Here is a 57,671-nt window from a genome sequence, read left to right as displayed (position 1 = left end):
CATTAGCTACATAAATATCTGGCCAACCATCATTGTTAAAGTCTCCAATAGAGGCACTAAGCCCCCAAGCATTATTCTCTATACCGGCAGATCTATTAACACTATAAAACCTGCCATTGTCATTTCTTAATAGTTGATCTGAATCTTTTAACAATAGCCTTTTTATATTTTGAGATGTTAATTGCTCTTCAGAATTAAAATCTATTCTGTGATTTACTATGTAAACATCTAAATCATCATCTCTGTCATAATCAAAAAAATAGGCTTGAGTAGAAAAACTACTGCTATTTAACCTGTATTTAGCTGCTTCTTCTTTAAAAGTGTTGTTTTTTTGGTTTATGTAAAGTTTGTTTTTTCTTAGGTATTCATTTTTTAATGAGCCCGATTTGCATACATAAATATCTAACCAACCGTCATTATTAATATCAACCATAGTAACCCCTGTAGTCCAGCCCTTATCATCTTTAACATTGGCTGTTTCAGTGATATCTTCAAAAACAAAATTTCCTTTGTTAAGATATAGTTTGTTGCTGTTTTGGTTAGATGTGAAGTAAATATCTTCTAAGCCATCATTATTAATATCTCCAACTGCTACACCACCTCCATTATAAATGTATGTGTAATTAAGAAAGTTGAATGTTTTGTTTTCTTTAACTGTATTTGTAAATGATATGTTAGAGTGGCTCTCTGGTATTAATGTAAATGCAGTATTTTTATTAGTGGTATAAGGTTTTGGTTTGTTTTTACAATTAATTACCAATAACGCAAATACAAGTAGCGGAAGGTGTTTAATATTCATTTTAGTTTAGCTTTAATTACTTTCTGCTTAAAGTTAATAAAGTTAAATTAATAATAATGAATGATTTAAAAAGTAAAAAGAGAATGCTAGGTTGGAAGCATTCTCTTTTTTTGTTATGAGACTAACTCAAATAAAAAGTAGATAAATGTTTATGGAGATAATTATAAGTATTAGTATAGTTAAACCAACTATACAGCATTTTTGTAACACGTTATTTTGTTTGTTCATCACTTCCATTAGATAATAGCATTTTAGGTTTGATGTAAAACTCTACGCCATTACAGCGTAGAGTTTAAAATAATTCTATCTCTCAAAAAAGAATTATGTATAGCTTAATAGCACTGTAAAATTATACTTTGTAGTGATGAAAAAAAATAAGCAGTTATACGTATTTTTTTATAATAAGGTAGTTTTTTAAATAGCGAAAGCCCTAGGTTTTAATAACACTAGAGCTTTCTTATTCTCCCTAAGAACTAATTAATAGCACTGTAAAAGTATGTTATATAAGACTAAAAAAAAATACGCAGTTCTACGTATTTTTATAAATGTGCCTTATTTAGGTTGGCCCAAATAGATAAAGATGTTGGTTTATTATCTAACCCAAGTTTTGCAACTATGTTACTACGGTGCTTATCAACTGTTCTAACAGATATTGATAGTTCTTCGGCTATGTTTTGGCTTGTTTTGTTTTCAGAAATAAGTTTTACAATTCTTAATTCTGCTTTTGTAAGCTTGTCTAAGTCTTTTAAATGACTATTTATTGGGCTTGCGTTTAAAAAAGAGGCTATTTCTTTACTAAAATAGGGTTTGCTTTCAGCAACATGTTTAATACAGGTTTCAATTTCTTCAATTGCAAATTCTTTTAAAATATAACCGTAAACATTAAAACTTCTTGCTTGTTCAAAAAGTTCTTCTTCTTTATCAAAAGTTATTAAAATTACTTTGGTTTTAAGGTTGTTTTTTAAACATTCTTCGGCTATTTCTAAACCTGTTTTGTAGGGCATTCTAATATCTAAAATGGCAATTTCAGGTTTTAATTTAACTATTAAGTTGTAGGCTGCTTTGCCATCATTAGCGCTTCCAACAATATTAAATCCTTTTGAGGTTAAAAAATCGGTTAAACCTCGTAATAAAAGCGGATGATCATCAGCTATAACAATTGATGTATTCATTTTTTAGTTTAGAGAGATAGATGGTTAAATCCTTAAACAATAAGGACTAAACCTTTAAATATAAGTATTTCTTTTGATAATCTATTATGGCTTTACCTTTTTTTAAAATATCGGCACCTATAATACCATCAACAGGTTTTGCATTATGGTTCATTAAGGCCGTATTTACATGTGTTAAATTAAAAAGCACTAAAATTACTTTGTTGTGGCGCCATTTGCCAATTTTAACTTTATTTTTTTTTGATATTTTGGTTTCCATGTTGGTAGAACCTGCACCAGCCGCCTTAATAACAGAATCTTCAGCATCAAGATTAAAGGTTTCAATAGCTTCAAAACCAACACAAGAGCTAGATGCTCCAGTGTCTAAAATAAACAACCCTTTTTGCCCGTTTATTGTAGCTTTTATTTCAAAATGATTAGTTTTGGTAAGGTGAAGCTTTACTTTTGTATAGCCTTGATTTAGTAAAAAATCACGAAGAGAATAATCCATTAAACCTTAAATTTACAGCGTAAAAATACTATAATAAAAACGATTATTTTTACAAAAAATTATAAATAATATACTTTTGATAATTACAGATACTCACACACATTTGTATAGCGAAGCCTTTGATGAAGATAGGCATGAAATGATTAATAGAGCTTTAGCGGCAAACGTTTCAAGATTTTTTATACCAGCCATAGATTCAACTTACACAGCATCAATGCTGCAATTAGAAAAAGACTTTCCAGAAAACGTTTTTTTAATGATGGGTCTACACCCAACACATGTAAAAGAAAATTTTAAAGAAGAATTAAAGCATGTTGAAGATATGCTTGCTAAAAGACATTTTTATGCCGTTGGCGAAATTGGTATAGATTTGTATTGGGATAAAAGCACTTTAAATATTCAAATTGAAGCGTTTAAATACCAAATAGCGTTGGCAAAAAAATATAAATTGCCTATTGTAATTCATTGCCGTGAAGCTTTCAATGAAATTTTTGAAGTTTTAGAAACAGTTAATGATGAAAACTTATTTGGTATTTTCCATTGTTTTACCGGCACTGTAGAACAAGCCCAAAAAGCAATAAGTTATAATATGAAATTAGGTATTGGAGGCGTTTCAACATTTAAAAATGGTAAAATTGATAAATTTTTAAAGCAAATAGATCTTAAACATATTGTTTTAGAAACCGATGCGCCGTATTTAGCACCAGCACCTTATAGAGGAAAAAGAAACGAGTCATTATATATAATACGTGTTTTAGAAAAAGTATCAGAAATATATGGTGTTTCAAAAGAAGAAATAGCGCGTATTACAACACATAACTCTAAAGCTATATTTGGTATTTAATTAAAAATGAAGCAGGCAATACCCAACATATTACTTATTTATACCGGAGGTACCATTGGTATGGTTAAAGATTTTAAAACAGGTGCATTAAAAGCATTCGATTTTAAAACCCTTTTAGAAAAAATACCTGAATTACAGTTGTTAGATTGTAATATTGAAACCGTATCAAACAAACCTATAGATTCTAGTAATATGAATCCGGCTTATTGGGTGCAAATTGCAGAATTAATAGAAAGCAAGTATAATAGCTTTGATGGTTTTGTAATATTACATGGTAGTGACACTATGAGTTACACCGCTTCGGCATTAAGCTTTATGTTAGAAAACTTATCAAAACCAGTTATTTTTACAGGCTCTCAATTACCTATTGGTCATTTACGTACCGATGCCAAAGAAAACCTAATAACATCTATACAAGTAGCATCTTTACAAAAAGAAGGTAAGCCCATAATACAAGAAGTGTGTTTGTATTTTGAATATAAATTGTACCGAGGCAACCGTACTACCAAAATAAACGCAGAACATTTTCAAGCATTTGCATCACCTAATTATGCTGAATTGGCCGAATCTGGTGTGCATTTAAAAATAAATGACGAATATTTATTTAAGCCCCAAAAAAATAAAGCTTTCAAAGTTTATAGAAATTTAAACAACAACATTGGTTTAATAAAAATGTTTCCAGGAATAACAAAACAAATAATTGAAAGCATTTTTAACACACCACATTTAAAAGGTATTATTTTAGAAACATACGGCGCCGGTAATTGTACCACCGAGACCTGGTTTATAAAATTACTTGAAGAAAACATAAAAAAAGGTATTCATGTAGTAAATATTACACAATGTACAGGTGGTAGTGTTATGATGGGGCACTATGAAACAAGTAATATGCTAAAAAAAATAGGTGTAATTTCTGGAAAAGATTTAACCACCGAAGCTGCTATTTGCAAGTTAATGTACTTAATTGGTCAGAATATTTCCAAAGAAATGTTCAAATCTGCCTATGAAATGTCCTTAAGAGGAGAAATGACCTAAAATTAACGTTATAAAATTTTAAGGTTTAAAGAATTTTTTGTTATTTCATCCCCCGTAATTAATACGATTGAAATATTTAAAGAGAGGTGGCCGAGTGGTCTAAGGCGCACGCCTGGAAAGTGTGTATACCTCAAAAGGGTATCGAGGGTTCGAATCCCTTCCTCTCTGCTGTTATTTCTTTCACATTAATTGCTTTTTTTATATCTTTAACACTTTAACTAATAAAATTAAGATCGAGACATGAAAAGATTATTTTCTATCCTAGCCATTACAGGAATGATGGTATTTGGAACTGCTAATGCAACTACAATTGCAACTACAACTACAGCTACAACAACTGTGGCTACAACAATTCAAGAAGATGCAGCTGCGGATGCTGGAGAAGAGCTTGGATTTCACCAAGAATTAAAAAAGAGATTTATTGAAGGAGGCCCAGGTTTTATGGGTATTGTATTGTTATGTTTAATTCTAGGTTTAGCAATTGCTATTGAGAGAATTATCTTTTTAAATCTTTCTACAACTAATACAAAAAAATTAACTCAAAATGTAGAAGATGCTTTAGCTTCTGGTGGTGTAGAAGCTGCTAAAGAAGTTTGTAGAAACACAAAAGGGCCTATCGCTTCTATTTTCTATCAAGGTTTAGATAGAACTGATGAAGGTATTGAAGCTGCTGAAAAAGCTGTTGTTGCTTACGGTGGCGTACAAATGGGTCAATTAGAGAAAAACGTGTCTTGGATTTCATTATTTATCGCTCTTGCACCAATGTTAGGTTTCATGGGTACGGTAATTGGTATGATTCAGGCATTTGATAAAATTGAAGCTGCTGGAGATATGCAACCATCATTAGTTGCTGGTGGTATTAAAGTAGCACTTTTAACAACAGTATTTGGTCTTATTGTGGCTATTATTCTTCAAATTTTTTACAATTATATTATTGCTAAAATTGATAGTATAGTTAATGATATGGAAGATGCTTCTATAACATTAATGGATCTATTGATTAGAAACAAAAAGTAATAGTATAATTAAAAAATATTTGAATTATGAATTCACAAAAAATAATTAGTATCATAATGGGTATTGTAGGGGCGCTCTCTGCTGTATTCCTATTTATGATCATCAGCACAGGCGATGAAGCCATTAAAGCTGGAGAAGCAAGTGGAGCAGTAAACTCATTTATGTACATTGCTTATGCTATTTTAGCGCTTATTGCAGTAATAGTTTTAATTTTTGTTATAATAGGCTTGTTTGCTGGTAACATTAAAAAAACATTATTATCTGTTGGAGCTTTCTTAGCAATAGTTGTTATCTCTTATGCGATATCATCAGGTACAGATTTAGATTTAAAACCTTTTATTGAAAAAGGACAAGATGTAACTGAGGCTACATCTAAAAACGTAGGCGCAGGTTTATATGCATTTTATGTGTTAGCTGTTTTAGCAATTGCATCTATGGCGTACTCAGGAGTTAAAAAAATATTTAATAAATAATAATTATGGCAAAAAGAGCAGCACCAGAAGTTAATGCGGGCTCCATGGCCGACATTGCGTTCTTATTATTAATATTTTTCTTAGTAACAACAACCATTGAGGTAGATTCTGGTATTAACCGAAAATTACCTCCAATGGAAGAGTCTGAGGACAATGTAATAATTAAGCAAAAAAATATCTTTACAGTGTTACTTAATGGTAAAGACCAATTGCTTGTTGAGGATGAATTAATGGAGTTAAAAGATTTAAGAGCAGCAGCTATTGAATTTTTAGATAACGGAGGCGACGGATCTTGTGATTACTGTAGCGGTAAAAAAGATCCAGCTTCATCTGATAATCCTGATAAAGCAATCATATCATTAAAAAACGAAAGAGAAACAACTTACAAAACATACATTGCTGTACAAAATGAATTAGTAGCAGCATATAATGTTTTAAGAGACCAAAGAGCTAAAAAGCTTTACGGAACTTCTTTTTCAGAAATGGAAGCTAACTATAAAGATGTTAATTGGCCAGGGAATAAAGATAAACTGAAAGAAAAGATAGACAGAATAAAAACTGAATATCCGCAAAAACTTTCAGAAGTACAATAATTTAAATTTACTAATATGTCTAAATTTAAAAAGAAAAAAAGCGGTGCTTTACCGGCTATATCAACAGCATCTTTACCTGATATTGTGTTTATGTTATTATTCTTTTTCATGGTAGCAACAGTAATGAGGCAAAATACCTTGATGATTGAAAATAACTTACCATTTGCAGATCAAGTTGAAAAACTAGATAAAAAAGATTTGGTTATGTATATTTATGCAGGAAAACCAAGTGACAACTACAAGCAATACGGTACTGAAGCAAAAATTCAGTTAAATGATAAATTTGCTGATGTTAATGAAATAGCAGCTTTTATAGCCGCTGAAAGAGCATCAAAAAGAGAAGAATTAATTCCGTTTTTAACTACAGCTTTAAAAGTTGATAGTGATGCAAACATGGGGTTAATAGGTGATATTAAGCAAGAGTTACGCAAAGTGAATGCACTTAAAATTAATTATACTACCAAAAAGGGTAGTGTGTTAGGTAACAACTAGTTTACACTCTTAATTTTATATAAAAAGGCGTTTTGGTTTTCAAAACGCCTTTTTATATTTAAACAGTTTTTATAATAATTACTTAGCTAATGAAATATTTTACCGCCATTATTTTTATTTTAGGGTGTGCTGTACAAATTATAGCACAAAATAACAATTTGCAAGAGCAAGTTGTAGACTCGCTCTATAAAGAAGATCAGTTTTACGCCGGTGTTACCTATAATTTACTAGCTAATAAACCAAAAGACATGAACCAAAATGGCTTTTCACTTGGGTTTCATATTGGCTTTATTAAAGATATGCCAATAAATAAAAACCGAAATAAGGCATTGGCATTAGGTTTGGGTTATTCATCTAATTCATACAACCATAATTTGCTAATTAGTGATGAAAACGGTAATATAAATTATTCAATTTTAAATGATAATTCATTCTCAAAAAATAAGTTTACTAATCATTTAATTGAAATGCCTTTTGAATTTAGGTGGCGAACATCAACACCAACTGATTATAATTTCTGGAGAATTTATACAGGCTTTAAAGTTGGTTATATTTTTAGTAATGTAGTAAAATATAAAGGAGATTTAGGTGATTTTAAACTTAAAGATACTGATGATTTTAATAAATTTCAGTACGGTTTAACACTTAGTGTTGGTTATAATACCTGGAATTTACATGTGTATTATGCATTAAATACTATGTTAACTAATAGTACCGCATTAAATAATAATGATATAAATATGAATGCCGTTAAAATAGGCCTCATGTTTTACTTTTTATAACCAGTGAGGTATCAGTATTAGCTGTGGCAATAAACCAATAAATAACCCTATTAAAAGCTCTTTAGGGCTATGTGCTTTAAGATGAAGCCTAGAAGTAGCCACAGCTCCAATTAAAATACTCATAAAAGCTAAAGTGTTGTTTAAATTTAAACTAAAATGAATACTCAAAGCAATAAAAAACATAAATACACCACTTACCGCAATTATATGAATACTAGCTTTAAACTTAAATAAAGCAAGTGTTAAACAGGCCATTGTAGATATTAAAACACCAACAAAGAAATAGTATAACTCTAACACTTGTGTTGGCGGAATTATACGTTGCAAAACAATTATAATTACTGCAGAGTTTAGCATTAAAGGGTATACGCGTTCTCTTGTTGTTTTTAGGTATATAGACTTTACCAAACCCAAAGTTTTTAGTAAAAAGTACAACAGAATTGGTAAAATAACGGTTAAAATAGAAAGCGATACCAATTTTGCCCATACTATTTCTTTAGGATAATCTCTTGGAGTTATTAAAAAATAGTAGATTACCCCAAACAAGGGCATTAACAACGGATGAAAAACGTACGAAATACTTCTTAAAACAAAATTCATTATATTTTTTTACGAAGTCTAGCCACTGGGATATCTAATTGCTCTCTATATTTTGCAACGGTTCTACGGGCAATTGGGTAACCTTTTTCTTTTAAAATACCAGCCAAAGTTTCATCAGTTAAAGGTTTTCTTTTGTTTTCTTCTTCAATAACTGTTTCTAGTATTTTTTTAATTTCTCTTGTTGAAACATCTTCTCCTTGATCATTTTTCATAGATTCAGAAAAGAATTCTTTAATTAATTTTGTGCCATAAGGCGTATCAACATATTTACTATTTGCAACCCTAGAAACGGTTGAAACATCCATATCAATTTCATCGGCAATATCTTTTAAAATCATAGGGCGTAGCGTGCGTTCATCACCAGTTAAAAAATAATCTTTTTGGTAATGCATAATAGCACTCATGGTAACAAATAATGTTTGCTGGCGCTGTTTTATGGCTTCAATAAACCATTTGGCGGCATCTAGTTTTTGCTTAATAAAAATAACCGCATCTTTTTGAGATTTAGATTTGTCTTTAGAATCTTTATATCCCTTCAACATGTTATTATATTCTCTAGATACATGTAATTCTGGGGCGTTACGTCCGTTTAAAGTTAACTCTAATTCACCATCAACAATTTTAATGGCAAAATCAGGTACAATGTGTTCAACAATACGGTTGTTACCAGCATATGAACCACCTGGTTTGGGGTTTAAATGCTCAATTTCAGAAATAGCACCTTTCAATTGTTCTTCAGAAATATCAAACTTTTGAAGTAATTTTTTGTAGTGTTTTTTTGTGAATTGTTCAAAGGCTTTTTCTATAATATTTATGGCCAATTCTACATGAGCAGATTTTTCTTTGCGGTGTAATTGAATGCTTAAACATTCTTGAAGATTTCTAGCGCCAACGCCAGCAGGATCTAATTGATGGACTGTTTTTAATACCGATTCTATTTTGTCTTCAGTGGTATATACGTTTTGTGTAAACGCTAAATCGTCCATAATATCTGAAATAGATCTTCTAATATATCCGCTTTCATCAACACTTCCTACTAAAAAAACGGCAATATCGCGCTCTTCGTCACTTAACCTATAGGTGTTTAATTGGTTTATTAAGTGTTGTGTGAATGATGTGCCTGCTGCATAAGGCATGGTTTTATCGTCATCATCACTACTGTAATTGTTGGCATGTGTACGGTAATCGGGTATTTCGTCGTCGCTTAAATATTCGTCAACATTTATATCTTCGGCGTTTATAGATTCGTTGTCATTAAAATCATCACTATTATCAAATTCAGCATCAAAATCATCTTTAGATTCTTTACCGCCTTCAAGTGCTGGATTTTCTTCTAATTCTTGTTTTAAGCGCTGCTCAAAAGCTTGCGTAGGCAACTGTATCAATTTCATTAATTGAATTTGCTGCGGTGAAAGCTTTTGCGATAATTTAAATTGTAAATGTTGCTTGAGCATATTTTGATTTGGTTATTCTTCTAAATTAAAAATAGTTATTTCAACCTAATTTAGCGCAGTTAAAAGTATAAAAATTCTTTTAACTGCAATACTTATACCATAATCAAAACTAACATTAAAATTCTGCGTTATGTGGTGTTCTTGGGTATGGTATTACGTCTCTAATATTACTCATGCCTGTTGCAAACATTACTAAACGCTCAAAACCTAGGCCAAAACCAGCGTGTACAGCGGTACCGTATTTACGCAAATCTAAATACCACCAAAGTTCTTCTTCTGGAATATTTATAGCTGCCATTCTTTGCTTTAATACTTCTAAACGCTCTTCGCGTTGTGCGCCTCCAACAATTTCACCTATGCCTGGAAATAAAATATCCATGGCTCTTACGGTTTTTCCATCGTCATTTAAACGCATGTAAAAGGCTTTAATATTTGCAGGGTAATCAAATAAAATTACGGGGCATTTAAAGTGTTTTTCTACTAAAAAGCGTTCGTGCTCACTTTGTAAATCGGCACCCCATTCATCAATAATATATTTAAATTTCTTTTTCTTGTTGGGTTTGCTGTTGCGTAAAATATCAATAGCTTCGGTGTAGCTTACGCGTTTAAAGTTATTATCTGTTACAAATTTTAATTTTTCAATAAGAGACATGTCATTTCTTTCGGCTTGCGGTTTTCTTTTGTCTTCATCTTGCAAGCGTTTGTCTAGAAATTCTAAATCTTCGGCATTATTTTCTAAAATATATTTAATAACGTATTTTAAAAAATCTTCAGCTAAATCCATGTTTCCAGCCAAATCCATGAAAGCAACTTCGGGTTCAATCATCCAAAATTCGGCTAAGTGGCGCGATGTATTTGAGTTTTCGGCCCTAAAAGTTGGCCCAAAAGTGTATACTTTACCTAAAGACATAGCGTATGTTTCGGCTTCTAATTGGCCAGATACGGTTAGGTTGGTTTCTTTACCAAAAAAATCTTGGGTGTAATCTACCTTGCCATCATCGGTTTTTGGTATATTATTTTGGTTTAAGCTAGTTACTTTAAACATTTCGCCAGCACCTTCGGCATCACTTCCAGTAATAATGGGTGCGTGCATGTAATAAAAACCGTTTTCATTAAAATATTTATGAATAGCAAATGAAAGCGTAGAACGTAAACGCATTACAGCACTAAACGTGTTGGTTCTGGTGCGTAAATGTGCATTTTCTCTTAAAAATTCAAAAGAATGTTTTTTAGGTTGAATAGGGTATGTTTCAGGATCTGAGTCTCCTAAAACTTCAAGTTTTTTTACTTGAATTTCAACGGTTTGACCTTTGCCTTGACTTTCTACTAAATTACCAGTAACATGAATGGCGGCACCGGTTGTTATACGCTTTAAAAGCGGTTCATCAAAATTTTCAAAATCTACTACACATTGTATGTTTTTTAAAGTAGACCCGTCGTTTAAAGCAATAAATCTGTTGGCTCTAAAGGTTTTAACCCAACCTTTAATTTCAACTTCTGTATGTACAATATCTTGAGATAATAATTCTAAAACGTTAAACTGCTGCATTTATATCAAAATTTTGAATGTAAATATAAAAAAAGCCTTTCGGCTTCCAAGTTTTAAATAAGTAAAAATTAAAATTCTATAAGTAAAAATTAAGAAAAAGTTAATTTTTGAAATCGTCATCGGTATCATCTTCCTCAGGAATGATGTTAATTGGCGGTTTTCTTAAAACTTCTTTGTTAGCAATACTGCGTTCTAATGATAATAATAATGATGGTAGTAATAGTAAGTTTGAAAGCATAGCAAAAAGCAATGTGGCCGATACTAATGCACCTAATGCTACAGTGCCGCCAAAACTTGAAATTGTAAATACCGAAAAGCCAAAAAACAGTACAATTGATGTGTAAAACATACTTACACCTGTTTCGCGTAAAGCACCGTAAACCGATGTTTTAATTTTCCAGTTGTTAGCTTGTAATTCTTGCCTGTATTTTGCTAAAAAGTGAATAGTGTCATCAACCGAAATACCAAAAGCAATACTAAAAACTAATATAGTTGAAGGTTTTATGGGTACACCTAAATAGCCCATTAACCCAGCGGTTACAAGTAAAGGCAGTAAGTTTGGAATTAATGATACAATAATCATTCTAGCAGACCTAAACATGTAAGCCATAAATAATGATATTAATAAAATGGCTAGTGATAATGATATGGCCAAATTTTTAACCAAATATTTGGTGCCTTTTTGAAACACCAAGGCTTTACCCGTCATGGTTACATTGTAACGCTCTTTTGGGAATACTTTGTTTATTTTATTTTGAAGATTTTCTTCAATACGTTCCATTTTATCTGTGCCAACATCTTTCATAAATGTTGTAATTCTGGCATATTGCCCTGTGCTGTCAACAAAATTATTAAGCAAATCTACGTTTGAAGATGAGTTTTTTGCGTAAGATAAAATAAAGCTATTTTCTTGTGAAGTAGGTAATTGATAAAATTTAGGGTTACCGTTATAATAAGCTTGCTTTGAGTATTTAACTAAACTAACTACAGATATGGGTTTAGATAACTCGGGCGTTTCAATAATTAAATCTTCTAACTCATTCATGCGTTTAAGCGTAGAGAGTTTCATAACGCCTTTTTTGCGTTTGGTATCAACAACAAACTCTAACGGCATAATACCGTTAAATTCTTCTTCAAAAAAACGAATATCTTTAAAAAATTCAGCTTCTTTGGGCATGTCTTCAACTAAACTCCCTGAAATACGTATTTGATAAATACCAATAAAACTAATAGTTAAAAGTAATACCGAAGTAGCGTAAATAGCAATGCGCCTTTGTTTTACCATCCATTCCATCCAGTTTACAAAACCACCAATCCAGCGTTTATTTAAATGCTCTAAATGTCTGTCTTTTGGGTGTGGTAAAAAGGTGTAAATTATAGGTATAATTAATAAACAAAGTATAAATATGGCCAAAATACTTAATGAGGCTACAATACCAAATTCTTTTAGCAATGTACTCTCGGTTAAAATAAATGTTGCAAAGCCAGAAGCAGTTGTAACATTGGTCATTAAAGTAGCATTACCAATTTTAGTAATAACCCGCTGTAAACTTTTTACTTTGTTACCGTGTAATTTTACTTCGTGTTGATATTTATTTATTAAAAATATACAATTAGGTATACCAATAACTATAATTAAAGGTGGTATTAAAGCTGTTAAAACTGTAATTTCATAATTAAAAAGCCCAATAATACCTAGAGTCCACATAACACCAATACACACTACAATAAGTGAAATGAAAGTAGCCCTAAAAGACCTGAAAAAGAAAAAGAAAATAACCGATGTTACCAATAAAGCTGCAATAACAAACCAGTTAATTTCATTAATTATTACTTGAGAATTTAAGGTGCGAATGTATGGCATACCCGAAACTCTTACGTTTAGATTGTAAGTGTTTTCAAAGGTTTCAATTTCACTTTCTAAAACATTTAAAACAAAGTTTTTTCTAGCAGGCGTATTTACAATATCTTTTTTTAAATAAATAGCAGTTCTTACTGTTTTGGTTTCTTTATTAAATAAAAAATTATCGTAAAACGGATATTGATTAAATAATTGGTTTTGTAGTTTTTCAATTTGTTGTAAAGAAGCAATTGAATCTTTAATAAAAGGCTCTAAACTAAATTTCTCGTTTTCAGTATCTTTTACAAGTTTTTGTAAATCTTTTATAGATACTACCGTTTCAACCTCGTTATATTTTTTAAAACTTTCAGATAGTTTATTCCAGGCATTAAGTTTTTCAATTGTAAAAAGGGTAGAGTCTTTTACACCTAGAATTATTAAGTTACCTTCTTCGCCAAATATTTTTAAAAAGTTATTATATGTAACGTTAACTTCATGGTCATCTGGTAGTAAATTAGCTTCGGTATTACTAAAACGCATGTTGTCCCATTGGGTGCTAAAAAAAATAGTTGCCCCAATTATAGCCACAAGAATACCAATTTTGTTACGCAAAATTAGTCTTGCAATAATATCCCAAAAGTCTTTGCTAAATAGTTTAAACATACCTTATTATGAAAGCAGCGCAAAGGTAGAAAAAACAAAGCATTAAGCTAACCCAAATTACTATAATGTTAGGTTAAATGTTTCAGATTGTTTTTTTTCTGAAGAAAATTATAAAGTGTATACAACTAAACATAAATTTTCAATTAAAATGAATGTTGAAGGTGTGTTTAACTATTTGAAAACAAGCATATTAATTTTTTGGCACACAATTTGGTATAGATATTATACAGCGATAGCCGAAAAGCTTAAGAGTAGGCACAAACTAAAATACCCCAATCATGAAAACTAAAATTACTTTATTAAGCATATTTTGCTTGTTATTTACTTTAACCTCTTTTGCTCAAAAAAAACACGGACCTCTAAGTTTTATTAAAAATAAGGTTACAATTGAGAAATACCATAATGCCGAAGATTTAAAAAATATGCCTAAAGGCGAAATTTTAAACTTGTACATGGAGCGTGTTGAAGCCTTAACCCAAATAATTCCTTATGTAGCATTTGCAACAAAACCAGGTGTAACCATGGAAACTTTAGGAATACCTACAAGTAACGACAATAAAAAACAATTAGAAGAGCAACATGAAAACACCAAAAACTACTTAAAAGGCACAGTAGAATTTGAAAAAGTATTGTTACCATATGCCGATACAAGCAAACTTGTGGCCGCTGTTTTGTTTTATGAAAGCATTATGAAATCTATACATAGTTATGAAGATTTCTTCTAATAGTTTCAACCTTACCAAGAATCATTAGTTTTTTTAAGCACAACCGCAGCAGTAAATAATCTTCGGTTAGTTTCAAGTTTTACTTTCTTGTTATTAAGTCTAGCTTTAACGTAGTTAATTATTTTTGGTTGTTGTGGCTGTATGTTAAGTACATTAATTCTCTCTTTGTTGTTAATTTCAAACCTAATAACAACTTTTACATCTTTTTCTAGAAAAAAGTTAGGTTCATTTAAAAGCATAGCAACTTTTACACGCAGCTTGTGTTCAGGGTCTGTGTGACTGTTAACACCAAAAGAATTTGTTGTGTAGAGGCTTAAACACAATAAAAGAAATAGTAGATTTTTAATCATAATTACAGGTTAGGTTATAAATAGATTTGAGGGGATTACAAATATATTTTCCAAAAATATATTTACTGTTTGCTAAATGTTATTAAAATTTAACCTAAATGTAATTGCGCTTTTTTTAAAAACAGAAGCTTATGTAAAATACTTACATGGTAATATTGAAAGTGAATTTAAAGGCTACATTGTCTGTAAAAGACGGTAAGTGATAATACCCATAGCGGTAGGTAAAACTGAGACCAAAACCAAACAAGAGTTTGTTTATTTCAAAACCAGATTCTAAATACCCTTTATCTAAAGTATTAAAACGTATGTTTTCATGTTTTTCAGGTTGCTCCATATTACCAAGAGCAAACCTAGTAATTAAAACTAGTTGTGGGTTATTACGCTTATAAACATCAAAAGGTTTTAAAAAATGTTTAAACTGAAGGGTTGTAAATTTATCAGAAAAAAACTCATTAAAATACATAGTTTCAAAACTATTTAAACCGGCTACCGAGAAGCGTTGCATAATAGTTTGTTTTGTAATATTATTTGGGTAAGCGTGGTACATATGTGTTATTGGCACATTGCCATTGGCTAAACCAGCAACCAGCGTAATTTCAGAAAAACTATCATAATCTGTAACAAATAGCTTGTGTAATGCTCTAAAATCTATTTTTGAAAAGCTAAAATCACTATCAAAGGTGTTTTTTAAACTTTTTGAATATTGAAGAGAAAACTTTGGGTATCCAACAACGGTTTCGGCAAAATCATTTTCACTATTAAAACTACTAAAAGGGCTCCATTGAAAGGATGCTTTAGCCATTGTAAGTCTAAAATTTGTTAAGCTTGTATTATTTAAATTATAGCTATAACTGTAGGTTGGTTTAATTTTACTAACCGAAAATTCAACCTCAGATGTTAATTTATTAAATAACTGATGTTCTAAATTTACTGCTTTTGTAATGTGCTTATGAAACAAATCTATATTTAATAATCTAGGTTCAAAAAACTGAAAAAAACGTCCGTCAGTTAAAAATTTGGTGCTTCCTGTTTCTTGTACATCATCAGTGTAAGAAATGTTTAGCCAAGTATTGGTTTTTGGCGCAATTTTATAGCCGCCGCCAATGCTAAACTTAAACCGGTGGTCATTAAACCCGTAAACGGTATAACCATTAACTCTAAAATTTTTTGAAAAAGCCTTGTTTGTAACACCTCCAATACCAGTTCTTATGCCTTCGTATTGATTAAATTTTATAAGATATCTTAAATCGAAATTAAAATATTTTGTTGGTAAGTAGCCGTTTCCTAAGTTTTTTAAAAAAAAGGCTTTTTTTGTGCTGTCTTGTTCAACAGTTGTATTTTCACCCAGAGAAGTTTGTGCATTAATTATGTTAAAACAAACTATTGCAATGCATAATAAACAATGTTTTAACATATATTAATTAAAGTGATTAAAATTAAGAAGAAAAAAAGCGGTTTTTAAAACCGCTTTTTTTTGTTGTTTTTAAACGGTCATTATTTCTTTTTCTTTGTTATTGAAAATACTATCAACCTTTTTAACGTAAGAATCTGTCATTTCTTGTATATCAATTTCAGCATTTGCTTTTTGGTCTTCAGAGGCTTCTTCTAATTTTTTAATATCATTATTAGCCTCTTTTCTAGCATTTCTAATACCAATTTTAGCATCTTCTGCTTCAGCTTTAGCTTGTTTAGCAAGGTCTTTTCTGCGCTCTTCGGTTAATGGTGGAACATTAATTATAATGGTTTCGCCGTTATTCATAGGGTTAAAACCTAAATTAGCCAACATAATGCCTCTTTCAATTTCTTGTAACATGGCTTTCTCCCATGGTTGCACAGTAATGGTTCTACCATCAGGTGTGTTTACGTTTGCTACCTGGTTTAGTGGTGTTTGAGAGCCGTAATAATCTACCATTACGCTGCCTAACATGGCAGGGCTTGCTTTACCAGCTCTAATGTTTACTAGTTGTTTTTCTAAGTGTTTAATAGCACTATCCATAGATTCTTTAGTGCTGTCTAATATAAATTGTATGTCTTCGTTCATTAGTATTAATTTTTTAAAGCGAAATAGTTCAAAAATTGCGCCAAATTTATACGTTAACTACGGTGCCTATTGCTTCACCTGATACTACTTTTAATAAATTTCCTTTTTTATTCATATCAAAAACAATAATTGGTAGTTGATTTTCTTGACTTAGTGTGAATGCTGTTGTATCCATAACTTTTAAGCCTTTGCTTAGAACTTCATCAAAAGAAATAGAGTTGAATTTAATAGCCTCCTTATCTTTTTCTGGGTCTGCAGTGTAAATACCATCAACACGTGTGCCTTTTAAAATAACATCAGCTTCAATTTCAATAGCTCTTAAAACAGCTGCAGAATCTGTGGTAAAGTATGGGTTTCCTGTGCCACCACCAAAAATAACGACGCGCTTTTTTTCTAGGTGTCTCATTGCTTTTCTTCTTATAAAAGGTTCTGCAACTTCGTTAATTTTAATAGCTGTTTGTAATCTGGTAGGTAGGCCAGCATCTTCTAAAGCGCTTTGTAGTGCTAAGCCGTTAATAACTGTAGCAAGCATGCCCATGTGGTCTCCTTGTACTCTGTCCATACCATTACTAGCACCAGCAACACCTCTAAAAATATTACCACCACCAATTACTATGGCTACTTCAACACCTTTATCTGTAATTTTTTTAATGTCTTGTGCGTATTCTGCTAAGCGTTCAGGGTCAATTCCGTATTGGCGGTTTCCCATTAAAGCTTCGCCAGATAGTTTTAGAAGTATTCTTTTGTATTTCATTACATTGTTTATGAGGTTGTGCAAATATACAAATAGATTTTACACAGAATTATTGAAACATATTTTAAAGCATAAAAAAAGCGGAATCAAAGTGTAATGATTCCGCTTTTTTAAAATTTATTTATGTTAATTACCCTAAAGTAACACGTTTAAATCCTGAAATTTCAACCTCACCGTAAGAAGCAACGTATTTTTCAACCGATACTTTTTCATCTTTAATAAAGTTTTGGTTTAATAAACATTGTTCTTGGTCTAGAGTAGTGTTATCAGAGATAAAACGTTGCATTTTACCTGGTAAAATTTTGTCCCAAATTTGTTCTGGCTTACCTTCAGCTTTTAATTCAGCTTTAGCATCTTCCTCAGCTTGTGCTAACGCTTCAGGAGTTAATTGTAATTGAGAAATATATTTTGGTACGTTTTTAAGTGTTTTACCTAAACGCTCTAACTCTTCGTTATCTTTTTCAATAGCTGCAATTCTAGCTTCAGTTTCAGAAGCAACATATGCAGGATCAAAATCTTTGTAAGATAGTGTAGTGGCACCCATTGATGCAATTTGCATTGCTACGTCTTTAGCTAAAGTTTCAATATTATCAACTACTTTAGAAAAACCAACAACAGCAGCAATTTTATTAATGTGTACGTATGAACCAACGTAAGCGGCTTCAACTTTTTCAAAAGCATTGATGTCTAATTTTTCACCAATAACACCTGTTTGTTCAACTAATTTATCAGCAACAGTCATACCTTCAAAATCTGCGGCTAAAAATTCTTCTTTAGTAGCACAGTTTAAAGCAAGTTCTCCTAATTGGTTAGCAAGTGCTAAAAAGTTTTCGTTTTTACCAACAAAGTCAGTTTCACAACCTAAAACAATGGCAACGCCAACAGTGTTATCTGCGTTTACTTTTGCTACAGCAGCACCTTCACTAGATTCACGGTCTGCTCTTTTAGCAGCAACTTTTTGTCCTTTTTTACGTAAAACTTCAATAGCTTTATCAAAATCACCTTCGGCTTCAACTAAAGCTTTTTTGCAGTCCATCATTCCTGCACCTGTAGCCTTTCTTAGTTTGTTAACTTCAGCGGCTGTTACTTTTACTGTAGTACTCATAGTAATTATTATAATTTAAAAAAGTCGTTCAATTTATTTCTGCAAAGAAAAGAACTAAACGACTTATTTGTGTTGTGTAAATGTTATTATTCTTCTTCCTCTGCGGCTACTTTTTTAGTAGGAGCAGCTTTTGCTTTTGAAGCACCTTCTGCTGCAGCTTCTTTTTCTGCTTTACGCTCTGCTAAACCACCGGCAACAGCTGCTGTTACATGCGATAAAACTTTGTCAATTGATTTAGAAGCATCATCATTTGCTGGTATTACATAATCAACTTGACGTGGGTCAGAGTTGGTATCAACCATTGCAAAAATAGGAATGTTTAATTTTTGAGCTTCTTTAATTGCAATATGCTCACGTTTTATGTCTATAACAAAAAGTGCACCTGGTAAACGTGTCATGTCACTAATTGAACCTAAGTTTTTTTCTAACTTAGCTCTTAAACGGTCTACTTGTAAACGTTCTTTTTTAGAAAGTGTGTTAAAAGTACCGTCTTTCTTCATTCTATCAATAGCAGCCATTTTTTTAACTGCTTTTCTAATAGTAACAAAGTTTGTTAACATACCACCTGGCCATCTTTCAGTGATGTAAGGCATGTTTACAGCGCTAGCTTTTTCAGCAACAATATCTTTTGCTTGCTTTTTAGTTGCAACAAATAATATTTTTCTTCCAGAAGCAGCAATTTTTGCTAGTGCAGCGTTTGCTTCTTCAATTTTAGCTGCGGTTTTATAAAGGTTTATAATATGAATGCCGTTACGCTCCATGTATACGTAAGGAGCCATATTTGGGTCCCACTTACGTGTAAGGTGCCCAAAATGTACACCTGCTTCAAGTAATTCTTTTACTTCTACTGCCATTTTTGTAATAGTTTACGTTCTGTTGAATTAGCAATGTTCCATTGGGCTTTTAGCTTGTTGCTATTGGCTGTTGGCTTCATTTAGATGCTAAACTAAGTCCTGCTTTTTAGGCTAGGAACAACAATAACTGTTTTTTTGTTTTATCTGAAAATATATCAGAAATTAAATAATAATTGATTTTGAAATTGATGCAGAATTTTGTGAAACATATGTTCTGAATCAAGTTCTGGATATTAACGTTTAGAGAACTGGAATTTCTTACGCGCTTTCTTCTGACCGAATTTTTTACGCTCTACCATTCTTGGATCTCTAGTTAATAAACCTTCTGGTTTTAAGATAGCTCTGTTTTCAGCGTCCACCTCGCATAAAGCACGAGAAACGGCTAAACGAACAGCTTCAGCTTGACCAGTAATGCCACCTCCATATACATTAACTGTAATATCAAAGTTGCCATCATTGTTAGTCAAAGCTAATGGTTGCTTTACTTTGTACTGTAAAGTAGCAGTAGTAAAGTAATCCGCTAAGTCTTTTTTGTTTACGGTTATGTTCCCTTGTCCTTGGGCAACATACACACGAGCAACAGCCGTCTTTCTACGGCCAATTTTGTGAATTACGTCCATTATTTAAATTCGTTTAAGTTAATTGCTTTAGGTTTTTGAGCTTCGTGTTTGTGCTCTGTACCTACAACAACTGTAAGATTACGGAAAATTGCTGCACCTAATTTGTTTTTAGGAAGCATTCCTTTTACTGATTTTTCTACTAATCTTGTTGGGTTTTTACCAAACATTTCAGTAGCAGTTAAACTTCTTTGTCCACCTGGGTAACCTGTGTGACGGATATAAGATTTATCTGTCCACTTGTTTCCTGTTAAGTTGATTTTTTCAGCATTAACAACAATTACGTTGTCACCGCAATCAACGTGTGGTGTGAAGTTTGGCTTGTGTTTACCTCTTAAAAGTTTTGCAACTTTAGAAGCTAAACGACCAAGCGTCTGACCTTCAGCATCAACTAAAACCCACTGCTTATCTACAGTTGCTTTGTTTGCTGAAATAGTTTTGTAGCTTAATGTGTCCACACTAATTAATTTTATTTATTAAACATTCCTCTCTCAAAAAGAGTTTGCAAATTTACGATTAATTATTTGATTACCAAATAGTATGTGAAGTTATTTTGGCATACTAGAATAAGCTATAAATTATTGATTTTCTTTGGGTTTTAACAAGAAAGACTCTTTTTAACTTACAAGATAATTTGTTGGAAAGTATTTAAGCAATCAATTTTTGAGTATTTTTGCAGCGTTATGCAAGAAGAATTAAGACTTTCTAGTTGGTTACCTACCACAAATAAAGAGGTAAAAATTCGCGGATGGGAAGAACTAGACGTTATCCTATTTAGCGGAGACGCCTATGTAGATCATCCAACCTTCGGTCCAGCAGTAATTGGGCGATTGCTAGAAAGTTTCGGGCTTAAAGTGGCTATCGTGCCACAACCCAATGTAAACGATAACCTTCAAGATTTTGTAAAATTAGGAAAACCACGATTATTCTTTGGTGTAACAGGTGGTTGTATGGATCCTATGATTAGCAACTACAACGCCAATAAAAAGCGTCGCGATAAAGATGCATATACACCAAATGGCGAAATAGGTTTTAGACCAGATTACGCATCAACCGTTTACAGTAAGATTTTAAAAGAAAAATGGCCAGATACACCAGTTTTAATTGGTGGTATTGAAGGCTCATTACGTCGTGTGACGCATTACGATTATTGGAGCGACCAATTAATGCCAACTATTTTAGAAACCTCTAAAGCAGATATGTTGGTGTACGGCATGGGTGAGCAACCATTACGTGAAATTGTACGTTTACTAGAACGTGGTGTTCCTTTTAATAGTATTAATACGGTAAACCAAACCGCGATTCTTATTAATGATGAAAATGATATACCGAAAAATAAAAATTGGGAAGATGTTGAAATCGCTTCACACGAAACTTGTTTAAAGGATAAAAAGGCTTACGCGTCCAATTTTAAGATTATAGAACAAGAATCAAATAAGTTAGCTGCAAGACGAATTTTCCAAAAAGTAGGTAATAAGATATTGATGATAAATCCGCCTTATCCTACAATGACGGAAGCTGAAATTGATGCCTCTTTCGATTTGCCTTACACGCGTTTACCGCATCCAAAATACAATAAGCGTGGACCAATTCCTGCTTACGAGATGATAAAAACATCTATAAACATTCATCGTGGATGTTTTGGTGGTTGTAGTTTTTGTACCATTTCGGCACATCAAGGAAAATTTATAGCGAGTCGTAGTAAAGAATCTATTTTAAAGGAAGTTGATAAAGTGGCGAATATGCCAGATTTTAAAGGCTATTTATCTGATATTGGCGGACCAAGTGCAAACATGTACCAAATGAAAGGTAAAGTACAATCTATTTGCGATAAATGTGTAGCACCAAGTTGTATTTCGCCAGTAATTTGTAGCAATTTAGATACGTCTCATAAACCGTTAACCGAATTATATCAAGCGGTTGATAGTCATCCGAAGGTGAAAAAATCATTTATCGGTTCTGGAATTAGACACGATATGTTGGTACCAGAATTCAATAAAAACGCAGATCCTAAAGAGTTAGACGATTATACCGAAGAAGTAATGACCAAACACGTTTCTGGTCGCCTTAAAGTAGCACCAGAACATACTAGTGATCCGGTGTTGAAGTTAATGCGAAAACCATCGTTTAGCTACTTTCATAAGTTTAAAGAACGTTTTGATAAAATCAATATTAAGAATAAACTGAACTTACAGTTAATTCCATATTTCATATCAAATCATCCAGCTTGTGAAGCCGAAGATATGGCTAATTTAGCGGCTGAAACTAAAGATATGGGCTTTCAGCTTGAGCAAGTACAAGGGTTTACGCCAACACCAATGACGGTTGCAACGGTGATTTATTACAGTGGTTACCATCCGTACACACTTCAAAAGGTAAATACACCTAAAACCAGAAAAGAAAAAGATGAGCAACACCGTTTTTTCTTTTGGTATAAAGATGAAAACAAAGCGTGGATAAAAAATACGCTTAATAAACTTGGTCGCCAAGATTTACTTGATGTTTTACTGCCTAAAAAAGATGAAAAATGGCGTAAAAACAAACCTGGTAAAACTAAAAATACCTTTAACGATGCTGTGCCTTTTAACCAGCGAAAAAATAAGGCTAAATTCCGAAGTAAAAAGAAGAAACGTTAATTCATAAGTATTTAAGATTCCTTAACAATAGCTGTTAAGTCTAGGTTAATCCACTCTCATTTTTTGGTTATGGTTAATATATCTGTTAGTTTGAATGGAGAATTATTAACCCAAAAATCACAAATGAAAATGGAAAATTTAGAAAAAAAGACCGTTGCAATTTTAGCAACCGATGGCTTTGAAGAAAGTGAATTAAGAGAACCTAAAAAAGCGTTAGAAGAGGCAGGAGCAGATGTGCATATTGTGTCTTTAAAAACTGGCGAAATTAAAGGTTGGGATAACGGAAATTGGAGTAATGCTTACAAGGTAGACAAAACTCTAGATCAAGTATCGCAGAGTAGTTATAATGCTTTAATGCTACCAGGAGGTGTCATTAATCCTGATATTTTAAGACGAAATGGTAAGGCTGTAAATTTTGTAAAGTCGTTTTTTGAAAACAAGAAACCTGTAGCAGCAATTTGTCATGCACCATGGTTGTTAGCTGAAGCAGATGTTTTAAAAGGACGAAAAGTAACATCATACAATTCAATTAAAACCGATATTGAAAATGCAGGAGCGCATTGGTTAGATGAAGAAGTTGTTGTAGACGAAGGTTTAGTAACAAGTCGTTCACCTAAAGATTTACCAGCATTTAACGCTAAGTTAGTAGAAGAAATCTATGAAGGCAAGCACGAAATGCAAACGGCATAATAGATGCAATATATAAATAAAAAAGCAGGACTAAATCCTGCTTTTTTTATGCTATAATTTATTTAATCTATTTGAATATCGTTATGGAGTAAAATAATATCTTTTGATACAAACGCTTTAAAATCATCTTCAGAAAAATGTCCTTGGTATGGCGCATAAAAATGATTTTTTGTGGCGTTACGCCAAATTAAAGCATATGTAATGCTGCTACTTTTTATGCCTTTGTACAGTTGCTGTGTCCACCAATCAGGCTGAGTTACATTCTCTAAGCCCGTTTCGGTTAGTGCAAAAAGCATATGTTTTTCTTTGGCAATATTTTCAACAATATCTAGGTTTCTAATGGTGTTATTAATAAAATTAGTGTTTTTATGGTGGTAAACATCAATGCCTAGTATATCTACATAACTATCACCAGGATAATTTTTTAAATATTCTGAAGAGTTTCTAACAGTATTAGGCGAATATATATAAAGTACATTGTGAACATTATACGTATTTGAAAGAATGTTAACAGTATCTCTAAATAGTTGCTTGTATGCTTCAGTAGATCTAAAAGCTTCTCCCCAAAAAAAGAAATTACCATTCATTTCATGCCATGGCCTAAATAAAACCGGTATTGGCTTGCCCTTTTCATCTTTCAAACTATTTAAAAAAAATGCAATACGCTTCAAATAAAGTAAAAATTCGGGTCTTAGGCTACCACCTTCAAGCATTTGACTTACTGCTTTTGTGGTGTCAAAAGAATTTTTTTTCGTTACAGGGTTAGCTGTATGCCAGCTTAAAGTTATAATGCTGCCGTTATTATGTGCTTTTTTAATAAGGTCTTTCCTAAAGTCATTAACATCAGGATTAGGGTTTAAGGGATCCCATAGTTCTAATTGTTCAAGATCAAAACCTATTACGGCGGGCCAATCTCCGGCAACACGGCTAAAGTCACTTTCAAGAGATTCAAAATCAAAGAAATTAACACCGCCGCCAATGGCACCCTGTTGGCCAAATGCAATGCCTTTTTGGGTTATAAGCTGCAATCTTAAATGCAAATCTTTGGCCTCTTGCGCCAAATTTGGATCTGCAAAAACAACATTTGTGTTTACCTCTTGAGGTATTCTTGAAGCATTTGGGTTAAATAGGTTTAACTCATCAGGCTGACAGCTAGAAAATAAAATGATAATAGCTGTTGTTTTTATGAAAAAGTGTTTCATAGTTGTTTATGCAATTTTTTAGTATGCCTTGTAGAATGTCGGTAAACAATGCAAAAACTTACTTAATTTAACGTTTGGCATATTTGGAAGCCATAACGCTAGTAGCTAAAATTTGAAAAGCATGAAATAGCATAATAGGAAGTAAAATAATACCTAAAAATGAGGCGTTTTGAAATAGTATTTTAGAAAACACCGTACCGTGTACCAACGATTTTTTGGTGCCACAAAATTGTGCTGTAATTTGGTCTTCAATTGAAAAGTTTAGCGTTTTTGAAATGAATTTAATGACTTGGAAAACAATAAAAAATAACGCAACAGAAACACATAAAATAAGCAGTAATTCTATAATTGTAAGATTATTAAAAATACCATCTAAGAATGATTTAGAGAAACTTTTGTAAATTATTATTAAAATGATACTCTTATCAAACAATGTAAGGTAGTTTTTATGTTTTTGAGCAAATGCGCCTAAGTATTTGTTAAAAATGAGTCCCAAAAAAACAGGAGCCAAAATTTCTAAAAGTAGTTTTTGGTAAACATCTGTGAGGTTATAATCTGTACTGGCGTTGTTTAAAAATAATCCCATCCAAATAGGGGTAATTACAATACCTATTAAACCAGAAATGCTAGCGTTAAAAATAGCGGCAGGTATATTGCCTTTTGCAATAGAAACCATTACTACAGATGATGACACTGTTGAAGGTAAAGCGGCTAAAAATAAAAAAGCTAACCATAAGTTTTTTGATGATTCAGGTATTAAGGGTAAAGCACAAAGCACAACTAACGGAAACACTAAAAAAGTACTCACTTGAATAAGTAAATGTAATTTCCAGTTTTTTAAACCATCTTTTATTTGTGTTAGATTTAACTTAAGTCCGTAGAAAAAGAAAATTAAAGAAACCCCAATACTAGAAATAGTATTTAAAGGTAAAACCTTAACAGCTTCAGGGTAAAAATACGCTACTGCTACCGCTATAATAATAGCAATTACAAATTTGTCAAGTTTCATTTAGCAAACATTCAAATTTTAATGCGCTTCCAGCCAATTATTGCCAAGACCAATTTCAACATCTAAAGGAACTGACAATTTATAAGCATTTTCCATTTCGGTTTTAATTAGTTTTGAAATCTCATCCAATTCTGGTTTGTAAACGTCAAATACCAATTCATCATGTACTTGTAGTAGCATTTTTGTTTTGTAATTACCGGCCTCTAATTTTTTGTAAATATTAATCATGGCAAGTTTAATGATGTCTGCAGCACTACCTTGAATTGGCGCATTTACAGCATTACGTTCGGCAGCACCACGCACTACGGCATTTCTAGAATTGATATCTTTTAAATATCTGCGACGGCCTAAAACGGTTTGCACATAACCATGATCGCGTGCAAAATCAACTTGTTTGCTGATGTAGTTTTTCAACTTCGGATAGGTTTCGTAATAGGTGTCAATTAATTCCTTCGCTTCACTACGCGATAAATCGGTTTGGTTACTTAAACCGAATGCAGAAACACCATAAATAATACCGAAGTTAACGGTTTTTGCGTTGATACGTTGTTCGCGCGTAACGTCATCAATAGCCACATTAAAAACTTTTGCAGCAGTTGAAGCGTGAATATCTTCACCGCTATTAAAGGCTTCAATCATGGTTTCTTCTTCACTTAATGCGGCGATAATGCGTAATTCAATTTGAGAATAATCGGCAGCTAAAAGCGTGTAATCTTCGCTACGCGGAATAAATGCCTTTCGCACTTGACGACCACGTTCTGTACGAATAGGAATGTTTTGTAAATTAGGGTTGTTACTACTTAAACGACCAGTAGCAGCAACGGTTTGCATGTAATCAGTGTGTACTCTTCCTGTGGCTTCTTCAACCTGAAGCGGTAACGCATCAACATAAGTGCTTTTAAGTTTGCTTAAGCCTCTAAAATCCAAAATATTTTGGATGATTTCGTGGTCTTTTGCCAAATAACTCAATACATCTTCTGCGGTCGAATATTGCCCAGTTTTAGTCTTTTTAGGTTTATCAACCAGTTTCATTTTTTCAAATAAAATAACACCCAATTGTTTAGGTGAAGCAATGTTGAATTCTTCGCCAGCAGCTTCGTAAATACGCTTTTCAAGTGTGGCAATGTCGTTGTTTAGTTGCTCTGCGAGTGATGCTAAAAAGTCTTTGTCTAAATTAATACCTTCCAATTCCATAGCCGCTAAAACGCGCAGTAACGGAATTTCAATGTCATCAAACAAGGTTTGGGTATTGGCTTCGCCTAATTCGTTTTGAAAATGTTCTTTTAGTTGCAGCGTGATGTCGGCATCTTCAACCGCGTATTCGGTTTGTTTTTCTAAAGGAACATCGCGCATTGACAGCTGATTTTTTCCTTTTTTACCAATTAAAGTTTCAATAGAAATTGGTGTGTAATTCAAATAGGTTTCTGCCAATACATCCATATTGTGGCGCATATCTGGATTGATGAGGTAATGCGCTAACATGGTGTCGAACAGTTTGCCTTTTACATCAATATTGTATTTGGCTAAAACTTTAATGTCGTATTTTAAATTCTGACCAATTTTTTCAATGGTTTCACTTTCAAAAAACGGACGCAATTCCTCGATTAAAGCTTGCGCTTCGGTTTTATCTTCTGGAAAGGGCAAATAAAAGCCTTTGCCAACGTTCCATGAAAATGCAATACCAACCAATTGGGCAGTTAACGGATTTAAACCTGTAGTTTCGGTATCAAAACACACCGAAGTTTGGTTCATTAAATTTTTAATGAAAAGTTTTGTTGCCATACCAGAAGCGACGCTTTGGTAAAAATGGCTTGTGGTTTCAGTGGTTTTTCGGGTATGTGATGCTGAACTTGTTTCGTTATTAGGCTCATTAACATCACCACCAAATAATGAAAATTGTCCTGCGCCAGCAGTCCCCTTTTGTCCTGCGGACATTTTCCCCGAAGGGGAAACAGTTGTATCTGTGGTTTTTGAAATACTTTCCTTGACTTCAGCTTCAGCAGCAAAAGTTTTTAAGAAGTTTTCAGTAAGTCGTCTAAACTCTAAATCTTGAAAAATGGTTTTTACGGCTTCAATATCTGGGTCGCACATTTCAAAATCTTTTTCATCAAATTCTACCGGAACATCAAGCATTATGGTAGCCAGTTTTTTAGAAAGTAAGCCTAATTCTTGGTTAGCTTCAACTTTTTCCTTCATTTTACCTTTCAGCTCGTGGATGTTTTTAAATAAACCTTCCATACTTCCGTAGGCTTTCAAGAATTTTTTTGCGGTTTTTTCGCCAACACCAGGTAAACCTGGAATGTTATCACTGGCATCACCCATCATTCCTAAGAAATCAATCACCTGTAACGGGTTTTCAACTTCAAACTTTTTTTGCACTTCTGGAATGCCCCAAGTTTCGTAACCGCCGCCAAACGATTTTGGACGATACATAAAAATGTTTTCAGACACTAACTGCGCAAAATCCTTATCAGGTGTTACCATAAAGGTTTGATACCCTTGTTTTTCGGCTTGTTTTGATAAGGTTCCTATAACGTCGTCGGCCTCGTAGCCTTCCTTAACCATAATAGGAATATGCATGGCTTTTAAAATGTTTTGAATATAGGGTACAGCCACTTTTATGGCTTCAGGCGTTTCGTCTCTATTCGCTTTGTAAGCCTCAAACATCTCAACTCTGTCGGCACTTCCGCCTTTATCAAAACATACGGCTAAATGGTCTGGACGCTCGCGTTTAATTACATCTAAAAGTGAGTTCATAAAACCCATAATGGCTGACGTATCGATGCCTTTTGAGTTAATTCTTGGATTTTTTATAAAAGCATAATACCCACGGAAAATTAAGGCGTAAGCATCTACTAAAAAAAGACGTTTTTGGTCTGACATTTTTTGAAATTTGATAGAAAATCAAAAATAGCAAAAACTTACATGTAAACCATCATGTAACATAGTTAGTTTTAGTAAGTGTTATTATAAAAATCTTAACTATACGTTAAATACAACTAGCTTTTTATATTCTAGCTTATATTACCATTATCTTTGATAAAAATTGAGAATATGTTACGTTGGGGTATTTTTTTTGTATTGTTTGTTGTAATTGATATTTACGCATTTCAGGCCTTTAAAACCATATCAAAAAATGTATGGCTACAAACTGCTTATTGGCTTTTAACGGTATTGGTAGTGGGTAATTTTATAATAAGATTTTGGGGTTTAAACAGAGCCGATTATGGGAATGCCCAAGCCTATGCCTTTGGTTTTTTAATAGCTTTTTTAGTGCCAAAAATGGTAATGGTTTTGGTTATGTTTGCTGAAGATATTTTTAGAGTACCACAAGCTATTTACCGATTTTTTACACAAGGAGTCGAGGCTAAAGGCAACTATTTGCCATCGCGTAGAGCATTTATTTCAAAAGTAGCTTTAGGTATTGCAGCTATTCCTTTTGCATCTATTCTTTATGGAATTTATAAGGGTAAGTACAACTTTAAAGTACTAAAATATACCCTGTATTTTGAAGATTTACCAGAGGCGTTTGATGGTTTTAAACTTACCCAAATTAGCGATGTGCATTCCGGAAGTTTTGATAATCCAGAAAAAGTTAACTACGCAATAGATTTAATAAACCAACAGCAAAGCGATGTTGTATTGTTTACTGGCGATATGGTAAATAATACAGCTAGCGAAATGAAACCATACGTAAATACTTTTAGTAAATTAAAAGCAAAAGATGGTTTGTACTCGGTTTTAGGAAATCATGATTATGGCGATTATGTAACATGGCCATCAAAAGAAGCCAAAAAACAAAACTTGCAAGATTTAAAAGATATGCAAAAAGAAATTGGCTTTAACTTATTGCTTAATGAGCATAAATTTATTGAAAAAAACGGACAACGAATAGCTTTAATAGGTGTTGAAAACTGGGGCGCTGGCGGATTTAAAAAAGCGGGCGATTTAAAAAAGGCATCGTCAGGGGTTGATAAAAATGATTTTAAAATTCTGCTAAGTCATGATCCATCACACTGGGAACAGCAAGTAATTAATGACCATTACCACTACCACCTAACCTTAAGTGGGCACACCCACGGTATGCAATTTGGTATAGAAATACCAGGGTGGTTTAAATGGAGTCCCGTTAAATGGCGCTACAAATATTGGGCAGGCATTTACCAAGAACTTGGGCAATATATTAACGTAAACCGTGGTTTTGGTTACTTAGCATTTCCAGGACGCGTTGGTATTTGGCCAGAAATAACCGTAATAGAATTAAAAAAAGGCGTTAAAACAGCCTAAAAACGTTTAAAATTGTGCTATCTCGCACTTTTTTAATAAATTAGACTACTGTATAAACAGTACTTTACCAATTAATACTAAATAGTATGTCAAAATTTGGGGAACTTATAGATGTAGAAATTCCGGTGTTACTAGAATTTTACACAAACTGGAATGACCAATCAACATCAATGCAATTGGTGTTAAGAGATGTAGCCGCTGCCCTAGGAGATAAAGCTAAAGTTATTAAAATTGATATTGAAAAAAACGAAGAACTAGCCGAAGCTCTCCGCGTAAAAGCACTTCCAACATTAATAATTTACAAAGACGGCGAAATGAAATGGCGCCAAAGTGGCGAGTTAGATGCCAACACACTAATAGGTATTATACAAACCTATATTTAACCAATTTTTTTTATTTGGGCGTTACCACGCTTTTTGGCGTGGTCGGGCTTTTCGCACTACACGGTAGTTTGCTGCAATCCCTAACGCGGGCTAATCCAGTAAATTCAGACAAAAATTTATAAAAAGAACTACTCAATTTATTGTTTTAAAATTATAGCCTTTTTTGCTAAAATGTGCTAAAACTTTAGGTAAGGCAAACATCATGTTGTCTTTAGCTTTTTCACTATCATGAAATACAATAATGCTACCGGTTTTAGCTTTTTTAATAATGTTTTGTAAGCAGTTTTCTTTGGTTGTATTCTTATCCCAGTCAAAAGATAAAATATCCCACATAACAATATTATAGCCTAATTTTTGCAGCTGTTTACCTTGCGAACGTTTAATTTTTCCGTAGGGTGGCCTAAATAAATGGTTGTTTTGGGGTTTTAAAATTTCGGTAGTATTGTTTAAATCTATGCTTTTTTGTGCTTTTATAGTATTTGCAATGTATAAACTTGTTTTTGTTTTCCAGCCTTTTAAATGGTTATAGGTATGGTTGCCAATACTGTGGCCATCACTAATAACAGATTTAAAAATTTCAGGGTGTTTATCAATATTATTACCAATACAAAAAAACGTGGCTTTAGCTTGGTATTGCTTCAATGTGTTTAAAACCCATGGTGTAACTATAGGTGTTGGGCCATCATCAAAAGTTAAGTATAATACCTTTTTTTTAGAAGGAATGTCCCAAATGTACTTTGGGAACATTCGCTTTAAAAATTTTGGAGTTTTTACAGGAATAAAAGGCATATTACCTTAATTTTCTGTGGCTTCAATACTATCTGTTGTAGGAGCTAAATCATTATTAGTTGCTGGAGCAACTTCTTCTTCACCAGTAAAATATTTAAATAATCTTAAATAATCATTAAATACATCACCTTCGGTATTTGCAAACTCAATATCATGCCTAATCAAAACATCAATTAAGGCTTTGTAACGTTGTATATCAGTATAAATATCTTCAAACAAACGCTCTTGATTTTGTAATGACAAGCTGCTGTAATATTTTAAGTTTTCTTGGTATTTAACAGCAACATCTTTAAAAAGTTGTTGTGCTTTTTCTTTGTTGCCAACTTCATAATAAGCACCAATATAAGGCTCTAAAAGGGTGTAATACCCAAAGTAATTAACAGGCATGTTTGTCATGGCAATGTCTGCTATTTCTTCGGCTTTTTCTAGTTTTCCTTCGTTAATAAGTTGCTCAATTAATCGGGCTAAATTACCTCTGTAAGTAATGGAGTTTTTTCTGGTTTCAGTATCGTGATAAATGTCTGGGCTACCGCTATTGCCCCAATCCCATTTTTTTACCTTTTCATACATTAAATCGGCATCCACACGTCCCATGTCAAAAGGGTTTGCTCTATCTACTTCTGTTTTAATAGGTACTAATTTGTAGCACATGCCATCTAACTGCAGGTAGTCTTTCATCCAAATATAATCATCGTCACCAAAACTTCCACCGGTAAAATAAATTGGGCGTTTCCAGTTGTTATTAGCAACAATATCAAGCATTAATAAACGGTTTTTGTAAAGAGCGCCGCTACCAATTTCAATATCAATGTGTGGTACAATCTTATCGGCATCTTTAGGTTTTACAATACCGTGTTTAATAGCGTTTTCTTTATTAACTGGTAATCTTAAAAATTTGGTAGGAATGTATCTGGCGTTTAATTCTTGCGATGGATACGCTCTAACATCAGTTTCAGTAAATTGTTCTAAATAAAACTTAAATCTGGTTTTAGGGTTATCACTGGTAATAAAGTTTAAAGCTTCTTTTATTTGAATGGTATCGTTAGAAATTGGTGCAATTCTAACATAATCATTAGTGCCATGTCTGTAATCTTTATGCGTTAGTTGTGATGGTACAGGGTCACTTTCATAAGCTTTACGTTTCATTTGGTCTATGTACCAATCTGTTTGAAACAAACTGGTGTTAACAATGCGTACATCGGTTCTGTAGCCTTCAATTTCTTGTGCATACCAAAGTGCAAAAGTATCATTATCTCCAATGGTGAATAAAATGGCGTTTTCAGCACATGAATCTAAATATTTTCTAGCCATGGCTTGTGCTGTGTATTTATCAGATCTGTCATGATCATCCCAGTTGTTGGCAGCCAAAATACCTGGTACAAGAATTAAGCAAATTACGGTTATAATTGGCGCAGCAAGTTTTTTAGGAATGTATGTTTTAAGTACATCATAAATGGCGTATACACCAAAACCTATCCAAAGCGCAAAAACATAAAATGAGCCAACTACAGAGTAGTCTCGTTCTCTAGGCTCAAAAGGGCGCACATTGGTGTAAACTTGTATGGCAATACCTGTAAACAAGAAAAACACTAACATAACCCAAAACAATTTCTTGTCTTTATTAAACAGAAAGAAGAACCCAATAATACCTAGAATTAAAGGCAGTAAGTAATAAGTGTTTCGGGCTTTGTTATTTTTTACATCAGAAGGTAAATTTTCTTGCGGATAACCAATATGCCAATTATCAAGAGGTTTTATGCCACTAAGCCAATTACCATGATTGTCATAACGGCCTTGAATATCATCTTGTCTTCCTGTGAAATTCCACATAAAATAGCGCCAATACATGTAGCCTAATTGGTATTCAAGCAAATATCTTAAGTTATCGCCTAATGATGGTTTTTCAACATCAAAATAATTAACGGCATAGCGTTTTAAAAAGTTGTTATAATCTTCATAATCTACATTACCTTGGGCTACTTCTTTTTTAAAATTATTTACAAGGTTTCGTAAATCGTTATCCATTTGGTATTCTGGTTTTAGTTTAAAATCTAAAAATCCAGAAAACATCATGTAGTTTTCGGCATGCTCGCTACTCCACATTCTTGGTAAAAATGAGGCATGTTTAGAGTTGTAGTTTTGGCGAGCATTTTTATAATCGTTTACAACTACATATTTGCCTTTTTGTTCGTCTTTTTCGTATTTAGGCTTATCGTCTTTGTAAGGGTTATTTTCATCTAAAGCGGCATACATATCGGTAAACTGAGGGCCATAAAACAAGTGTGTTTCAGGGTATTGCTCTAAGTTGTAATATGCTAAAAGCTCGCGAGCACTAGAAGGGTTGTTTTCATTAATTACCACATTGGCATTGGCTCTAATTGGTAGCATTAGCCATGTTGAAAAGCCAATAATAACAAAAGTTAAGCAAAGAATAGCTGTGTTTAGGTGCACATAGTTTTTTTGGCGTGTATATTTTATAGCATAAAAAATAATAGCTATTAAAGCAATACCAGCTATAATAGAACCAGAATTAAAGGGTAAACCAACGGTGTTTACAAAAAATATTTCTGAAGCACTAAATACCTTTAAAATGTTAGGTGCTAAAAATTTAAAAACAAATAATAACACAGCAACCGATGCTATGTTTGCTATAATAAAATTTTTAATAGTAACTGTTTTGTAGTTTTTAAAAAAGTATACTAGACCAATGGCGGGAACGGTTAAAAGCCCCATAAAGTGAACACCAAAAGATAAACCAATAATAAAAGCAATTAAAATAAGCCAACGGTTACCACGCGGTGTGTTCATGTCTTGTTCCCAACGTAAACCTAACCAGAATAAAACCGACATTATTAAAGTTGCCATGGCGTAAACTTCGGTTTCAACAGCGTTAAACCAAAAGGAATCTGTAAAGCTAAAGGCTAAACTACCAACAAGTGCGCTGCCTAAAATAGCAAGTGCTTTTGGTTGATTATCTTCAGTAGTACCAACTAATTTTTTTAATAGCAAGGTAATAGTCCAGAACATAAACAAAATGGTAAAAGCACTAGAAACAGCACTCATCATATTCATCATCCAACCAATTTGTGATGGTTCAAGAGTAAATATTGAGAAAAATGCACCAAACATTTGAAATAGCGGTGCTCCAGGTGGGTGCCCAACCTGCAGTTTTGAAGAGGTTAAAATGTATTCACCTGCATCCCAAAAACTAACAGTAGGTTCAACAGTTAAGCTATAAGTAACAAGGGCAACTAAAAAAGAGAACCAGCCCAAAAGCGTATTCCATTTTTTAAAGGTCTGAATGGTCATAAAATTCAATATTTGATTGCTTTGGCGAATTTAGTAATAAATGCCGTACTTCAAACTTTTTTAAGTAAACCTTAAGTATAAAATAATATTTTTTTCAAAAAATATTTGTGCAAATAAAACTTTGTACTAAATTTGCACCCTCAATTACACAATTGGCCTATGGTGTAACTGGCAACACGTCTGGTTTTGGTCCAGAAGAGTCTAGGTTCGAGCCCTAGTAGGCCAACAAAAATTGACTAAGTCCTTACTTTTTTAAGTAGGGGCTTTTTTTATTTACAATGTCTAGCGGCGTTGTTGTTGCTAAAAAAAGAATGTTTGTAAATCTTACAATTGACACAAAAACACATTGAAAAGCCATTTATTAGGCATTCTTAATTAAAAATTATATATTTGCAGCGTTGTAAGGCAAAATTAACAATGAGGGGACGGAAAGTCCCCTCTTTTTATACTAAAAATGTTTAAAAGTACAGTTGAAAATTTACTTGAAAAAGCCCTTGAAGAACGAGAAGACTTGTTTTTAATAGATTTTTCAATACAAGGAGACAACCAAATAAAAGTTATTATTGATGGTGATAACGGTGTTGTGGTAGATGATTGTATTTACATAAGCAGAGCCATTGAACATAATTTAGATAGAGAAGAAGAAGATTTTTCGCTAGATGTTATGTCTGCTGGTGCAACAGCACCATTAGTAAAACAGCGTCAGTATAAAAAAAATAAAAATAGAACCCTAAAAGTAAAAACAGCAGCTGAAACTTTTGAAGGTGTACTTTCTGAAGTTACAGATGAAACCATTACTTTACAATGGAAAGTTAGAGAGCCAAAACCTATAGGTAAAGGCAAAGTAACTGTAACAAAACAAGCGAATGTCGCTTACAAAGATATTGTAGAAGCAAAAGTTATGATTAAATTTTAATTCAGTAGAGAGTTATGGAAAATGTCGCTTTAATTGAATCTTTTTCAGAATTCAAAGACGATAAGCTAATTGACAGAGTAACGTTAATGGCCATTTTAGAAGAAGTATTTAGAAGTGCTTTAAAAAAGAAGTATGGTGATGATGATAACTTCGATATAATTGTAAACCCAGATAAAGGAGATTTAGAAATTTGGAGAAACCGTATAGTGGTTGCCGATGGTGAAGTAGAAGACGAAAACCAAGAAATATCACTATCTGAAGCAAGAAAAATTGAGCCAGATTTTGAAGTAGGTGAAGACGTATCAGAAGAAGTAAAACTTATAGATTTAGGAAGAAGAGCCATTTTAGCATTACGCCAAAACTTGATTTCTAAAATTCATGAGCATGACAATACTATAATCTACAAACAATTTAAAGATTTAGTTGGAGAAATTTACACTGCCGAAGTACATCACATACGCCACAGAGCAGTTATATTATTAGATGATGAAGGTAATGAAATTGTATTACCAAAAGACAAACAAATACCTTCAGATTTCTTTAGAAAAGGCGATAATGTTAGAGGTGTAATTGATAGTGTAGAGCTAAAGGGTTCAAAACCAACAATATTAATGTCTAGAAGCTCTCCAGTGTTTTTAGAAAAATTATTTGAACAAGAAATACCAGAAGTTTTTGATGGCCTAATAACTATTAAAAACGTAGTAAGAATTCCAGGTGAAAAAGCAAAAGTAGCCGTAGATTCTTATGATGATAGAATAGATCCTGTAGGAGCCTGTGTAGGTATGAAAGGATCAAGAATTCACGGCATAGTACGTGAATTGGGTAATGAAAATATTGATGTTATTAACTTTACAAATAACACACAATTATTCATTACAAGAGCATTAAGTCCAGCAAGAGTAACATCAATAAAAATTGATGAAGAAACTAAACGCGCTGAAGTAATTTTAAAACCAGAAGAAGTAAGTAAAGCCATTGGTAGAGGTGGGCATAACATCCGTTTAGCAGGGCAATTAACTGGTTATGAAATTGATGTGTTTAGAGAAGGCGCTGAGGAAGATGTTGAATTAAGCGAATTCTCAGATGAAATTGAAGGCTGGATTATTGAAGAATTTAACAAAGCAGGTTTAGATACAGCTAAAAGTGTACTTGAATTACAAGTAAGCGAATTAGTAAGAAGAACCGATTTAGAAGAAGAAACAATAACAGAAGTTATTAAAATTCTAAGAGAAGAATTTGAAGAATAATATCATTTTAATTATTATTTTAAGCAACAAATTCAAAGCAATTAGCTTAAAATTAGGGTTGAAAGTGGATATGACATATATTTGAGTATTTTAAAGGCAATTTATGGCTGAAACAATTAGATTAAATAAAGTATTACGCGAGCTTAATATCTCTCTTGATCGTGCTGTTGAATTTTTAGATTCTAAAGGCATTGAGATTGATAAGCGCCCAACTACAAAAATTTCACAAGAAGTTTACACAATTCTTTCAAACGAATTTCAAACAGATGCTAGTAAAAAAGTAGCATCAAAAGAAGTTAGTGAAGCTAAACAAAAAGAGAAAGACCAATTGAGAGAACAACGTGAGCGTGAACTTGAAGCAAAACAAAAAGAAGTTGCTAAAAAAGACGAAGTTGTTAAAGCCACAGGTTCAATTACTGGTCCAAAAACAGTTGGTAAAATAGATTTATCTTCTAAAAAAGCAGAACCTAAAAAAGAGGAGCCTGTAAAAGAGGAAGCGCCTAAACAACCACAGGCATCAAAGCCGGTTGAAGAAAAGCCAAAACCAACGCCGCCTCCAACACCAAAGCCAGTAGTTGAAACACCAAAAAAGGAAACACCTAAAAAAGAAGCGCCTAAACAAACACAGGCACCTAGAAAAATAGATGTTAATCCACAACCAACGGTAAAAAAAGAAGCGCCTAAAAATAAACCTGAAGCAAAAAAAGAGCAGGAAACTCCAGTGTTAGGAGAACAAAAGGTTGAAACAAAATACCAAAAACTTTCAGGTCCAAAAATTGCGGGAGACAAAATAGATTTATCGCAATTTAATAGACCTAAAAAGAAGAAAGAAGATAAAAAAACCGACGATAAAAATAAAACAGGCGATGCTTCAAAAAGAAAACGTCGCAGAATAAGTAAAGTTGGTGGTGGCCCTAACCAAGGTGGTAATAACCGTGGCGGCCAAAATAGAAACGATCGTTTCAAAGGAAAACAAGGCGCAGGAAGACGCAATGTTGTTAAAGAAGAGCCTAGTGAAGAAGATGTAAAACGTCAAGTAAGAGAAACGCTAGAAAAACTTCAAGGTAAAAGCACTAAAGGTAAAGGTGCTAAATATCGTAGAGAAAAAAGAGAGCAACATAGAGATCAAACCGAAAAAGAATTACAAGCTGAAGCAGCAGAAAGTAAAATACTTAAAGTTACTGAGTTTGTAACTGCAAGTGAAGTAGCAACCATGATGGATGTGAGTGTTACTCAAATTATTTCAGCATGTATGTCTTTAGGTATGATGGTAACCATGAATCAGCGTTTAGATGCTGAAACACTGTCTATTGTTGCTGAAGAGTTTGGTTATCAAGTAGAGTTTGTAACTGCCGATATTGAAGAATCAATTGAAGAAGTAGAAGATAAACCTGAAGATTTATTACCAAGAGCACCTATTGTAACCGTTATGGGTCACGTAGATCATGGTAAAACATCGTTATTAGATTACATAAGAAAAGAAAATGTAATTGCAGGTGAATCTGGTGGTATCACCCAGCATATTGGTGCTTACGGTGTAGAGTTAGAAGACGGACAAAAAATGGCGTTTTTAGATACACCAGGGCACGAGGCCTTTACAGCAATGCGTGCGCGTGGTGCACAAGTTACAGATATTGCAATTATTGTAATTGCAGCAGATGATGATATCATGCCGCAAACAAAAGAAGCCATTTCGCATGCACAAGCAGCGGGCGTACCAATTGTTTTTGCTATTAATAAAATTGATAGACCAGAAGCTAACCCAGATAAAATTAAAGAAGGTTTAGCTAATATGAATTTATTAGTTGAAGATTGGGGTGGTAAAGTACAATCACACGATATTTCAGCAAAACAAGGTACAGGTGTTAATGAACTTTTAGAAAAAGTACTTCTAGAAGCTGAGTTATTAGAACTTAAAGCCAACCCAGAAAAACCTGCATTAGGTACTGTGGTTGAAGCATTTTTAGATAAAGGTCGCGGTTATGTGTCTACCATATTAGTACAAGCCGGAACACTTAGAGTTGGAGATTATGTATTGGCGGGTCAACATAGCGGAAAAGTTAAAGCTATGCATGATGAGCGTGGACATGATGTTGTTGAAGCAGGTCCTTCTACACCAGTGTCAATTTTAGGTTTAGATGGAGCGCCACAAGCAGGTGATAAGTTTAACGTATTTGAAGATGAACGTGAAGCTAAACAAATAGCAACAAAAAGATCACAGTTACAACGTGAGCAGTCTGTTAGAACACAACGTCATATTACCCTTGACGAAATTGGAAGACGTATTGCACTTGGAGACTTCAAAGAGCTTAACATTATATTAAAAGGTGATGTAGACGGTTCAGTTGAGGCGTTAACAGATTCGTTCCAAAAACTATCAACTGAAGAAATTCAGGTTAATATCTTACATAAAGGTGTGGGTGCCATTACCGAAAGTGATGTGTTATTAGCTTCAGCATCCGATGCAATTATTATTGGTTTTAATGTTAGGCCAATGGGTAATGCACGACAGGTAGCCGATAAAGAAGAAATAGATATCAGAACGTATTCAATCATCTATGATGCTATTAATGATCTTAAAGATGCAATGGAAGGTATGTTATCTCCAGAATTTAAAGAAGAAATTACTGGTACTGCTGAAATTAGACAAACGTTTAAAATTTCTAAAATTGGAACGATTGCAGGTTGTATGGTAACAAATGGTAAAATTTATCGTAGCTCGGGTGTAAGATTAATTAGAGAAGGCGTTGTAATATTCACCGGAGAATTAGCCACACTAAAACGTTTTAAAGACGATGTTAAAGAGGTTTCTAAAGGATATGATTGTGGTATGCAAATTAAAAACTATAATGATATTAAAGAAGGTGATATAATTGAAGCATTCCAAGAAGTAGCCGTTAAGAAAACCTTGAAATAATTATTTAAAATATTTTCTTAAGAAATTAAGAATCAGCATAAACAAAAAAGCGAACCAATCGGTTCGCTTTTTTTATATGGTTTTAAATAATTTAATTTTTAATCTTTTTTAGGCTTAAAAATAAAAGCATTTGCAAACTTGTTTTTAATGCGTTTTAAGGCTTTATCAGCTTCTAAACGAGTTCTAAAATTACCAGCCCAAATTTTAAAGTTAGGCGATTCGTAAACTATTCTAGAGCTCCAGTTGGCAAATGTCTCATGAAATTCTTTTTGCGCAGCATAAGCACCGGGTCTGTTACCGTTATATATTTGAATTTTATACCTATCAGAACTATCTTCATTCTTGTTAAGTTCTTTCTTTGTGTTCAATAAAACATCTATATTTTTATCTTGATTAATACTTACATTACCTTGTTGGGCATAATTTTTAACCGAAAAAGTTAAAATACACACACCAACCAAAATTTTAAATTTCAAGCTCAATTTTTTCATATTTAATTATTTATACAAATGTATACGTTATAAAATCAAAAAATAGCTGTTTTATTTATTTAGAATCTCTCTAAATTAACAATTAACAACTCTGTAACATTTCTAAAATCGACTTTATATGTTACTTTTGCCTGAGATTTTATAAGTATGATATTTGTCATGTTTCAATGAAAAAATCATACCAAAGATTAGAAGTTAATTTAACCAATAATATGAAACAGGTGATTCACCGTAAATTAGGCAGCAACTTACTTCGTATAGGCTTAATTATTTTATTAGCGTTTACAACCTCGCTCTCTGCTCAAGAAGGAGATCCAGCAAAAGGAAAATCATTGTTTAATACCAACTGTGCGGCTTGTCATCATTTAGATAAGAAAATGACGGGTCCGGCACTGCGCCATGTAGAACAGCGTTTAGCTGATGAGCAAGGTTTAGATAGGGATTGGATTTATGCATGGATAAGAAACAGTTCAAGTGTTATTAAGTCTGGCGATGCCTACGCGAACAAAGTGTATAATGATTTTGGTGGTGCAGCAATGACGGCTTTTCCACAATTATCTGATGACGATTTAAATAATATTTTAGCATATACGGCTCAAGAAAAAGCGGCGCCTCCAGCGGCAGTTGCTGCTGGTGCGGTTGCGGGTGCGCAAGCAGCGGCTCAATCTGGTGGTATTTCTAACGAAATTATTCTAGGTGCCTTAGCAATCTTGTTTGTGTTGTTAGCAGCAGGCTTGTTTTTAGTGAATAAAACATTACGCAGATTTGCAGCGGCTCAAAACATAGATTTACCTGAGGCAACTAAAAGAAAACCACTTTGGAAAGCTTTTGTTGAGAATCAGTTTTTAATGTTAGTTACAGCAATATTCTTTTTGCTTGCAAGTGCTTATTTTGCTTATGGGTATTTAATGCAGGTAGGTATAGATCAAGGTTATCAACCTGTTCAGCCAATTCACTTTTCGCACAAAATACATGCTGGTGATAACGGTATAGATTGTAAATATTGTCACTCTTCTGCTAGAGTTAGTAAGCATTCAGGTATTCCTTCGTTAAATATATGTATGAATTGTCATAAAAATGTTTCTGAATACAATGGAGAAATAACTCCAGAGCATTCAAAAGAGTTTTATGATGGTGAAATCCAAAAGCTTTATGAGGCTGTTGGTTGGAGTGATGCTGATCAAAAATATACTGGAGAATCTAAGCCTGTGAAATGGGTTAGAATACATAATTTACCAGATTTCGTGTACTTTAATCACTCACAACACGTAACTGTTGGCGGGCAAGAGTGTCAAACATGTCACGGTCCTGTTCAGGAAATGGAAGTGTTATATCAACACGCGCCATTAACTATGGGTTGGTGTATAGATTGTCACAGAAAAACTAATGTGAAGGTAGAAGATAATGGGTACTATGAGAAAATTCACGCTGAATTATCTAAAAAGTACGGTGTTGAGAAATTAACAGTTGCTCAAATGGGCGGACTGGAATGTGGTAAATGTCACTATTAAAAATGTGATTTTCTTTTCCTTTCAAACGGAAAATTATAAATAATTAAAAAGAAGTAATTCAATTATATCATATGTCATCAAACAAGAAATACTGGAAAAGTGTTGAAGAGCTAAACGAGAATAGTTCTATTGTTGAGACGCTAAAACAAAACGAATTTGTACAAGAAATTCCTGTAGATGAGTTTTTAGGAGATAAAGAAACTCTTGAAACAAGTTCAACTACTCGTCGTGATTTTCTAAAATACGTTGGTTTTAGTACTGCAGCAGCTTCATTAGCTGCATGTGAAGGACCAGTAAAAAAATCAATTCCTTACGTAGTGCAACCACAAGAAATTATTCCTGGTGTTGCTAATTATTATGCAACTACAATTGCAGACGGATTTGATTATGCTAGTGTTTTAGTGAAAACGCGCGAAGGTCGTCCTATTAAAATTGAAAACAATAACATGGCGGCTACCAATGGTAGTGCAAACGCTAGAGTTAATGCATCGGTTTTAGGTTTATATGATAGCTTAAGAGTGCAAGGGCCAAAAAAAGGCGAGGCTAATGTTACTTGGGAGGAGTTAGATGCTGAAGTTGCTAGTCAACTAAACAAAGCAGCTCAAACTGGTAAAGATGTTGTGTTGTTAACGCAAACTTATGCGAGCCCTTCTACAAGCAAATTAATTTCAGAATTTAAAGAAAAATACGGTAATGTTCGTCATGTGGTTTATGATGCTGTTTCAGAATCGGCTGCTATTGACGCTTACCAAGCTAAATATGGAGAACGTGGTCTAGCAGATTACGATTTTTCTAAAGCAATGACAATAGTGTCTGTTGGTGCAGATTTCTTAGGAGATTGGCAAGGAGGCGGTTTTGATGCTGGTTATTCTAAAAATAGAATTCCAGATCATGGCAAAATGTCTCGCCATATTCAATTTGAATCCAATATGTCATTGTCTGGCGCTAATGCAGATAAACGTGTGCCGGTAACACCAAGTCAGCAAAAATTAGTGTTATCTAAATTACACAGTTTAGTAGTTGGTAGTGCTTATGCTGGTAGTAAATTACCAGAATCTGTTGAAAACGCTATTCAAAAAGCAGCTTCTCAACTTAAAAAAGCAGGAAGTAAAGCTGTTGTAGTTTCGGGTATTCAAGATGTAAATGCTCAAACTGTTGTTTTAGAAATAAATGAAGCTTTATCAAGTAAAGCTTTTAAACCAAATACACCTATTAAAACTAGACAAGGTAATGCTAAAGATGTAGCTGCTTTGATTTCAGATTTAAAATCTGGTAAGGTTGGTGTGTTAATTATGAGTGGTGTAAATCCTGTTTACACACTACCTAATGCCGCTGAATTTGCAGAAGGTTTGAAAAATACATTTTCTGTAGCCTTTTCAATGAAAGCCGATGAAACTTCTAGTTTATCAACATACATAGCAGCAGCACCTCATTACTTAGAATCTTGGGGAGATGTAGAGTTGAAAAAAGGATATTATGCCTTAACACAACCAACTATTCGTCCTTTATTTAGTACAAGACAGTTTCAAGAAGCTTTATTAAAGTGGACAGGTAACACATTGTCTTATGTAGATTATATAAAAGAAACTTGGGGAACAAGTATTTTAGGCGGAGGTTCTTTCAACAAAGCATTACATGATGGTGTTTATGTTGGAACTATTACAACTGAAACTGAAAATACTGCTGAAACTACTGAGGAAACAGAAACGCCTGCTAGCAATGCAGCGTCTGCTTTAGCAAGATCAGTAAAAGCCTCTGAAGGTTTAGAGTTAATATTATACACTAAAACAGGAATGGGTGATGGTCAACAAGCCAATAACCCATGGTTACAAGAGTTTCCAGATCCTATTACAAGAACATCTTGGGATAACTATTTAACGGTTTCAAAAGCTGATGCAGAAGCTTTAGGTTTAAGTAACAGGCATGTTGCTACTGGAGCTTTAAATGGTAGTTATGCTAATGTAACTGTAAATGGTGTAACTGTAAAAGTACCTGTTTTAATACAGCCTGGTCAAGCAAAAGGATCTGTTGGATTATCATTTGGTTATGGTAGATCTGCAGGTTTAAAAGAAGAAATGATGACCGGTGTTAATGCTTATGCATTATACACAAACTTTAATAATGTACAAAACGTAACTGTTGAAGCTGCTTCTGGCGAACATGAATTTGCATGTGTACAGTTACATAACACGTTAATGGGACGTGGTGACATTGTTAAAGAAACAACATTAGAAATTTTCAATACTTACGATAAAGAAGACCATGAACATGGTTGGAATAAAGTACCAAAAGTATCTTTAAATCACGAAGAAACACCTGTTACATCACCAGATGTAGATTTATGGGAAGAATTTGATCGTTCAATAGGGCATCATTTTAACCTGTCTATAGATTTAAATGCATGTACGGGTTGTGGTGCTTGTGTTATTGCATGTCATGCAGAAAATAACGTGCCAGTTGTAGGTAAAGAAGAAGTGCGTAGATCACGAGATATGCATTGGTTACGTATTGATAGATATTATTCTTCAGAAGATTCTTTTGAAGGTGATAACGAAAAGAAAGATAATATTTCTGGTTTAGGAGAATCATTAAGCCAATTTGGTGAAATGGAATCTCCAGCAGATAATCCGCAAGTGGCTTTCCAACCGGTAATGTGTCAACATTGTAATCACGCCCCTTGTGAAACAGTTTGTCCTGTAGCAGCAACATCACACGGTCGTCAAGGTCAAAACCATATGGCGTATAACCGTTGTGTAGGTACAAGATATTGTGCAAACAACTGTCCTTACAAAGTACGTCGTTTCAACTGGTTCTTATACAATAGTAATGATGAGTTTGATTATCATATGAATGATGATTTAGGACGTATGGTACTAAACCCTGATGTTGTTGTACGTTCTCGCGGTGTTATGGAAAAATGTTCTATGTGTATTCAAATGACACAAAAAACAATTCTTGATGCTAAACGTGACGGACGTAAAATTAAAGACGGTGAACTTAAAACAGCATGTTCTGCAGCTTGTAGTAGTGGAGCTATGGTTTTTGGTGATATTAATGATAAGCAAAGTAAAGTTGCAAAACTTAAAGAAGATAACCGTATGTATCACTTATTAGAGCACATTGGTACCAAACCAAATGTTATTTATCAAACAAAAGTGAGAAATACAACTGAAGCATAATTAAGAAAAAAGTTTACAAAGTTTACTACGTTTAAAGTACAAAAACCTCTAAACTCATAAACAAATAAACTTCTAATAAAAATAAACAATTAAACAATAAAATATGGCGTCTCATTACGAAGCACCTATTAGAAGACCCTTAGTTACAGGCAATAAATCATACCACGATGTTACTGTGGATGTAGCTAAGCCTGTTGAAGGAAAAGCAAATAAACAATGGTGGATTGTTTTTGGAATATCATTAACAGCTTTTCTTTGGGGAATTGGATGTATTTTGTATACCGTATCTACAGGTATTGGAACTTGGGGTTTAAATAAAACCGTAGGTTGGGCCTGGGATATTACAAACTTTGTTTGGTGGGTAGGTATTGGTCACGCAGGAACTCTTATTTCTGCCGTACTTTTATTATTCCGTCAAAAATGGAGAATGGCTATTAACCGTTCTGCAGAGGCAATGACGATTTTCTCGGTAGTTCAGGCAGGTTTATTCCCAATTATTCACATGGGTCGTCCTTGGTTAGGGTATTGGGTATTACCAATTCCAAATCAATTCGGTTCATTATGGGTGAATTTTAACTCGCCATTACTTTGGGACGTATTCGCAATTTCAACATACTTATCAGTGTCATTAGTATTCTGGTGGACTGGTTTATTACCAGATTTTGCTATGTTACGTGATAGAGCTATAAAACCATTCCAAAAGAAAATATATGCATTATTAAGTTTTGGTTGGTCTGGTCGTGCTAAAGATTGGCAACGTTTTGAAGAAGTATCTTTAGTACTTGCTGGTTTAGCAACACCTTTAGTGCTTTCTGTACATACTATTGTATCGTTTGACTTCGCAACATCGGTAATTCCGGGTTGGCATACCACTATATTTCCACCTTACTTTGTTGCTGGAGCAGTATTCTCTGGTTTCGCTATGGTAAACACACTTTTAATTATAATGCGTAAAGTATGTAATTTAGAAGATTATATTACTGTACAACACATAGAGTTAATGAACTTAGTAATTATGATTACCGGTTCTATTGTTGGTGTGGCATATATTACTGAGTTATTTATAGCTTGGTATTCTGGTGTGGAGTATGAGCAATATGCTTTCTTAAACAGAGCAACAGGTCCTTACTGGTGGGCATATTGGGCTATGATGACTTGTAACGTATTTTCTCCGCAGTTTATGTGGTTCAAAAAACTAAGAACAAGTATCATGTTCTCTTTCATTATTTCTATAGTTGTAAACATAGGTATGTGGTTTGAACGATTTGTAATTATAGTAACATCATTACACCGTGATTATTTACCTTCATCATGGACTATGTTCTCACCTACATTTGTTGATATAGGTATCTTTATAGGTACAATTGGTTTCTTCTTTGTGTTGTTTTTATTATACTCAAGAACATTCCCAGTTATAGCGCAAGCAGAGGTTAAAACAATACTAAAATCATCAGGTGACAAGTATAAAACTATAAGAGAATCTGGTGAAACTTTAAGCGGTACTGGTGCAGATGAAAGAACATCAAAAGCAGGATTAGTTACAAGTAATGTAGATGAAGTAAAGGAAGAGGTTGAAGATGTTAAAGAAATTTCAGAGGAAGAAAAAAACGAAAGAGTTAATAACTTACTAGGTTCTATTGGTGCTTTTGATGCTAATACACAAACTGCTGATGATTTGAAGAAAATTAGTGGAATTGGACCAAAAATGGAAGAAGTGTTAAATAGCATTGGTATTTACACATTCTTACAAGTAAGTAAAATGACAAAAAAAGAATACGATTTACTAGATTCTATTACAGGTTCTTTCCCAGGAAGAGCAGAGCGTGATGATTGGTCTGGTCAAGCTAAAAATTTAATAAACTAAAAGTAGCATATGGAAGCTTCAAAAGTAATTCACGCTATTTATAACGACGACGATGTACTAATGTCTGCTGTTAAAAAAGTAAAAGCAGAAAAACATCATATAGAAGAAATTTATACACCATTCCCTGTACACGGTTTAGACAAAGCTATGGGGTTAGCTCCAACACGTATAGCTATAACAGCTTTTATGTATGGCTTAGTTGGTTTAACAGTGGCTATAACCATGATGAACTTTATCATGATTGAAGATTGGCCTCAAAACATAGGAGGTAAACCTAGCTTTAGCTACATTGAAAATATGCCAGCTTTTGTGCCTATTATGTTTGAACTTACGGTGTTTTTTGCAGCGCATTTAATGGTAATAACATTTTATTTAAGAAGTAGAATGTGGCCTTTTAAAGATGCTGAAAATCCAGATCCTAGAACTACAGATGATCATTTTTTAATGGAAATTGCAGTACATGGAAACGAAAGTGAGTTAGAAAACTTACTTAAGCAAACTGGAGCTGTAGAAATTAATTTAATTGATAAAGAAGCGCATTAATATAGTACTATGATGAAAAGCGTATTTAAAATATTAGCAATAGCAATCGTTTTAGTAGCAGTATCATGTAAAAAAGATACAGCTCCTAACTATCAATTCATGCCAAATATGTATGAATCTGAAGGATATGAAACTTATGGCGAAGCGGCATTTCGTAATGGTGTTGAAGCACAATTACCAGTTGAAGGTACAATTGCACGTGGTTATATTCCTTTTGATATAGATAACACTACCGAAGGTTATGAATTAGCTAAGGCAACTTTAAAAAGCCCATTAGATTCTACACAAATAGACTTAAATAAAGGTAAAGAACTTTATGATATATATTGTGCTATTTGTCACGGAGGAAAAGGTAATGGACAAGGTAACTTGGTAAAACGTGAAAAAATATTAGGTATACCAAGTTATGATGATGTTGGTAGAGCAATTACAGAAGGCAGTATTTACCATACCATTTACTACGGAAAAAACAGTATGGGTTCATATGCTAATCAGTTAAATCCTGAAGAGCGTTGGCAAGTAGTATCATACGTTTTAAAGTTAAAAGCAGATTTAGAAAAGTAAGAAGATAAGATTATACAGATATGTACACATTTTCAAATAAATTAAAGACACTTTCTATAATACTAATGGTTTTAGGAGCCGTTGGCGTAGGAATTGGTTTTATGTCATCTCATAAATCTTTTGAAGACGTTGAGCATTTATTAGAAGCTGAAGCACACCACGGTGGTGGTCATGCCGAAGAGGCTGCTCATCACACAACAGACGCTCATAATACACACGCAAGCTCTGGACATGACTCACACAATGCTGCAGATACACATGTTGATGAACACAAAAAACACGTTGAGCATGTAATGCATCAAATAGCTAACAGGCCATGGGCTGCTTTATATGTAGCTGCTTTTTTCTTTATGATGATAGCTTTAGGAACATTGGCATTTTATGCAATACAAATAGCATCGCAAGCAGGATGGTCTCCAGTGCTTTTTAGAATAATGGAAGCTATTACAGCTTATGTATTACCAGGGGCCATAATAGTATTATTAATTGCTATAGCATCAGGTACCATTGGTCATTACAACTTATTTATTTGGATGGATCCTGAAGTAGTGGCTCATGATAAATTAATACAAGGCAAAACAGGTTTTTTAAACCTTACAGGTTTTACTATTAGAGGTATTATATTTATTGCAGGTTGGGCAGCTTACCGTCATTTTGCACGTAAGTTTTCAATAGCTCAAGATACTGCTGATGATAATAGTAACTATAAAAAATCTTTCAGAATAGCGGCTGGTTTCTTAGTGTTCTTTATTTACACAGAGTCTATGATGTCTTGGGATTGGATTATGAGTGTAGATCCGCACTGGTTCTCAACTTTATTTGGTTGGTATGTTTTTGCTAGTATGTTTGTTAGTGGTATTACTACTATTGCATTAATTACACTATACTTAAAAACTAAAGGATACTTAGAATTTGTAAATGAAAACCATTTACATGATGTTGCTAAATTTATGTTTGCAATAAGTATTTTCTGGACATATTTGTGGTTCTCTCAATTCATGTTAATATGGTATTCAAACATACCAGAAGAGGTAACATATTTTATTGCCAGATTTAATGATTATAAATTACCATTCTTAGGTATGGTTGTTTTAAATTTTGTATTCCCTATATTAATGCTAATGAGCGCAGATTACAAACGTGTACCATGGTTTGTAGTTTTAACAGGTTTAGTAATTCTTTTAGGGCATTATATTGATGTTTTCAATATGATTATGCCAGCAACAGTTGGTGACAGATGGTCTGTAGGAATTCCTGAAATAAGCTCAATATTACTTTTCGCTGGCTTATTCATTTTTGTAGTATTTACTGCTTTAACAAAAGCACCGTTACTAGTAAAAAGATACCCGTTTAGAAAAGAAAGCGAAGAATTTCATTATTAATTAAAGATTAAATAAAGACGAACAATACCAATGACTGCTTTATTAACAATTATAGTTTTAGTATTTATTTTAATTGCCATTTGGCAAATGGTTAAAATATTCGATTTGGCGCAAGCTAAAAGTGAAAATACACAGGTTGCCACAGATAAGGATAATACCTTAAACGGATATTTAATGATGGGTTTCTTAGGATTCATCTATTTAATAACCATTATTAGCTGTATAAAATGGGGAGATTTACCCTTGCTATCTAATTCAGCTTCAGAGCATGGTCCAACCATTGACAACTTAATGGTTATATCATTGGTAATTATCTTTTTTGTTCAAACAATAACACAGTTCTTATTACACTACTTTGCTTTTAAATATAAAGGCGAAAAAGGAAAACAAGCTTTGTTTTTTGCAGACAATAATAAATTGGAAGCTATCTGGACAATTATTCCTGTTATTGTGTTAGCAGGTTTAATAATTTACGGTTTAAATACTTGGATTAACATTATGGGTGTTGATGAAAGTGATGATCCAATAGTTGTTGAGTTATATGCACAACAGTTTAACTGGAAAGCACGTTATGCTGGTGCCGATAATACATTAGGAAAAGCTAATGTACGTTTAATTGATTTAGATAGAGCTAACATTTTAGGTTTAGATGAAGCAGATCCAAACGCTCAAGATGATATCATAACAACTGAATTACATTTACCTAAAGGTCGTCCTGTTTTGTTTAAAATGCGTTCTCAAGATGTATTACATTCGGCATACATGCCTCACTTTAGAGCTCAAATGAACTGTGTGCCAGGTATGATTACACAGTTTGGTTTCACACCTTCAAAAACTACTGAAGAAATGCGTGCAACGCTAGATATTCAAGATAAGGTTAAAAATATAAATGAAATTAGAGTTGAAAAGAGCAAAGATTTAGTTGCTAAAGGTGAAGATCCATTAGATCGCTATGAGTTTGATTACTTACTTATTTGTAATAAAATTTGTGGAAAATCTCACTATAACATGCAAATGAAAATTGTTGTTGAAACTGAAGAAGAATTTAATGCTTGGTTAAAAGAGCAAAAAGAATTCAAAAACTCTCTAATTAACTAAAATAAAAAAAGAAAAAACGATATAAGATTATGTCAGCACACGCAGATACTCACGCTCACGACGATCACGGACATCATCATAAAGAAACTTTTGTAACAAAGTATATATTTAGCATGGATCATAAAATGATTGCTAAACAATACTTGGTTACAGGTACTATTATGGGTGTTATTGGGGTAATGATGTCATTATTGTTCCGTATGCAAATAGCATGGCCAGAACAACCAAATGTTTTGTTTGAAGCATTATTAGGTAAATGGGCTCCAGACGGTGTTATGGATGCCGATATATATTTAGCCTTAGTTACAATACATGGTACAATAATGGTGTTTTTTGTACTAACAGCAGGTTTAAGTGGTACTTTTAGTAATTTATTAATACCACTACAAATTGGAGCACGTGATATGGCTTCAGGTTTTCTAAATATGGTATCTTACTGGTTATTTTTTGTGTCAAGTATAATAATGGTTATTTCATTATTTGTTGAAGCAGGACCAGCAGCTGCAGGTTGGACTATTTATCCTCCGCTATCAGCATTACCAATGGCTCAAGGAGGATCAGGTGCGGGCATGACTTTATGGTTGGTATCTATGGCAATTTTTATTGCTTCTTCATTATTAGGTTCATTAAACTATGTAGTAACTGTGCTTAACTTAAGAACCAAAGGAATGTCTATGACAAGATTACCTTTAACCATTTGGGCATTTTTTGTTACCGCTATTATAGGTATTATTTCATTCCCAGTTTTATTATCTGCCGCTTTATTATTAATAATGGATAGAAGTTTTGGTACATCATTCTTCTTATCAGATATTTTCATTCAAGGTGAAGTTTTACATTATCAAGGTGGTTCTCCTGTATTATTTGAACACTTGTTTTGGTTTTTAGGACATCCTGAGGTGTATATTGTAATATTACCAGCAATGGGATTAGTATCTGAAATTATGGCAACCAATTCACGTAAACCTATTTTTGGTTACCGTGCAATGATTGCCTCTATTTTAGCTATCGCATTCTTATCAACAATAGTATGGGGTCACCATATGTTCGTATCTGGTATGAATCCGTTCTTAGGTTCAGTATTCACATTCACAACATTATTAATTGCAATACCTTCAGCAGTAAAAGCATTTAACTGGATTACTACAATTTGGAAGGGTAATCTTCAAATGAATCCAGCAATGTTATTCTCAATAGGTTTTGTTTCTACTTTCATAACTGGTGGTTTAACCGGTATTATTTTAGGTGATAGTGCTTTAGATATTAACGTTCATGATACATATTTTGTAGTGGCACACTTCCATTTAGTAATGGGTATATCTGCTTTATATGGAATGTTTGCAGGTATTTACCATTGGTATCCAAAAATGTATGGTAGAATGTTAAACAAAAACTTAGGTTATATCCATTTCTGGATTACAGCTGTTTGTGCTTATGGTGTATTTTTCCCAATGCATTTTATAGGTATGGCTGGTTTACCACGTAGATATTACACTAATAGTAATTTCCCTTTGTTTGATGATGTATCAAACGTAAATGTAATTATTACAATATTTGCATTAATTGGAGGTGTTGTTCAAATAGTATATTTATATAATTTCTTTTCTAGTATGTACTACGGAAAGAAAGCAACACAAAACCCATGGCGTGCTACTACTTTAGAATGGACTACACCTGTAGAGCACATTCATGGTAACTGGCCAGGTGAAATACCACATGTATATCGTTGGTCATATGATTATAGTAAACCAGGACATGATGTAGATTTTGTACCGCAAAACATACCGTTAAAAGACGGTGAAGAAGAGTTACAACACTAACATATATATAAATAATCACAAAAAGCCTTTCCAAATATTTGGAAAGGCTTTTTTGTTGTAATTAACTTACAGGAGTATAGAAACATTAAAAATCGTTTAAAAGCATAAAATAATCGTTAAAAAGTAAAAAAAATTAACAAACATCGACAAAAAACAAAAAAATAAGTTAAATTGCACGAAATATATGATGTTATATCTAAATTATTCTTGAGGAATGTTTTTAGTTGGAAGCATCAAAAATGTAATTTAACTATAAAGTATGAAAACAAAATTACTTCTAGGTAATGTATATAAATATATGTTCCTTTTGTGGTTTTTAGGGTTTACGTTGGTTTCTTATGCGCAATGCCCTTTAATACCTAACCCTACACCAGCGCCCATTTGCTATTCCGCAAGTTTTACATTTTCAGATTTAAACACATATGCCACAGATATGGGGAATGGCATTGTATGGTACGATGCTCCAACAGGAGGTACAGCCTACAATGCTAATCAATTAGTTTATGAAGGCACTTATTACGCAGGTGACAATTCAGGTTCCTGTGGAACAAGATTACCTATTATTGTAGATTTTGAAGTAAACGCGTCTGGCGAAAATTTAGATAAAATTTATTGTAGTAATGAAAATGCAACCATACAAACTTATATTGATGATGTATTGGCAGCCAGCATACCTTCAGGAGGTTCAGTTGAAGTTTATCGAGATTTTTCATTAACTGACCAAGCAGCACCTGCTGATGTTATTCCTTTAGGCGCTCAAAATTACTATATTATTTTTGTTGATAATAGTAATTGTAAAGGTCAAATAGAAATTGGTCAAGTTGGTGTGTTTTCAGCGCCACAAGATCCAACGCCACAACCTTTGCAGGTATTTTGTTCTAATACAAATCCTTTAGTTGGTAATTTAGATCCAGGAACAGCCTCTACAAATTTTAATTGGTATGAAAACATTGATGGTTTTGGCAACCCAGTTCCGCCGGCACTTTCTTCAACAACAGCATTAACTAATGGAGGTATTTATTATGTACAGGTTGATGATATTTTTTGTGAAAGTAATGTTGCCTCTGTAACGGTAAATATTGAAACACCACCAAATTCAGGCACATCAGCAAGTTTAGAGTATTGTAATGATAGTTTACCTACTTCAAATTTCGATTTGTTTGATGAATTAGGTGGCATTAAAGATACAAACGGAACTTGGTCTGGGCCAGTAGCTACTTCAAACGGTTTTAGAGGTACAGTTAACATTGCAGGTTTAACAACAGGAGGTTTATATATTTTCTCATACACAGTACCAGCTACAACGGGGTGTCCGCAATCATCTTCTACAGTGGCTATTCAAGTATATGAAACATTTTCTTCGGGTGTTGTTTCAACACTAAACCCAGCATCTTTTTGCGTGTCAGCATTACCAACAGATTTTGATTTATTTACATTATTAGAAAACGAAGATTTAAATGGGCAATGGACCATAGGAACCAATAGTACAGACCCCGTAACTACATCAACAATAGATTTGTCTTCATACACCGTTGGAAGTTATAATTTTACATATACACAAAATTTAGCGCCTAATCCGTGTCCTGAAGAATCAACAACAGTTCAAGTTACCGTATTACAAGATCCTAATGCCGGTAATGCGATTAATCAATCGTTTTGCGAAAATGATTTATCAACCAATTCACCATTCAATTTATTTGATGCTTTAGATAATTCACAAGACAATAATGCAGGAACATGGCGAGATGCTAGCAATACAACCGTTTCAAATAGCATAGATATTACAAGCTTTACAGTTGCTGGTAGTCCGTATATTTTCACATACACCATTGACAATGGAGCATGCTCAGATACGGAACAAATTACCATAACCATTGATGATGCACCAGAATCTGGTACAGCCAACGCACCAGTTGAGTTCTGCGAAGGTTCAGCCCCATCAAATTATAATTTATTCGATTTAATAACAGGTGAAGATCAAACCGGAACATGGTTAGATGACAATGCTACAGGTGTTTTAACAGGAAACATTGCAGACTTATCAGGTTTAACACCAGCAACCTATAATTTTACTTTTGATGTTGATGCCATAGGAAGTTGTGATGATGCAAACGTTACGGTAAGCGTAGTAATAAATCCATTACCAAATACAGGTGTACCATCACCAGTTGCATTTTGTGAAAATGATGTAATATCAAATTCACCATTAGATTTATTCGGTCAATTAACCGGAGAAGATGCAGGCGGCACATGGACAGATGATGATACATCGGGAGCATTAACCGGCAGTAATGTAGATTTAACGTTGCTAGCCATTGGTTCTTACAGTTATACATATGCAATTACTGATGCTAACGGATGTTCAAACAGCAGTACAGTTGTAATTACCATTGATGATGCGCCAGAATCTGGAATAGCCAATGCACCAGTTGAGTTTTGTGAAGGTTCAGCGCCATCAAATTATAATTTATTCGATTTAATAACAGGTGAAGATCAAACCGGAACATGGTTAGATGACAATGCTACAGGCGTTTTAACAGGAAACATTGCAGACTTATCAGGTTTAACACCAGCAACCTATAATTTTACTTTTGATGTTGATGCCATAGGAAGTTGTGATGATGCAAACGTTACGGTAAGCGTAGTAATAAATCCATTACCAAATACAGGTGTACCATCACCAGTTGCATTTTGTGAAAATGATGTTATATCAAATTCGCCATTAGATTTATTCGGTCAATTAACCGGAGAAGATGCAGGCGGTACATGGACAGATGATGATACATCAGGAGCATTAACTGGTAGTAATGTAGATTTAACGTTGTTAGCCATTGGTTCATACAGTTATACATATGCAATTACTGATGTTAACGGATGTTCAAACAGCAGTACAGTTGTAATTACCATTGATGATGCACCAGAATCTGGTACAGCCAATGCACCAGTTGAGTTTTGTGTTTCTGAAATTACAACAGGGCAAACCTATAATTTATTCGATTTAATAGAAGGTGAAGATCAAACTGGAACATGGTTAGATGATGATGCTTCAGGTGCTTTATCGGGTAATACAATTACTTTAGATGGCTTAACACAAGGAACTTATAATTTCACATTTGATGTTGATGCTATAGGAAGTTGTGATGATGTAGACGTAACAGTTAGTATCATAATAAATGATACACCTGCACCATCAGCCGCTTCTCCACAAGCATTTTGTGATAGCGCTACAGTAGCAGATTTGGTTGTCATTGGAAATTCAGTACAATGGTACAACACTTCAACTGGTGGTACACCTATTGATATTTCAACAGCTTTAGTTGATGGTCAAACATATTACGTATCGCAAACAAACGCAACTACAGGTTGTGAATCTTCAACTAGAACAGCAGTAACCGTAGCCATTAACCAAACACCAACAGCAGGTGCTTTAAATGCTACAACAATTATTGCCTGTAATGATAATGCTAACATCAACTTATTTACAGGTTTAGATGGCACACAAGATAACGGCGGCACATGGACAAATGATGACAGTGTAGGTGTATTAATTGGTAATACTTTTAATGCTACAGGTGTAGCAGCAGGTACTTACAGCTTTACGTATACTGTAACAGCTTCGTCGCCTTGTGTTGACGATAGTATTACAATTTCTGTAACTATTGAAACGCCTTTAAACGCAGGTACAGATGGAGCTCCTTTAAATTTATGCAGCAATAATGGTACTGTAGATTTATTTTCTGAATTAGGCGGAAATCCTGATGCGGGCGGAACGTGGTCTCCAGCAATGGATAGTTCAAGCGGCGTTTTTAACCCGTTAGTTGATGCTCCAGGAACATATACTTATACCTTATCAAATGCTTGTGGTACATTTTCAAGTAGTATTGAAGTTTCGGTTACTCTAGCACCAAATGCAGGTGAAAATAACAGTGTAAACTTATGTGTGACTAATGCGCCGGTAGATTTATTTACATATTTAGGTACAGCTGCTCAAAGTGGTGGTACATGGTCGCCTGCCTTAACTAGCGGTACAGGTGTATTTGACCCGGCAGTTGATGTGGCCAATACATATACTTATACGGTTACAGCAACATCACCTTGTTCACCAGATGCCATGGCAAGTGTAGTAGTTTCTGTTAACAACACGCCAATGCCAACGGTAACAACTATTAACCCTGAGTTTTGTGCAATAAATCAACCAATAGTATCAGATTTAGATACTAATATTACATCATCAGGAACTATAAATTGGTATGAAGATGTGGCTTTAACAACGCCATTAACAGGCACGGAATTATTAATTAATGGTCACGATTATTATGTAACGCAAACCAATACATCGGGTTGTGAGTCTGAACCAGTTCAAATAAATGTAACTATTAATGATGCGCCAACACCAATTTTAACTAATACAGATGAAACTTATTGTATAAATGATAACCCAACAATAAATGAGCTTACAAACAATGTGAGTTATGATGCTTCAGCTTATAATATTATTTGGTATGATGAAGCGCTTGAAGGCACAGTGTTATCAAGTTCAGATGTTTTAAGTAATACAACAACAGTGTATTATGCAGCTTTAATAAATTTAACTACAGGTTGTGAAAGCAGTGTGCGTTTAGCAGTAACTCCAAATATTACAGGATGTGGTAAAGTTGAGTTGCCTGATGGATTTTCGCCAAACGGCGATGGTGTAAATGACACCTATAATGTAGATAATTTATCAATATTATATCCAAACTTCGAAATTGAAATTTTTAACCGTAACGGTAATGTAGTTTATAAAGGCAATGCTAATAGCCCAAGGTTTGATGGAACTTCAAACCAATCTAGAACTTTAATAAAAGGTGATTTGCCAGTAGGCGTTTACTTCTACATTTTTAAGTTTAATGATGGTGAACATAAACCAGAACAAGGACGCTTATACTTAAGCAGATAATTTTTAGATACATAAAATTTACAGAAAATGAAACATTTAAATATATATCATAAAATAGCTGCTTTATTAGTTCTGGCACTAATGTCATTACAAAGCGTAGCACAACAAGATCCGCAGTTTACGCAATATATGTATAATATGAGCGTAATTAATCCGGCTTATGCAACAGCCAATGAAGGTATTTTAAACCTTGGCGGATTATACCGTACACAATGGGTTGGTTTAGAAGGCGCCCCAAAAACAGGAACCTTTTTTGCCCATACACCTATTAACGATAAAATTGAAATGGGTATTTCATTCACCAATGATGATATTGGTGATATTGTTAGCGAAAATAATATTTATGCAGATTTTGCTTATGTGCTTCCCGTAGGAATTGAAAGTAAAATATCCTTTGGTTTAAAAGCTGGTGTAACACTTTTTGATACTAATTTTAGTGATTTAATGTTACAATCTGGTGGTTCAAGTTCAGATCAAGCTTTTGATGAAAACATCAATAAAGCATTTCCAAATTTAGGAATTGGAGCATTCTTTTTTGCTAATAATTATTACTTAGGAATATCGGCCCCAAACATGCTATCAACTAAACATATTGAAAATGAAAATGGCATAACTGCAACTGGTGTAGAAAATGTTCATTATTTCT

The 57,671-nt window shown here is 33.5% G+C and carries 46 protein-coding genes and 2 tRNA genes (2 of these 48 cut by a window edge); 27 read left to right on the top strand and 21 right to left on the bottom strand.

Annotated elements, in window-relative coordinates; genetic code table 11:
• The 3 genes from ACXAG4_RS04000 to ACXAG4_RS03990 all read right to left on the bottom strand — a co-directional run.
• Window positions 1-799: the 5' end (the start) of a VCBS repeat-containing protein gene (locus ACXAG4_RS04000; protein WP_475294776.1), read on the bottom strand. Its footprint begins 2,459 nt before the window's first position; 799 of the gene's 3,258 nt are visible here — the first part of the coding sequence; its start codon is at window positions 797-799; its stop codon lies off the left edge, out of view.
• Between the two features lie 539 nt (window positions 800-1,338).
• Window positions 1,339-1,971, bottom strand: coding sequence for a response regulator (locus tag ACXAG4_RS03995; protein WP_475294775.1), 633 nt, complete (start codon window positions 1,969-1,971; stop codon window positions 1,339-1,341).
• A gap of 46 nt (window positions 1,972-2,017) precedes the next feature.
• Entirely contained in the window at window positions 2,018-2,461 is a 444-nt protein-coding gene (locus ACXAG4_RS03990) for a retropepsin-like aspartic protease family protein (RefSeq protein ID WP_475294774.1), read from the bottom strand.
• Window positions 2,462-2,537: 76 nt separating this feature from the next.
• On the opposite strand from ACXAG4_RS03990, the gene ACXAG4_RS03985 reads away from it, so the two are divergent.
• The 8 genes from ACXAG4_RS03985 to ACXAG4_RS03950 all read left to right on the top strand — a co-directional run bounded on the left by ACXAG4_RS03985 (window position 2,538) and on the right by ACXAG4_RS03950 (window position 7,697).
• A complete protein-coding gene (locus ACXAG4_RS03985) occupies window positions 2,538-3,305 on the top strand; it encodes a TatD family hydrolase (protein ID WP_475294773.1) in 768 nt (255 codons plus the stop codon).
• Between the two features lie 6 nt (window positions 3,306-3,311).
• Window positions 3,312-4,340 carry an asparaginase gene (locus ACXAG4_RS03980; protein WP_475294772.1) on the top strand — a complete coding sequence of 343 codons (1,029 nt, stop codon included), beginning with the start codon at window positions 3,312-3,314 and terminating at the stop codon, window positions 4,338-4,340.
• An 80-nt stretch (window positions 4,341-4,420) separates the two neighbouring features.
• Window positions 4,421-4,508, top strand: a tRNA-Ser gene (locus tag ACXAG4_RS03975).
• A gap of 72 nt (window positions 4,509-4,580) precedes the next feature.
• Complete coding sequence (locus ACXAG4_RS03970) at window positions 4,581-5,357, top strand: MotA/TolQ/ExbB proton channel family protein (RefSeq protein WP_475294771.1); 777 nt, start codon at window positions 4,581-4,583, stop codon at window positions 5,355-5,357.
• 26 nt (window positions 5,358-5,383) lie between these two features.
• Window positions 5,384-5,830 carry a hypothetical protein gene (locus tag ACXAG4_RS03965; protein ID WP_475294770.1) on the top strand — a complete coding sequence of 149 codons (447 nt, stop codon included), beginning with the start codon at window positions 5,384-5,386 and terminating at the stop codon, window positions 5,828-5,830.
• Between the two features lie 5 nt (window positions 5,831-5,835).
• Window positions 5,836-6,423 (top strand): ExbD/TolR family protein, encoded by a 588-nt coding sequence (locus tag ACXAG4_RS03960; protein WP_147131201.1) that lies wholly within the window; start codon window positions 5,836-5,838, stop codon window positions 6,421-6,423.
• 15 nt (window positions 6,424-6,438) lie between these two features.
• Window positions 6,439-6,915, top strand: a complete 477-nt coding sequence (locus ACXAG4_RS03955; RefSeq protein ID WP_147131198.1) for an ExbD/TolR family protein — start codon at window positions 6,439-6,441, stop codon at window positions 6,913-6,915.
• 89 nt (window positions 6,916-7,004) lie between these two features.
• Window positions 7,005-7,697: a porin family protein gene (locus ACXAG4_RS03950; RefSeq protein WP_475294769.1), complete on the top strand. Its 693-nt coding sequence runs from the start codon at window positions 7,005-7,007 to the stop codon at window positions 7,695-7,697.
• On the opposite strand, the gene ACXAG4_RS03945 is transcribed toward ACXAG4_RS03950, so the two are convergent.
• From ACXAG4_RS03945 to ACXAG4_RS03930, 4 genes are all read right to left on the bottom strand, one after another.
• Window positions 7,692-8,297 carry a hypothetical protein gene (locus tag ACXAG4_RS03945; protein WP_475294768.1) on the bottom strand — a complete coding sequence of 202 codons (606 nt, stop codon included), beginning with the start codon at window positions 8,295-8,297 and terminating at the stop codon, window positions 7,692-7,694. The two genes, ACXAG4_RS03950 and ACXAG4_RS03945, sit on opposite strands and share 6 nt — an antisense overlap.
• Window positions 8,297-9,751, bottom strand: a complete 1,455-nt coding sequence (gene rpoN, locus ACXAG4_RS03940) for an RNA polymerase factor sigma-54 (RefSeq protein ID WP_475294767.1) — start codon at window positions 9,749-9,751, stop codon at window positions 8,297-8,299. The genes ACXAG4_RS03945 and rpoN overlap by 1 nt, the downstream gene beginning before the upstream one ends.
• 115 nt (window positions 9,752-9,866) lie before the next feature.
• Window positions 9,867-11,300: an asparagine--tRNA ligase gene (asnS, locus tag ACXAG4_RS03935; RefSeq protein WP_475294766.1), complete on the bottom strand. Its 1,434-nt coding sequence runs from the start codon at window positions 11,298-11,300 to the stop codon at window positions 9,867-9,869.
• A gap of 100 nt (window positions 11,301-11,400) precedes the next feature.
• Window positions 11,401-13,803: an efflux RND transporter permease subunit gene (locus ACXAG4_RS03930; protein WP_475294765.1), complete on the bottom strand. Its 2,403-nt coding sequence runs from the start codon at window positions 13,801-13,803 to the stop codon at window positions 11,401-11,403.
• A 278-nt stretch (window positions 13,804-14,081) separates the two neighbouring features.
• Here ACXAG4_RS03930 and ACXAG4_RS03925 point away from each other — a divergent pair, with 278 nt between their 5' ends.
• A complete protein-coding gene (locus ACXAG4_RS03925) occupies window positions 14,082-14,528 on the top strand; it encodes a hypothetical protein (RefSeq protein WP_475294764.1) in 447 nt (148 codons plus the stop codon).
• Between the two features lie 11 nt (window positions 14,529-14,539).
• Here the strand turns inward: ACXAG4_RS03925 and ACXAG4_RS03920 are convergent, their stop codons facing one another.
• From ACXAG4_RS03920 to rplM, 8 genes are all read right to left on the bottom strand, one after another.
• On the bottom strand, window positions 14,540-14,878 hold the full coding sequence (locus tag ACXAG4_RS03920; RefSeq protein WP_475294763.1) for a hypothetical protein: 339 nt from the start codon (window positions 14,876-14,878) through the stop codon (window positions 14,540-14,542).
• 142 nt (window positions 14,879-15,020) lie between these two features.
• Window positions 15,021-16,292 carry a hypothetical protein gene (locus ACXAG4_RS03915; RefSeq protein WP_475294762.1) on the bottom strand — a complete coding sequence of 424 codons (1,272 nt, stop codon included), beginning with the start codon at window positions 16,290-16,292 and terminating at the stop codon, window positions 15,021-15,023.
• Window positions 16,293-16,361: 69 nt separating this feature from the next.
• Window positions 16,362-16,919 carry a ribosome recycling factor gene (frr, locus tag ACXAG4_RS03910; RefSeq protein ID WP_475294761.1) on the bottom strand — a complete coding sequence of 186 codons (558 nt, stop codon included), beginning with the start codon at window positions 16,917-16,919 and terminating at the stop codon, window positions 16,362-16,364.
• Window positions 16,920-16,965: 46 nt separating this feature from the next.
• Window positions 16,966-17,673 (bottom strand): UMP kinase, encoded by a 708-nt coding sequence (gene pyrH, locus ACXAG4_RS03905; RefSeq protein ID WP_475294760.1) that lies wholly within the window; start codon window positions 17,671-17,673, stop codon window positions 16,966-16,968.
• 130 nt (window positions 17,674-17,803) lie between these two features.
• Window positions 17,804-18,778 (bottom strand): translation elongation factor Ts, encoded by a 975-nt coding sequence (tsf, locus tag ACXAG4_RS03900; RefSeq protein WP_475294759.1) that lies wholly within the window; start codon window positions 18,776-18,778, stop codon window positions 17,804-17,806.
• 86 nt (window positions 18,779-18,864) lie between these two features.
• A complete protein-coding gene (gene rpsB, locus ACXAG4_RS03895; RefSeq protein ID WP_475294758.1) occupies window positions 18,865-19,632 on the bottom strand; it encodes a 30S ribosomal protein S2 in 768 nt (255 codons plus the stop codon).
• 233 nt (window positions 19,633-19,865) lie between these two features.
• Window positions 19,866-20,252 (bottom strand): 30S ribosomal protein S9, encoded by a 387-nt coding sequence (rpsI, locus tag ACXAG4_RS03890; protein WP_147131162.1) that lies wholly within the window; start codon window positions 20,250-20,252, stop codon window positions 19,866-19,868.
• A complete protein-coding gene (rplM, locus tag ACXAG4_RS03885; protein ID WP_147131159.1) occupies window positions 20,252-20,707 on the bottom strand; it encodes a 50S ribosomal protein L13 in 456 nt (151 codons plus the stop codon). Before rplM ends, rpsI begins: the two co-directional genes overlap by 1 nt.
• Before the next feature lie 225 nt (window positions 20,708-20,932).
• Between rplM and ACXAG4_RS03880 the strand changes: the two genes are divergently transcribed.
• Together ACXAG4_RS03880 and ACXAG4_RS03875 are read left to right on the top strand one after the other, a co-directional pair.
• A complete protein-coding gene (locus tag ACXAG4_RS03880; protein WP_475294757.1) occupies window positions 20,933-22,885 on the top strand; it encodes a YgiQ family radical SAM protein in 1,953 nt (650 codons plus the stop codon).
• A gap of 129 nt (window positions 22,886-23,014) precedes the next feature.
• Window positions 23,015-23,575, top strand: coding sequence for a type 1 glutamine amidotransferase domain-containing protein (locus tag ACXAG4_RS03875; protein WP_475294756.1), 561 nt, complete (start codon window positions 23,015-23,017; stop codon window positions 23,573-23,575).
• A 62-nt stretch (window positions 23,576-23,637) separates the two neighbouring features.
• Here the strand turns inward: ACXAG4_RS03875 and ACXAG4_RS03870 are convergent, their stop codons facing one another.
• From ACXAG4_RS03870 to polA, 3 genes are all read right to left on the bottom strand, one after another.
• Window positions 23,638-24,777 carry a glycoside hydrolase family 26 protein gene (locus ACXAG4_RS03870; RefSeq protein WP_475294755.1) on the bottom strand — a complete coding sequence of 380 codons (1,140 nt, stop codon included), beginning with the start codon at window positions 24,775-24,777 and terminating at the stop codon, window positions 23,638-23,640.
• A 67-nt stretch (window positions 24,778-24,844) separates the two neighbouring features.
• Window positions 24,845-25,786 (bottom strand): bile acid:sodium symporter family protein, encoded by a 942-nt coding sequence (locus tag ACXAG4_RS03865; protein WP_475294754.1) that lies wholly within the window; start codon window positions 25,784-25,786, stop codon window positions 24,845-24,847.
• Window positions 25,787-25,804: 18 nt separating this feature from the next.
• Complete coding sequence (gene polA / locus ACXAG4_RS03860; RefSeq protein WP_475294753.1) at window positions 25,805-28,669, bottom strand: DNA polymerase I; 2,865 nt, start codon at window positions 28,667-28,669, stop codon at window positions 25,805-25,807.
• 171 nt (window positions 28,670-28,840) lie between these two features.
• Between polA and ACXAG4_RS03855 the strand changes: the two genes are divergently transcribed.
• Both ACXAG4_RS03855 and ACXAG4_RS03850 read left to right on the top strand, forming a co-directional pair.
• Window positions 28,841-30,073, top strand: a complete 1,233-nt coding sequence (locus ACXAG4_RS03855) for a metallophosphoesterase (RefSeq protein WP_475294752.1) — start codon at window positions 28,841-28,843, stop codon at window positions 30,071-30,073.
• Window positions 30,074-30,159: 86 nt separating this feature from the next.
• Window positions 30,160-30,456, top strand: a complete 297-nt coding sequence (locus ACXAG4_RS03850) for a thioredoxin family protein (protein WP_475294751.1) — start codon at window positions 30,160-30,162, stop codon at window positions 30,454-30,456.
• Between the two features lie 132 nt (window positions 30,457-30,588).
• On the opposite strand, the gene ACXAG4_RS03845 is transcribed toward ACXAG4_RS03850, so the two are convergent.
• Together ACXAG4_RS03845 and ACXAG4_RS03840 are read right to left on the bottom strand one after the other, a co-directional pair.
• Entirely contained in the window at window positions 30,589-31,203 is a 615-nt protein-coding gene (locus tag ACXAG4_RS03845; RefSeq protein ID WP_475294750.1) for a polysaccharide deacetylase family protein, read from the bottom strand.
• A 48-nt stretch (window positions 31,204-31,251) separates the two neighbouring features.
• Complete coding sequence (locus tag ACXAG4_RS03840; protein ID WP_475294749.1) at window positions 31,252-34,554, bottom strand: protein O-mannosyl-transferase family; 3,303 nt, start codon at window positions 34,552-34,554, stop codon at window positions 31,252-31,254.
• A 153-nt stretch (window positions 34,555-34,707) separates the two neighbouring features.
• Here ACXAG4_RS03840 and ACXAG4_RS03835 point away from each other — a divergent pair.
• The 4 genes from ACXAG4_RS03835 (at window position 34,708) to infB (ending at window position 39,634) form a co-directional block, all read left to right on the top strand.
• Window positions 34,708-34,780, top strand: a tRNA-Gln gene (locus ACXAG4_RS03835).
• Window positions 34,781-35,008: 228 nt separating this feature from the next.
• Complete coding sequence (rimP, locus tag ACXAG4_RS03830; RefSeq protein WP_475294748.1) at window positions 35,009-35,470, top strand: ribosome assembly cofactor RimP; 462 nt, start codon at window positions 35,009-35,011, stop codon at window positions 35,468-35,470.
• Between the two features lie 14 nt (window positions 35,471-35,484).
• On the top strand, window positions 35,485-36,717 hold the full coding sequence (gene nusA, locus ACXAG4_RS03825) for a transcription termination factor NusA (protein WP_475294747.1): 1,233 nt from the start codon (window positions 35,485-35,487) through the stop codon (window positions 36,715-36,717).
• A gap of 103 nt (window positions 36,718-36,820) precedes the next feature.
• Complete coding sequence (gene infB / locus ACXAG4_RS03820; protein WP_475294746.1) at window positions 36,821-39,634, top strand: translation initiation factor IF-2; 2,814 nt, start codon at window positions 36,821-36,823, stop codon at window positions 39,632-39,634.
• 98 nt (window positions 39,635-39,732) lie between these two features.
• Here infB and ACXAG4_RS03815 read toward each other — a convergent pair whose 3' ends face one another.
• A complete protein-coding gene (locus tag ACXAG4_RS03815; protein ID WP_475294745.1) occupies window positions 39,733-40,110 on the bottom strand; it encodes an SPOR domain-containing protein in 378 nt (125 codons plus the stop codon).
• Window positions 40,111-40,337: 227 nt separating this feature from the next.
• On the opposite strand from ACXAG4_RS03815, the gene ACXAG4_RS03810 reads away from it, so the two are divergent.
• The 10 genes from ACXAG4_RS03810 to ACXAG4_RS03765 form a co-directional block, all read left to right on the top strand.
• Entirely contained in the window at window positions 40,338-41,636 is a 1,299-nt protein-coding gene (locus ACXAG4_RS03810; RefSeq protein ID WP_475295240.1) for a cytochrome c3 family protein, read from the top strand.
• 71 nt (window positions 41,637-41,707) lie between these two features.
• Window positions 41,708-44,815 carry a TAT-variant-translocated molybdopterin oxidoreductase gene (locus tag ACXAG4_RS03805; RefSeq protein ID WP_475294744.1) on the top strand — a complete coding sequence of 1,036 codons (3,108 nt, stop codon included), beginning with the start codon at window positions 41,708-41,710 and terminating at the stop codon, window positions 44,813-44,815.
• A 103-nt stretch (window positions 44,816-44,918) separates the two neighbouring features.
• A complete protein-coding gene (nrfD, locus tag ACXAG4_RS03800; protein WP_475294743.1) occupies window positions 44,919-46,679 on the top strand; it encodes an NrfD/PsrC family molybdoenzyme membrane anchor subunit in 1,761 nt (586 codons plus the stop codon).
• 9 nt (window positions 46,680-46,688) lie between these two features.
• Window positions 46,689-47,222 carry a DUF3341 domain-containing protein gene (locus ACXAG4_RS03795; protein WP_475294742.1) on the top strand — a complete coding sequence of 178 codons (534 nt, stop codon included), beginning with the start codon at window positions 46,689-46,691 and terminating at the stop codon, window positions 47,220-47,222.
• A 12-nt stretch (window positions 47,223-47,234) separates the two neighbouring features.
• Complete coding sequence (locus tag ACXAG4_RS03790) at window positions 47,235-47,786, top strand: c-type cytochrome (protein ID WP_475295239.1); 552 nt, start codon at window positions 47,235-47,237, stop codon at window positions 47,784-47,786.
• Between the two features lie 20 nt (window positions 47,787-47,806).
• Window positions 47,807-49,168 carry a quinol:cytochrome C oxidoreductase gene (locus ACXAG4_RS03785; RefSeq protein ID WP_475294741.1) on the top strand — a complete coding sequence of 454 codons (1,362 nt, stop codon included), beginning with the start codon at window positions 47,807-47,809 and terminating at the stop codon, window positions 49,166-49,168.
• A 30-nt stretch (window positions 49,169-49,198) separates the two neighbouring features.
• On the top strand, window positions 49,199-50,266 hold the full coding sequence (locus ACXAG4_RS03780; protein WP_475294740.1) for a cytochrome c oxidase subunit II: 1,068 nt from the start codon (window positions 49,199-49,201) through the stop codon (window positions 50,264-50,266).
• A gap of 29 nt (window positions 50,267-50,295) precedes the next feature.
• Window positions 50,296-52,086: a cytochrome c oxidase subunit I gene (locus ACXAG4_RS03775; RefSeq protein ID WP_475294739.1), complete on the top strand. Its 1,791-nt coding sequence runs from the start codon at window positions 50,296-50,298 to the stop codon at window positions 52,084-52,086.
• A gap of 259 nt (window positions 52,087-52,345) precedes the next feature.
• Window positions 52,346-57,025 (top strand): Ig-like domain-containing protein, encoded by a 4,680-nt coding sequence (locus ACXAG4_RS03770; protein WP_475294738.1) that lies wholly within the window; start codon window positions 52,346-52,348, stop codon window positions 57,023-57,025.
• Window positions 57,026-57,052: 27 nt separating this feature from the next.
• A protein-coding gene (locus tag ACXAG4_RS03765) for a PorP/SprF family type IX secretion system membrane protein (RefSeq protein WP_475294737.1) crosses the window boundary here: on the top strand, window positions 57,053-57,671 show its 5' portion. Its footprint extends 338 nt past the window's final position; 619 of the gene's 957 nt are visible here — the first part of the coding sequence; the start codon lies at window positions 57,053-57,055; its stop codon lies beyond the right edge, outside the window.

It is taken from the genome of Seonamhaeicola sp. ABD4_175, from assembly GCF_056160885.1.
This window is presented reverse-complemented; position numbering and strand designations above follow the sequence as displayed.

Excerpts from the sequence above, each read along its gene's own strand:
- ACXAG4_RS03950 (WP_475294769.1), top strand. The coding sequence starts at position 7,005 with ATGAAATATTTTACCGCCATTATTTTTATTTTAGGGTGTGCTGTACAA.
- ACXAG4_RS03870 (WP_475294755.1), bottom strand. The coding sequence starts at position 24,777 with ATGAAACACTTTTTCATAAAAACAACAGCTATTATCATTTTATTTTCT.
- ACXAG4_RS03780 (WP_475294740.1), top strand. The coding sequence starts at position 49,199 with ATGACTGCTTTATTAACAATTATAGTTTTAGTATTTATTTTAATTGCC.
- ACXAG4_RS03795 (WP_475294742.1), top strand. The coding sequence starts at position 46,689 with ATGGAAGCTTCAAAAGTAATTCACGCTATTTATAACGACGACGATGTA.
- ACXAG4_RS03965 (WP_475294770.1), top strand. The coding sequence starts at position 5,384 with ATGAATTCACAAAAAATAATTAGTATCATAATGGGTATTGTAGGGGCG.
- rpsB (WP_475294758.1), bottom strand. The coding sequence starts at position 19,632 with ATGGCAGTAGAAGTAAAAGAATTACTTGAAGCAGGTGTACATTTTGGG.
- infB (WP_475294746.1), top strand. The coding sequence starts at position 36,821 with ATGGCTGAAACAATTAGATTAAATAAAGTATTACGCGAGCTTAATATC.
- nusA (WP_475294747.1), top strand. The coding sequence starts at position 35,485 with ATGGAAAATGTCGCTTTAATTGAATCTTTTTCAGAATTCAAAGACGAT.
- ACXAG4_RS03810 (WP_475295240.1), top strand. The coding sequence starts at position 40,338 with ATGAAACAGGTGATTCACCGTAAATTAGGCAGCAACTTACTTCGTATA.
- ACXAG4_RS03775 (WP_475294739.1), top strand. The coding sequence starts at position 50,296 with ATGTCAGCACACGCAGATACTCACGCTCACGACGATCACGGACATCAT.
- ACXAG4_RS03980 (WP_475294772.1), top strand. The coding sequence starts at position 3,312 with ATGAAGCAGGCAATACCCAACATATTACTTATTTATACCGGAGGTACC.
- rimP (WP_475294748.1), top strand. The coding sequence starts at position 35,009 with ATGTTTAAAAGTACAGTTGAAAATTTACTTGAAAAAGCCCTTGAAGAA.
- ACXAG4_RS03960 (WP_147131201.1), top strand. The coding sequence starts at position 5,836 with ATGGCAAAAAGAGCAGCACCAGAAGTTAATGCGGGCTCCATGGCCGAC.
- ACXAG4_RS03995 (WP_475294775.1), bottom strand. The coding sequence starts at position 1,971 with ATGAATACATCAATTGTTATAGCTGATGATCATCCGCTTTTATTACGA.
- ACXAG4_RS03790 (WP_475295239.1), top strand. The coding sequence starts at position 47,235 with ATGAAAAGCGTATTTAAAATATTAGCAATAGCAATCGTTTTAGTAGCA.
- rpoN (WP_475294767.1), bottom strand. The coding sequence starts at position 9,751 with ATGCTCAAGCAACATTTACAATTTAAATTATCGCAAAAGCTTTCACCG.
- ACXAG4_RS03770 (WP_475294738.1), top strand. The coding sequence starts at position 52,346 with ATGAAAACAAAATTACTTCTAGGTAATGTATATAAATATATGTTCCTT.
- ACXAG4_RS03955 (WP_147131198.1), top strand. The coding sequence starts at position 6,439 with ATGTCTAAATTTAAAAAGAAAAAAAGCGGTGCTTTACCGGCTATATCA.
- ACXAG4_RS03845 (WP_475294750.1), bottom strand. The coding sequence starts at position 31,203 with ATGTTCCCAAAGTACATTTGGGACATTCCTTCTAAAAAAAAGGTATTA.
- ACXAG4_RS03970 (WP_475294771.1), top strand. The coding sequence starts at position 4,581 with ATGAAAAGATTATTTTCTATCCTAGCCATTACAGGAATGATGGTATTT.
- ACXAG4_RS03945 (WP_475294768.1), bottom strand. The coding sequence starts at position 8,297 with ATGAATTTTGTTTTAAGAAGTATTTCGTACGTTTTTCATCCGTTGTTA.
- nrfD (WP_475294743.1), top strand. The coding sequence starts at position 44,919 with ATGGCGTCTCATTACGAAGCACCTATTAGAAGACCCTTAGTTACAGGC.
- ACXAG4_RS03925 (WP_475294764.1), top strand. The coding sequence starts at position 14,082 with ATGAAAACTAAAATTACTTTATTAAGCATATTTTGCTTGTTATTTACT.
- pyrH (WP_475294760.1), bottom strand. The coding sequence starts at position 17,673 with ATGAAATACAAAAGAATACTTCTAAAACTATCTGGCGAAGCTTTAATG.
- ACXAG4_RS03990 (WP_475294774.1), bottom strand. The coding sequence starts at position 2,461 with ATGGATTATTCTCTTCGTGATTTTTTACTAAATCAAGGCTATACAAAA.
- ACXAG4_RS03920 (WP_475294763.1), bottom strand. The coding sequence starts at position 14,878 with ATGATTAAAAATCTACTATTTCTTTTATTGTGTTTAAGCCTCTACACA.
- rpsI (WP_147131162.1), bottom strand. The coding sequence starts at position 20,252 with ATGGACGTAATTCACAAAATTGGCCGTAGAAAGACGGCTGTTGCTCGT.
- ACXAG4_RS03880 (WP_475294757.1), top strand. The coding sequence starts at position 20,933 with ATGCAAGAAGAATTAAGACTTTCTAGTTGGTTACCTACCACAAATAAA.
- ACXAG4_RS03840 (WP_475294749.1), bottom strand. The coding sequence starts at position 34,554 with ATGACCATTCAGACCTTTAAAAAATGGAATACGCTTTTGGGCTGGTTC.
- asnS (WP_475294766.1), bottom strand. The coding sequence starts at position 11,300 with ATGCAGCAGTTTAACGTTTTAGAATTATTATCTCAAGATATTGTACAT.
- tsf (WP_475294759.1), bottom strand. The coding sequence starts at position 18,778 with ATGAGTACTACAGTAAAAGTAACAGCCGCTGAAGTTAACAAACTAAGA.
- ACXAG4_RS03915 (WP_475294762.1), bottom strand. The coding sequence starts at position 16,292 with ATGTTAAAACATTGTTTATTATGCATTGCAATAGTTTGTTTTAACATA.
- ACXAG4_RS03850 (WP_475294751.1), top strand. The coding sequence starts at position 30,160 with ATGTCAAAATTTGGGGAACTTATAGATGTAGAAATTCCGGTGTTACTA.
- ACXAG4_RS03805 (WP_475294744.1), top strand. The coding sequence starts at position 41,708 with ATGTCATCAAACAAGAAATACTGGAAAAGTGTTGAAGAGCTAAACGAG.
- ACXAG4_RS03865 (WP_475294754.1), bottom strand. The coding sequence starts at position 25,786 with ATGAAACTTGACAAATTTGTAATTGCTATTATTATAGCGGTAGCAGTA.
- ACXAG4_RS03855 (WP_475294752.1), top strand. The coding sequence starts at position 28,841 with ATGTTACGTTGGGGTATTTTTTTTGTATTGTTTGTTGTAATTGATATT.
- ACXAG4_RS03785 (WP_475294741.1), top strand. The coding sequence starts at position 47,807 with ATGTACACATTTTCAAATAAATTAAAGACACTTTCTATAATACTAATG.
- polA (WP_475294753.1), bottom strand. The coding sequence starts at position 28,669 with ATGTCAGACCAAAAACGTCTTTTTTTAGTAGATGCTTACGCCTTAATT.
- ACXAG4_RS03930 (WP_475294765.1), bottom strand. The coding sequence starts at position 13,803 with ATGTTTAAACTATTTAGCAAAGACTTTTGGGATATTATTGCAAGACTA.
- frr (WP_475294761.1), bottom strand. The coding sequence starts at position 16,919 with ATGAACGAAGACATACAATTTATATTAGACAGCACTAAAGAATCTATG.
- ACXAG4_RS03875 (WP_475294756.1), top strand. The coding sequence starts at position 23,015 with ATGGAAAATTTAGAAAAAAAGACCGTTGCAATTTTAGCAACCGATGGC.